This window comes from Candidatus Methylomirabilota bacterium (genome assembly GCA_036001065.1).
GTDB lineage: Bacteria > Methylomirabilota > Methylomirabilia > Rokubacteriales > CSP1-6 > MNEF01.
In genome coordinates this window covers 56,632-112,578 of sequence record DASYUQ010000116.1, presented here as the reverse complement: position 1 = coordinate 112,578, position 55,947 = coordinate 56,632, and the positions used below count along the sequence as shown (strand labels likewise).

Below are 55,947 nucleotides of genomic sequence, written 5' to 3'. Positions count from 1 at the left end.
TCCCGGCGGACCGCCGTCGCCGGGGTGGGGAACTCTTCAGGGTCGATCGGGATTTCGACGACCGCGGGCTTGCCGGAGGAGAGCGCCGCCTGAATCGCGTCGCCGACCTGATCGGGGTGGTCCACATAATACCCCTCGGCGCCGAAGAGCCTGGCGTACTGGTCGTAGCGCGGGTTCCCGATGTCACAGCCGATGTACCGCCCGCCGTAGAAGTGCTTCTGGTAGGCCTTCTCCGATCCCCAGCACCCGTTGTTCATCACCACGGTCACGACGTTGATGCCGTGCCGCACGGCCGTCTCCAGCTCCTGAGCGTTCATCAGGAAGCCTCCATCCTCGTGGATGGCGAGCACCGGCGCCTGGGGGCGGCCGAGCTTGGCGCCGAGGGCCTCGGGAAAGGCGAAGCCCAGCCCTCCGAGATCGAGCGGCGTGAGAAGCGTGCGGGGCCGCGCGAAGTGCAGGCGATCGTATCCGTAGGCGGGTGCCGCTCCGGCATCGAGGGTGACGATCGTCTCCGGCGGCAGGGCGCGACGCAGCTCCGCATAGACACGCTGAGGCTTCATGGGCTTCGCCTCGAGGCCGGCCTCGGCCGCGAGCCGAGCGCGGCGCTGGTCTCGAAGGGTTTCCGCTTCTTTCCGCCACGCCGGCCGGTCGTGGGAGACGCCGTCCCCAGCGAGCGCCTCGAGGAGGGCCAGGCAGGCTTCCCGGGCGTCGGCCTGGATGCCGACGGCGACCGGATAGTAGCGACCGATGTCGCGGCTGTCGACGTCGATCTGGATGATCGGCGTCCCCGGCCGGATGTAGCGATCGTCGAAGTGGGACGTGAAGTGCGCGAGCCGCGAGCCGACGACCAGGAGCAGGTCGGCCCGTCGGCAGGCGGCGGCCGCCTCCGGTGAGCCGGCGCGCCCGAGGGGGCCTACATATAAAGGATGCGCGTTGGGCACGGCGTCGTTCCGGCCGTAGGCGGTGATCATCGGCATCGAGCACTGCTCGCCCAGGCGAACGACCAGCGCGTTGGCATCGGCCCGGCTGACACCGCCGCCGACCAGCAGGAGGGGGCGCTCCGCCTGGCGCAGCCGACGCGCCGCCTCGCGAATGGCCTCCGGGTGGGGCGGCTGCGGCTGAGTGACCCGGTACCTTTCGGGGGCGAGGAGCTCGGCGCTCACCACCTGGTCGTTCAGGACGTCGCGAGGAATCTCGACGAAGACGGGGCCGCGACGGCCCGTCATGGCGGCGCGAAACGCCGAGCGCAGCAGCTCGGGGATGCGTTCGGGCCTGGTGATCTGGACGGCGAGCTTGGTCACGGGTCGGAACATGCTGATCAGGTCGAATTCCTGGAACGCGTCTTTCTGGGAATGCTCCAGGGAGATGCCCCCGACGAGGACGACGACGGGGGAATGGGCCACGTACGCCGCCGCCACCCCTGTCAGGAGGTTGGTGGCCCCCGGACCGCTGGTCACGAGGCAGACGCCCGGCAAATCGGTCACGCGAGCCAATCCGTCGGCCATGAAGGCGGCGGCCTGTTCGTGGCGCACGTTGATGTACGCCACGCTGCGCTCGTCGTAGAGCGCATCGAGGACGTCCAGGAACGTCGCGCCCACGATCCCGAAGATGTGCCGCACCTGCTCGGCCTTCAGCAACTCGACCACGGCCTGTCCGCCCGTCAGCTTGTCCATGCCGGCGCCTCCTCGTGCGGTCCGGAGAATATAACTCAGGCGCGGCAGCCCTGGCGGCGCGTCTCAGCGGAGGCGAAGGGTGGGCACGCAGCCAGGCCGAGGAGCGGGCAGCACCCCGCGCGTGGGTGCGCTACAATGCTCGTCGTCACGCGGGCCACGGCGACCGGGCCGTCGCCCCGTATCTGACCGGTCATGGAGGGCACCATGGCGAACGACGTTCCCGCACCGCCGGCCCACCCCCAGCCTCCCCGCGGCATCAACCACGCGGTCCTCAACGTACGCGACCTCGAGGTCTCACACCGGTTCTGGACCGACAACCCCGTCTTCGATGCGCCCACGGCCCGTCCGGTCGCCGGCCGGCCATAAGATCCCAGGAGACCGCTTGCCATGACCGAGACGCCGAAGCTGATGCTGGAGAAGGACGGGCCGATCGGCTGGATCGTCTTCAACCAGCCGGAGAAGCGCAACGCCGTGAGCCAGGAGATGTGGCAGCTCATGCCGGATTACGTCCACGACCTGGCCACCGACGACACCATCCGCGTGGTCATCCTGCGCGGTGCCGGCGACCGGGCCTTCGTGGCCGGCGCCGACATCTCGCAGTTCAAAGACCGCCGCCGCAACATGGCCGACGAGGAGGAGTACCGCCAGATCTCCGCCCGCGGGCAGGAGGCCCTGGCCACGCTGTCGAAGCCTCTGCTGGCCATGATTCACGGCTACTGCGTCGGCGGGGGCGTCGGCATCGCCCTCACCTGCGACATCCGCATCGCCGCAGACGATGCCCGCTTCGGCATCCCAGCGGCGCGCCTGGGCCTCGGCTACCACCACCGCGGCATGGAAAAGCTGATGGCGCTCGTCGGGCCCGCGTACACCAAGGAGATCTTCTTCACGGCCCGCACCGACTTCAGCGCCCCGGACGCGCTCCGCATGGGGCTGGTGAACCAGGTGGTGCCGAAGGCGGAACTGGAAGGCTTCACCCGCGACTACGCGCTGACGATCGCGCGGAACGCGCCCCTCACGCTGCGCTCGGCCAAGGCGACCGTCGAGCAGCTGCTGCGTCCCGCGGCCGAGCGCGATCTGGCCTTGCTGGACAAGCTGATCGCCGACTGCTTCAACAGCCAGGACTATCAGGAGGGCGTCAAGGCCTTCTCCGAGAAGCGCCGTCCCCAGTTCCACGGGCGCTGAGCGGGCCTCCGGCACGCCAGCCCGGCCCGCCTGGCCGGCGCTGTGCACGGGGGTGGCGTCCGCTGTGCAAGAGCCTTGTCAAACGGCGGCCGTCATCGCCTCCAACGTCGTGCCACGCCATCGGGTTCGTCGGCACGTGCTTTGCTCGTCTCCGGCATTGGAGAACAATTACAACCAATGCCCTCGTTCGTGATCGTCACGACGCGCGACCTGCCCGAGGCCTACGTGCTCGCCAGGTTTCTCCAGGACCGGAGGCAGCGCTTCGGCATCCTCAACATCACAGGGCGGCCGCTGCGCGACGCGGTGCGGGTCCTGCGCCGGCTGCGCAGGAATCGGGGGGCGCTCTATCTCACCGACCTCGCCCTGCGCAAGGTCCTGGGGGCCGTCCATCAGCCGTGGCCGTGCGCGTTCCCCGATGTCGATCGCGCTCTCGCCGCGCGGCTCAAGGCGTTTGCGCCTCATCTCGACTGCGTCGACCCGCACGGGGACGAAGCGCTCTCCTTCGTGCGACGATTCGATCCCGACTACATCCTGCTGGCGGGGGCGCCCGTCCTCCGGCCCGCCCTCTTCGGGCTCGCGCGCCATGGCGCCTATAACCGCCACCTCGGGCTGCTGCCGTTCTATCGCGGCTCCGACTGTCCGATCTGGGCCCTCGCCTGCAACGACGTCGAGCGTGTCGGCTTCACGATCCACGTCGTCGCCGAGAAGGTCGATGCCGGGGACGCCCTGGTGACTGCGCGGGTGCCGGTGACGCCCGGGTGGTCGTTCGAGGAGTACCTCGCCGAGATCCAGGTGCGCGCGTCCCACGCGTTCCTCGCCGTCGTGCAGGACCTCATCGGCGGCGAGGAGCCGACCCGCACACCGCCGGAGGCCGGCGGCCGCTACTACCCGCCCGCCGGTCTCTCTACCGTTCGCCGGGCCTACCTCAACTACGCCCGCCTGATCGGGGAGTTCGCAGGAGCGCCCGCGCAGCGGCCGGTCGCGCCCTTCTGAGCGCCCCGACGGGGTTCGTTCTCCTCGCCGTCATCGCGGCATCGCCTCCGCGATCATTTTGACGATCAGGCTGACGGCGTCGCTCATCGCCTCGCTCATGCTTTCCTCGTAGCCCCGGTGTGCTGTCGTATTGGGCGCCGTGATGACGAGCGGCCGCGTTGCGCAGCCGAGCGCGACGAGACAAAGGAGGGCGACCGCGGACAACCTAGGGCAGGTGTTTCAGCGCTGTCAAGGCAGCCGCCGCCCCGCCCCGTCACGGCGCCCGATTTCGCTGCTCCCGCGTGCGCCTGCTCGCATAACATCGCATATGGCCTCCGCGGCAAGCTTGAACGAAGAGGAGAAGGAGGTAACAGCATGGCGGCTGAAGCTCGCCGCAGGTATGTCAAGATCGGCATCCTTCTGGTGCTCCTCAGCCCTGTGATTGTCCTTGCGGTGAGTTTTGTCGTCATGTTCGTGAGAGCCAGCAACCAGGCCGAAGTCTTCTGTGCCCAGGTCGTGGTTGGTGGGCCCATCGAAGGACTCGAGGCGAAGGCCCAACAACTCGGGCTCGCCGTCCGGTCCCACCCGGCTGAGGGCGCACAACCCGCAGTCATCGTTGCCGTCGCACGTGGGCCGTATTGGCCTCGCTGCATCGTGGAGCATATCAACGGCAGGGTGGTCGGAAAGCGGACCTCCTCCAGCGCGTAACCGGCATGAACCGCGCCTCGGGCCTCACGGAGAGCTGGGAGAAGGGGTGACAGCCCCCAGAGAGGATTCAGTGGTTGGCTGCTTGCTCGGCACGGCGGTCGGGGACAGCGTGGGGCTGCGCTACGAGGGCCTGTCGAAGGGCCGGCAGCGGCGGATGTATTCGCAGATCTCCGGTCCCCGTCTCATCTTCGGGCGAGGGATGGTTTCCGACGACACCGAACAAACGTGCATGGTTGCCCAGGCCCTCATCGTCTCTGCCGGAAGCGTCGAAATGTTCGCTCAGAACCTGGCGGGGCAATTTCGTCGGTGGCTCCTGGGCTTCCCCGCGGCTGTTGGGTATGCGACTCTCCGCGCCATCACGCGACTATGGCTTGGATATCCAAGCCATCGGAGCGGCGTTTTTTCCGCCGGGAACGGCCCGGCGATGCGAAGCTCGATCCTCGGCTTGTGTTACGGCCACGACGTCCAACGCCTCCGCGCCCTGGTGAGCGCCTCCACCCGAATCACGCATACCGATCCGAAAGCCGAGTACGGCGCGCTGGCCGTGGCCCTGGCGGCACACCTGGCCGCTCGACAACCGGAGAAGGATGTCGCTCCTGAGGCATTCGCCCGCGCCCTGCGGGAGGTCTTGCCACGTGAGGCGCACGAATTCGTTCGGCTGATCGCGAGGGTCATCGAGAGCGCAGCGGCGCGGCGAACGACCGAGTCATTCGCCGAGGATCTCGGGTTAGGACGCGGCGTGAGCGGGTACGTGTACCATACGGTTCCCGTCGTGCTGCACGCCTGGCTCACTCATCAGGACGATTACGCTTCGGGGATCATCGACATCGTTCGGTGTGGCGGCGACACTGACACCACGGCGGCCATCTTAGGGGGCATCATAGGAGCCAGGGTGGGGAAGACCGGCATTCCGGCCGAGTGGCGCGGACGCCTGTGGGAATGGCCCAGGACGGTTCCGTGGATGGAAGACCTCGGGCGCAGATTGGCGCGCGTAGTCGCCCAGGGGGCCGGTCAGGAACCGTTGCGCCTGCCTCTCTATGGCGTGCTCCTGAGGAATCTCTTCTTTCTGCTCGTGGTCCTGGGATATGGGTTTCGTCGATTGTTGCCTCCCTACTAATATATAGGCCACCGCCCGCTCCAGCCCGGCCTTTCCCTTGGCCTCGTCCCTGCACGTCATCCTCCGCCGCCACCTCGACGGCGCTCACACCGTCTGGCGAGGCACGCAGTGCCTTGGCCACTACGCGCCGACGGGCGCTCCGCTGCCCGCCGTCCTCGAGCACGCCGTCAATGGCCGCTTCCGCGTGGCCGGCGCCCACGTCCCACCCGCCCGCGCCCGGGCCCTCCGCCGGGCCGTCCCGGCCCACCGCCGCCCCGGCAGCCCCCGTCTCCCCGTCGGCCCAGGACTCTGAAAGCGGACAGATCACGTGTCAAAACCAAGCGGACATTTCACTTGTCAACAACACGCCCGCACGATTCGCCCGTCATTGACACGCTTCCAAGCCCACCATAGTGTTCGCGTCGGGCGAGACCCCCAGGAGTCCTTCCATGCATAGCAGACAGCAGATCGCCAACGCCGGTGTCACTGCCCTCGGGTAGCGTTGGCGAAAGCGCAAGAAACAGGAGGCAGGACCATGCGACGATCCCTTCGATGTGGAGCAAGAGTGGCGCTGGCGCTCGCCGTGGCGGCCGGCCTGATGGCGCCGTCCCAGGCGGCGGAGATCCCGCTGCGCGTGATCGTGTTCCCCGGGCTTCAGAATCTGCCGATCTACGCCGCCCAGACCAAGGGGCTTTTCGCCAGACGCGGCCTGAAGGTCGATCTCCACTTCACCCCGAATTCCATGGTGTTGCGGGAGGGGCTCGCGAAGGGGAATTACGATCTCGCGCACGCGGCGGTGGACAACGCCATCGCGATGGTGGAGCTGGCCAAGGTCGACGTGGTGGTCGTGATGGGCGGCGACAACGGCTTGAATGGCCTCTACGTCCAACCGGACATCCGCTCGATCGCCGACCTTCGGGGAAGGACGGTGGCGGTGGATGCTCCCAACACCGCCTATGCGCTCCAGCTCTACAAAATGCTGGCGATGAACGGCGTGCAGCGGGGGGAGTACACGGTGAAGGCCGTAGGCGGGGCCTCGTCGCGGCTCGAGGCCCTGCTCAAGGACAAGAGCTATGCGGCCTCAATGCTGAACCTGCCCCACTCCGTGAGGGCGGAACGGGGAGGATTGCGGAGCCTGGGCATGGCGGTCCAGGCGATCGGCCCCTACCAGGGAAGCGGCGCCTTCGCCACGCGCAGCTGGGCACGGGCCAATGAGGACACGGTCGTTCGTTACATCCAGGCGTACCTCGAGGGCCTGCGCTGGGTGAAGACCCCGGCCAACAAGGCGGAGTCCGTGGCGCTCCTGGTCGAGCGCTTGAAGCTGGACCCCGAGGTCGCGGGGCAATGCTCCGACGTCGTGGCTGATCCCGCGGGCGGCTACGCGACGGACGCCCGCCTGGACGTGGAGGGGTTCAAGAACGTCCTGAAGCTTCGGGCCGAGATCGAAGGCCAGTGGGGTGGGACGCCGCCGTCTCCGGAGAAGTATCTCGATCTCTCGTACTACGAGCGCGCCCTGGCCGGCCTCCGCTGACCGGCCATCACGTCAGGAGGTCCCTCGTGGACAAGCATCTGGCAATCCTCGCCGCGGGGCTCATGATTTCGATCGCGCCCGGTCTCGCCACTTCTGCGGGCGCCGAGACCGGCGCCCCAGCGATCTACAAGTTCATCAGGCATCTCGGCCCCGCCGGGCAACCGGCGAGGCCGTACCTGCCGGCCGACAAAGAGCCTGACCGGCCTTACGAGCTGCGGCGCTTGGTGGAGTAACGCCGCCCCGCCGCTACTTCGAGAGCTCCCCGTAGATCAGCTCGGCGGCCGATCGGACCGCCTCCGCCGGCTCCAGGCGCCCGCCCTTGCCCCAGCTCGAAAACTCCGTGAACTCCGCCCCGATGCCCTTCTTGACATCCTCCAGCGACTTTCCGCTCTCCTTCATCGTGCGGACCTTCCCGCGCAGCGTCTCCCAGTAGCGGTCGAGCTCGAGGAGCGACTTCGGGCCGTTGCCGGCCGTGAAGCGCCCGTGGCCCGGCACCACGCTGGCGGGGTCCCAGCCCGCCAGCGTCTTCAAGATGCGCTGCCAGTTCGCGATGTCGGAGCGCTCGTCGGCCACCGGGTGAAGCTCGGCGAAGAGGAGGTCGTTGGTGAAGAGGACCTTTTCCCTGGGGAGCCAGGCGACCGTATTGTCCGGGGTGTGGGCCTTCCCCATGAAGATCAGCTCGACGACGTGGGTGCCGAGGTCGAGGGTCAGCTTCTGGTCAAAGAGCACCGACGGCAGGGCCATCTCGACCCGCTTGCCTTCGAGGTATTCCTTCTTCACACGCCCGCCTTTGAGGTCGCCCGCGACCCGACCGGCCCAGTACGGGCGGAGCAGCCTGGCGAACTCGGGGTTCCCGAGTATCACCGCGCCCTGCTCGGCCAGCATGTGGTTGCAGCCCACGTCGTCCCAGGCGTAGTGGCCGTTGGCGACGAAGCGAATCGGCTTGCCGCCGGCCACGCTCCGGATCGCGGCCAGCCGCTGATCGTACTCGGCGAGCTGACAGCTGTAGACGAAGACGCCGCGATCCCCCACCACGAAGCCCGTGTTGATGGCGCCGCGGGGGCCGGTGATCGCGTAGACGCCCTCGGCCAGCTTGATGGGTGTCAGCTCCTGTCCCCACGCGGGAAGAACGGCCATGATCGTCGCGACGAACCCCAGGACAACGGTGCGCATCCTCTTAGCCTCCCTCAACGGACCCCCGCCTCGTCCCTGAAGCGGCGGAGAGTCTCGACGTGATCGGCCGATGTCTTGAGCCCGAGCCCGACCGTGTGAACGCAGACGTGGGTCACGCCGCGCAGGGCGCGCCACGCCGCCAGCTCCTTCGCCCACTGGTCGCGCGGCACCTGGGCCAGCGTGAAGCGCCCCTCGATCCCGAACTTCCCAGGGTCGCGTCCCGCCTCCCGGACCCAGCCGTACAGGTGATCGATGAGGGCCTGGGCCTCGGGCCCGGGACGGAAGTGGGGCATCCAGCCGTCGGCCAGGCGCGCGGCCCGCCGCCGGACGCGCTCGCTCTCGCCACCCATCCAGATCGGAATCGGCCGCTGCACCGGCAGCGGGTTGATCCCCGCGTCGGACACGCGGTGCCAGCGCGCCTTCACGGTGACGAGCTCCCGCGTCCAGAGCGTGCGGAGCATCTCGATCTGCTCCTCGATCCGCTGGCCCCGGGTCTGGAAGTCTTCGCCGAGCGCTTCGTACTCCACGAAGTTCCAGCCGACGGCGACGCCCAGGCGGAGCCGGCCGCCCGAGAGCACGTCCACCGTGGCCGCCTGCTTGGCGACGAGCGCGGTCTGCCGCTGGGGCAGGATGATGATCCCGGTCACGAGCTCGACCCGCGCGGTGGCGGCGGCCAGGAAGCCGAAGAGGACGAAGGGCTCGTGGAACGGATGCCGGTACGTGTACGGGCCCTTCCAGCCCGGGTAGCTCGCGGGATTGGCGCCGAGCACGTGGTCGAAGGTGAGGATGTGGGTGTAGCCCATCGCCTCGACGGCCTGCGCATAGTCGCGGATGGCCGCGGGGTCGTTGCCGATCTCGACTTGCGGGAAGACGACGCCGATTTTCATAGAAACCTCACCAAAGGCGGAGCGAGTCGCGGAGGATCGCCTCGAGCTCCGGGGCTCCCACCGGCCGCGGCGCGCCGGCCAGGAGCCGCGGCTGCTTGAGCGTGCCCTCGATGAGCGCCGGGATGTCGTGCTCGCCGTAACCGATGGCCAGAAGCCCGTTGGGGATCCCGACGTCACGCATGAGCGCCATCAGCGCGCCGGGCAGGGCCTCGCGGCGCTCGCGCTCGGAGAGTTCCTGGGTCGGGACCCCCAGCAGCTCGGCGGCCCGCAGATGCCGTTCCGGCGACGTCGAATAGGTGAAGCGGAAGGCGGCCGGCGCCGTCAAGATGACCGACACGCCGTGGGGGACCAGCGCGTGCGTCGTCCGGTAGCCGTCCGGCACGTAGTCGCGCACGAGCCCCGCGATGGGGTAGGCGACGGCGTGGGGGACGTGGACGCCGGCGTTGCCGAAGCCGATGCCCGCATAGTTGGCCGCCAACGCCAGGTGCACCCGCGCCTCGAGGTCGAGCCCGTTCAGCACCGCGCGGCGCAGGTACTTGCCCACGTACTCGATGGCCTTCTCGCACCAGACGTCACTGGCGGGGTTGGCTCCGATGTAGGCGGGGCGGTCGGGCGGGTGGTGCTTCGGTCGCGCGTTGTACGGGCGCGTCGTGTAGGACTCGATGGCGTGGGTGAGGATATCGACGCCGGCGGCGGCGGTCACCGGGGGCGGGGCGGTCAACGTGTTGAGCGGGTCCACCAGCCCGAGGGCCGGCCGCAGCAGCCGGTGCGACACGCCCGCCTTGACGTTCTGGTCGACCACGTGGGTCACCGCCACCGCCGTCGTCTCGCTGCCGGTGCCGGCCGTCGTCGGCACCGCGATCATCGGCTTGAGCGGACCGGGGACGGCCACGCCGCGCCCGACGGGCTTGTTGATGTAGTCGAGCAGCGGCGCCGGATACGTCGTGACAAGATTCACGGCCTTGCACGTGTCGAGCGCGCTGCCGCCGCCGACGCCGATGAGCCCGTCGAACTCGCGCTGGCGCGCGTACTCGGCGGCCTCTTCCATCGACCGGTCGGTCGGCTCGATCTCGACGCCGTCGTAGACGTCGGCCTTGATCCCTTCCTCATCGAGGAGCGCGCGGATGCGGTCGGGCAGGCCGACCTCGACCAGATGCCGGTCGGTGACGATCAGCACCCGCTTGAGCCCGAGGCGGCGGGCATCGTACCCGATCTCGTCGCTGGCGCCGAGGCCGAACTTGATGGGCGACATTTCCAGGACGAACACCGTTTCGGTGGGGAGCGTGACGCCCTTCATCGAGACCTCCCTGGGGACGAGGACTGACCCAGGGGGACCAGGGTAGGCTATGCTGGGCCTCGCGGCAAGGCATCAGGCGACTCTCCGTACAGGGAGCGAGAATGGCCGGCCTCACGCGCCATATCAGGTGGTCTTCGTGGTCGATCGCGATCTTGATTCTGCTTGGGCTCGACGTCGTGCCCCATCAGGCGGGGGCGGCGGAGAGGCTGGTCGGCATCCATGGGGCGCGCACCCTGTCGCAATCGACGCCGTGGATCGCCCAGGAGGCCGGGCTCTTCTCGAAGTATGGTCGACCGCCGTTATCTGGATGAAATGGAGAGGAGCGGCTTCTTCGATAAGCTCTGGGCAAAGAAGTGACGCGGGATTGCTGTGATCGCGCGGGAGGGCTCAGATGGACGTGAAGGGCTTGAGCGGCGCGGAGGCGTTTGTGGGCCTGCTGGGCAAGATGGGGATCGAGTACATCTTCGCCTCCCCGGGCTCTGAATGGGCGCCCGTATGGGAGTATCTGGCCAAGCCGTGCTCACAGCGCGACGCCATTCCCCGATACCTCTCCTCGCGACACGAGGAGATCAGCCTCGGCATGGCGAGCGGTTACGCCAAGGCGACCGGCAAGTTGCCGGCGGTGATGCTCCACACGACGGTCGGGGCGCTCCACGCGACGATGGCGCTTCGTGGCGCGCTGCACGAGGGGGTTCCGATGGTGGTGTTCACCGGTGAATCGATCGGGTTCGGCGAGGAACAGGGGCCCGACCCCGGCGCGCAATGGCTTCGTCACCTCGCCGACGTGGGTGGCCCGGCCCGACTGGTCGAGCCGTGCGTGAAGTGGAGCGTCGGCGTCAATACGCCGGCGCTCATGCCCGCGACGATCCAGCGCGCCTGTCAACTCGCCATGTCGATTCCCCGAGGCCCGGTCTTCGTCTCCCTCCCCATGGAGTACCTCTTCGCGACGATGGCCACGAATGCCCCGGCGGCGGCGAGCCTCCCCCACTGTCCGACGGCCGATCCGCGAGGGATCGAAGAGCTGGCCCGCATGCTGGCCGAGGCGAAGCACCCGGTCATCATCCCCGAGGAGCTCGGGCGAACCGTCGGTGCTGTCGAGCGGCTCGTCGAGCTGGCTGAGCTGCTTGGCGCTCCGGTCGTGGAGACGCGCGACCCCGGATACGTCAACTTTCCGCGCACCCATCCCCTGCATGGTGGCAACGACCCGGGGCCCTACCTGAAGGACGCCGATCTGGTGCTTCTGCTGAACGCGCTCCGTCCCTGGCATCCTCTGTCGGCCGGTCCGAGGGGAGCCAGAGTGGCGGTGCTGGGCGAAAGCCCGCTGCGTCCCGAGCTTCCTTATTGGGGGCTGTCGGTCGACCTCTGCCTCGCGGGTGAGCCGGAAAGCTCGCTGGGCCAACTCGTCGAGCGATTGACCAAGCGGATCGCCGGTGACGCGACACGAGCCCGACGGGCCGCCGAGTGGGGCAAACGCCATCAACAGCGCAGGCAGGCGTGGGAAGAAGAAGCGCTGGCGCTCAAGAACCGAAGGCCGATCGACACCCGATGGATCGTGCATGAGCTGAACGAAGTCCTTCCGTCCGACGCGATCGTCGTGGATGAGACGATCACCCACCGCAGCCACATCGTGAGCCATCTCGATCGCCTGAAGCCCGGGGCATTCTTCTCGGGCTTCTGCGGTGGCCTGGGGACCGGCTTGGGGACAGCGCTCGGCGTCAAGGCGGCGGCCCCCGCCCGGCCGGTCATCGTGACCATCGGTGATGGTGCCTTCAGCTACAACCCGGTGCTGGCCGCGTTGGGACTCGCCCAGGAATACGGGATGCCGCTCCTGATCGTGATGTTCAACAACCATGGGTATCTTTCCCAGAAGTCCGGCGTTCCACGGTATTACCCCGAAGGGTGGGCGGTGAAGTCCAAGACCTTTGTGGGCACGTCGATCACACCGAGCCCGGACTATGCTGCCATTGCCCGCGCGTTCGATGGGTACGGGGAGAAGGTGGAGGAGCCGAGCGAGGTGCGGCCCGCCTTGGAGCGCGGGCTCAAGGCCGTCGCCTCCGGCCAACTCGCCCTGATCGACGTTTGGCTCGACGCCGTGAATTAGGGTTGCCGCAAGACCGTCGAGGCGTTCAAGGCGATCAGCCCCGACTATACTTATCCCCCGCCATCCCTGGGCATTTCCTGTCCAGATGGTCGATTTCTCGCCAGTCTCGCCCCGCCCAAACTCCATAGAAACAGGCCGTTATCGATCGGGGGGACCTGGTACCGGGGTTGCAATTTCGTTGGGCATGATGTTGAGACTCGCACTGAGCGCGCCAGCCCGCCTGATCCTCTGGGTGTCGGTCGCCGCGAGCATGGTCGCGGGCTGTGCCGCCTTCTCCGAGCCGTTCGGCCAGGCGGCCGCGCGCGGCCGGGCGGCGCGAGAACGGGCGACTGCCGATGACCTGTTGAGGCGGCAGACCACCGTGAATCAAGAACTCGAACTGAAGCTCAACCGAGCCTACCTGGTTCTGCTCGAGCGGGAGGCCCAGCTACGGGCGCTCCAGGAGAAGCTCGACCTGGCCACCCTGGAGGTGGTCCGGTCAATGGCCAGGCTGCGCGGGGTCGAAAGCAAGGCCGAAGCGGCCTCCAACTTCGCCGAGGCCGAGATCGCGCTCCAGCTACTCGAGAAGGCCGCCGGACGAGGACGAGATCAGGACGTGCAGCAGGCCAAGCAGTTGATGAGAATGGCGACCGAAGAATTCAAGAGGCAGAACTACGCCGGCACGATGTATCTCACCGGCCGGGTCAAGGCGCTCAGCGCGGGGGGCGAGTGGCGAGCGTCGAGGGACGCCCGCCTGGACGGAGAAGCCGGCTTTCCCTTGCCCCTACCGCTCAAGGCCCTGAGCAAGAGTAACGTGCGCGAAGGCCCCGGCCTCAATCACAAGGTTGCCTTCGTCGTCGAGGACGGAGCCCAGCTCACGGGACACTCGCACAAAGACGTCTGGGTGCGGGTCAGCCGGAACGACGGCCGCTCGGGCTGGATGTTCTACAACCTGGTCGGCCTGCGGTAGGTCCCGTCAGCGGGCGGCGCGCGACACCGGGCGCCCACTCGCCACTGCGATCCGGTTGCGGCCCCTCTCCTTGGCCTGGTAGAGCGCGGCGTCAGCGCTGGCGATCACCGCCTCCGGGTTGTCACCGTGCGTGGGGAACGAGGCCACGCCGACACTCACCGTAACCGGGTTGGGCCCGGCCGACTCCATGGCGTGCGCCACGTCGGCCTGAAGCCGCTCGGCGACGGGGACCGCCTCGTCCGGGCCCATCTCCCGCAGGAGCACCAGGAATTCGTCGCCGCCGTAGCGCGCGCCGTAATCGGCTTCGCGGATGCCGCCCTTGAGCAGTGAAGCCACCCGCACCAGGATGGCATCGCCGGCCAGGTGGCCGTCGCTGTCGTTGTACCGCTTGAAGTTGTCGACGTCGATCATCAGCACCGAGACTCGATGTTCGAGCTTCCGGGCGCGATCGAGCTCGGCCGCGAGGGTCTCCATCAAGTGTCTGCGGTTGTAGAGGCCGGTGAGTCCGTCGGTGATGGACAGCCTCTGCAGCTCCTCGCGCCCTTGCCGGAGGCGGCTCACCATGCGGTTGAACACCGCTGTCAGGTAGCCCACTTCTCCCTGGCTCACCACCGGGAGGGCAACCTCCAGGTCATCGCCCACCCTCGCCGCCGCCGCGGTCAAGCGGTTCAGCGGCCGTACGATGGTCAGCGCGAACAGGTAGGCCGTGAGCCCGATCCCCAGCAGCACGGCTGCGATGAGGGCCAGCGTCAGGTTCCGCATCCGCGTGATCGTCGCGTAGGCGGCATGACGCCCGACCTCGGCCACGACCCCCCATCGCATCTGGGAGACCGGCGTGAGCCGGCCCACCACCCCCTGGCCCTGGTAGTCGGCGTACTCTAGAGACACATCCGGCACCTCGAACAGGCGCGGCGTCGCCCTCACCCGGGTGCTCATCACGGCCGCCACCGCTGGGCGCGAACTGACGATGACCGCCCCGTCCCGCCGGACCACATAGACGTGGCCCTCCGGGCCGGGGTCGAGGCCCGCAAGCATTCGCTCCACCGTCCCGAAGTTCAGCGTGCCGGCCAGCACGCCGAGCAGGGTGCCGTTGGCGGCCATGATCGGCACCGCGACCGCCAGGACGCCCTTCCGCCGCTCCTCGTCCCAGTACGCCTCGCCGAGGATCGGCGTGTCGGCCTTGGCCAGCTTCAGCCAGTCCGGCGGCAGCCGCAGCGCGCCCGGCCGCTCGGAGCTGCTGACCAGGACCGAGCCAGAGGGGCCCGCCACCAGCAGTTCCTCATAGTCCACGAACTTCTCCCGTACCGAGCTGAGGAACTGGGCCAGGCGTCGCTGGGCCTCCGGCGGCCGGGTCGGACTCCGGCGCCCGCCCGCGAGCCTCTCAAGGTTCTCCGTCACTTCGTAGGAGGCCGAGAAGACGCGCATCTCGTACAACCGCTCCTTGAGCCAGAGATCGATCTCCCGGGCCGTCTGGCTCGTGATCGTCCTCAGATTCCCCGCAATCTTCTCGGTAACGTACTGGTGGTTAAGCACGTAGGAGCGCCAGCCCAGGGCCAGGGACGGCAAGAGTGTGGCCAGCACCGCGAAGACCAAGAGTCTGGTCTTGATGCTGGCCAGGCCGAAGCGGTAGGCCACCGTGTCAGCGGCCCTCGTCCAGGAGCGCACGCTTCTATTATGGACGGAGAGGTCTGCCCGAACGAAAGAACTGGCGGGTGCCGGGCAGGTGCGTCGAGTGCGCGGGATTCCGGACGTACTCGGTCCGGGCAGCCGCGCCGGCCCGACGCCGGCGGCCGTTAGACAGAGCGCGCGGCCAGCCGGCGTCGCCGGACGGCGACGTTGAGCACGCCCTCGGGCATCAGGAGCCCGATGGTGAGCAGGATGAGGCCGTAGATCGCCAGTGCGGGCACGGTGAGATGGAGATAATTTTTTAGAATCACGTCGATCCCGCGGACCACGAGCCCACCGACTACCGGGCCCGCCACCCGACCGCTTCCTCCCATCAGCGCCATGATCACCGGCAGCAGCGTTTTGTCCACGCCCAGCGCCGCGTCGACGTCGATGTAGCCGGCCTGCAGCCCGAAGACGGCGCCGGCCAGGGCCGAGGGGATCGCGCTGAGGACCAGCACGCGCCGCTTCACGCGGAAGAGGTCGAGACCGATCGTGGACGCCGCCAGCTCGCTCTCGCGGATGGCGGCGACGGCGAGGCCGAGGCGGCTCCCGGCGATGGCGTGGTTGAGCCCGGCCGAGGCGAGGAGGAGCCCGAGGCCCAGGTAATAGGCGACGGTCAGGCTCAGGTAGTGGCGCGGGTTGACGTAGACGCCGTAGGAGCCGCCCGTGAGATCCGGGAGGTTGAGGATGAAGTGCCGGATCAAGAGCACCATCGCGAAGGTGGCGATGGCGAAGTAGGCGCCGCTCAGGCGGAAGAGCGGATAGGCGAAGCCGAAGGCCATGAGCGCGGTGGCGGCCACCGCCACCAGGACGGCGACGAGCATGTCCGCGCGCCCGAGGGCGTCGAGCCGCGCGCTGTTGAGCAGAAGCACCGTGACGTAGGCCGCCACGCCGAAGAACGCGCCCTGGCCGAGGGTCATGTAGCCGAGGAAGCCCCCCAGGATGTCGTAGTTGAGGGCCAGAATGATGTAGAGGCCGGTGAAGAAGGTCGCCGTGACGAGGTCCCGCGTGCCGACGAGCGGGATCAGGAGGGACACCGCCACCGCCAGCCCCCCGGCCACGCGCATCACGCCGCGCGCCGGCCCCACAGGCCCTCCGGGCGCACGACCAGAACGGTGAAGAAGACGAGGAGCGAGACCACCGGCGACCAGACCGAGCCGAGGACGTAGGCCGTGAGCACCTCCGCCATCCCGAGCAGGCCGCCGCCGAGGAGGGCGCCGGGGAGACTTCCTACGCCGCCGATCACGACGATCGTCATGGCCACCAGCGTGAGGCGCAGCCCGGAATACGGCTCGAGGGGAATGGCCAGCGCCAGCAGCGCGCCGGCGGCGGCCGTGGCCGTGATCCCGGTGAGGTAGATCGTAAGGGACACCAGCCGCGGATTCACGCCGAGGATCACGGCGCCCGCGTAGTTCTGGGACAGCGCGCGCACCGCGCGGCCGAGGGGCGTCCGCCTCAAGAAGAGATGGAACGCGGCGATGGCTGCGGCCGCGACGACGAGGATAGTCACACGCGTACCTGAGAACACGACGCCGAGCAGGGTGACGCGAGCCCGGGGGAAGGTCAGCGAGAAGGACGGCTGGGGATCGACCAGGCGCGCCCAGTAGTACCCGAGTAGCGCCTCCACGGCGAGCGCGAAGCCGAAGGTCACCAAGATCGACCCGACCAGGATCTGGTCCGGGGACTTGGCGGCGAACGGCCGCACGAACGCCACTTCGAAGAAGAGGCCGAGCAACGCGAAGGCGGCCAGCAGGACCAGCACCGCCACCGGCCAGCCCACCGGCGTCATCCGGAAGAGGAGCGTGGCCAGCGCCGCCCCCAGGACCATGAAGGTGCCGTGGGCGACGTTCAGGACGTGCGTGGTGGCCAGCGAGAGCGAGAGCGTGAAGGCGACCAGGGCGTAGATGCCCCCCAGCGAGACCCCGCCGAGGACGAGATCGAGCAGCGTCTGGAGGGTCATTTGTAGCGACGGCGCCAGACCGGCTCGAGCCGTGAGTGGGCTGGCCGGGGCACGCGTGGCTTCATCCCGCCGGCGACGCCACGCCGAGATACGCCGCTTGCACGTGCGGATCGGCCAGCAGCGCGCGTCCGCTGCCCTCTTGCCGGATGCGGCCGGTCTCCATGACGTAGGCGCGGTCGGCGAGCTCGAGGGTCAGGAAGACTTGCTGCTCCACCAGGAGGATGGTCAACCCCTCTCGCCGGAGCCGCGCGATCGTCTCGTAGAGACGGTCCACCACGAGGGGGGCGAGGCCGAGCGAGGGCTCGTCCAGGACGAGGAGCCGCGGGCGGGAGACGAGCCCCATCCCGATGGCCAGCATCTGCTGCTCGCCCCCCGAGAGCGCGCCGGCGAGCTGACGCCGCCGTTCGGCGAGGATCGGGAAGAGGGCGTAGATCCGCTCGACCGCGCGCGCCAGCCCCTCCGGCGGCGGGACCGCGAAGCCCCCCAGCTCCAGATTTTCCTCGACGGTCATCGCCGGGAAGAGGCCGCGCCCTTCGGGCACGAGGCAGAGCCCCCGGCGGATCCGCCTGTAGGGCGGCTCGCCGAGGAGCGAGATCCCGTCCAGGGTGATCGTCCCCTCCTCGACGTCGATGAGCCCGGCGATCGCCTTGAGCGTGGTGCTCTTGCCGCTTCCGTTGGGACCGATGAGCGCGACCAGCTCGCCCTGGCGGACCGTGAAGCCGATGCCCCACAGCACCCTCAAATCGCCATAGGCCACCGAGAGATCGCGGACCTCGAGCATTGCGCGCCCTCGAACCTCCGGCTCTCTCGATCTCTCCCGCAACGCGCTGCCTCGACACACGCACCACCGGCTGGCTGTCCGCGATGAACTGTGCGGATGATGCGAGCTACCCGGTGATTCTCATCCGTCACCGGTTCGTGTCGGTTCGGGATGAACCCCGCCGTCGCGGCAGACCGTAGCATGGTCGCCAGCAGCGGCGCGACCAGCTTCTGCTTCGCCTCGATGAGCGCGAAGACTTCCCCCGAACGGTGCCCGGGTCCAGGCCAACCTGGAAGGGTTCGACCTCCACGCACGAGCCACCGGGCGCTTGAGCCCCGGGAGGCAGAGCGGCGGTGGTGCCCGGGCGCGCGGCTGGGGGCGCGTTGCTCATCGGCCGGGGCGGTCGCCGGGCGCGGTCTGGCCGGACGCGCGGCGGAAACAGGCGTAGAATGCCCGCGATGAGAGGGCCCTGGCTGGCGCTGATCGTCGTGGTCTACGTGTCGCTCGACGTCTCGAACCCGTTGATGCCGGGCGCGCTGACGTTCGGCGTCGACTCGGTCGAGGCGCGCCAGGCGGACCGCTTCCGCGGCCACGACGATGGGGCGCCGCTCCCGCTGGCGCCGGGGGCCGAGCGCCTCGCTCCGGTGGAGCGCTCCGTCACGCTGAGCCGCACGCCCGCGCCCGCGATGCCCTGCTGCCGGCAGGCTCACGTCACGCGCTCGCATCCGTCGCTCCGGGCTCCCGCCCCGTCCCCCGAAGACCACTGACCGTTCCCCTCCGTGCCGTCGCCTGAGCCGCCGGACGTTCCCGGCGGTGGGCTCGTGCTCGTCCCGCTGATGCGAACCCGTTGCCACGGCGGGGCGAGCGTGCTGAAAACTCCACCACACGCATCCGAGCACGAAAGGGAGGATCCGACATGAGCAGTTGGCCATCACGCGAAGGCATGCCTGACCTGAGCGAGCAGTTGGAGCCGTTGCGGCGCGCCCTGCAGCGCTGGGGTAAGCGACGGGTCGTCATGGCGGTCGTCGCCGGCGTCGCGCTGGTGTGGCTCGCCTCGGGCCTCTACGTCGTCGGACCCGGCGAGCGGGGCGTCGTGCTCCTGTTCGGCCGCGTCGTCGGCCAGACGGACTCGGGCCTGCGCTACCGCTTGCCGGCACCGATCCAGTCGCACCACATCGTCGACATCGCGACGGTCCGCCGGGCGGAGATCGGCTTCCGCGCCGAACGCGCCGGCACCCGGGCCTTGCCCGGCGAGTCACTGATGCTCACCGGCGACGAGAACATCGTCGACGTCCAGCTCTTCGTCCAGTACCTCGTCCGGGAGCCGGAGAAGTTCCTGTTCCGGGCGCGCCAGCCCGAGCTGGCGTTGCGCTCCTCCGCCGAGGTGGCGCTCCGGGCGGCGGTCGGCGAGAACACCATCGACTACACGATGACCGAGGGCCGGGTGGAGGTGCAGGACCGCGTCAAGAAGCAGCTCCAGGATCTGCTGGACCTGTACGGCACGGGTCTGCTGGTCACGGAGGCCCGCTTGCTCGTGGTCGACCCGCCGAGGGAGGTCAAAGAGGCCTTCCACGACGTCGTGCGGGCCTGGGAGGACCGCGAGCGGCTCATCAAGGAGGCCGAGGGCTACGCCGAGGGTGTCGTGCCCAAGGCCCGCGGCGAGGCCGTCCAGATGCTGCGGACCGCCGAGGCGTACCGCGAGCAGCGCCTGATCCGCGCCCGCGGCGACGCCGACCGGTTCGTGCGCATCCACGGCGAGTACCGCAAGGCCGAGGCCGTGACGCGCGACCGGCTCTTCCTCGAGATGGTCGATCGCGTGCTGCCGCGCACCAAGACGGTCGTGGTGGACTCGCGCGGCGACCGGAGCAGCGTGGTGCCGCTGCTGCCCCTGGGGAGCTTCCTCCCCGAGGCTCCGGCGGCGAAAACCAACAACAGCGGGCCGGCGCCGGCGCCGGCGGCGACCACGGGAGGGCGATGACCATGGCCTGGCGGATCGCTGTGATCGTGCTCGTCATCATCATGCTCGGCGGCGCGACGTACGTCGTCGCCGAGTGGCAGCAGGCGATCGTGACCCGGTTCGGCCAGCCCATCCGGACCGTTCGGGAGCCCGGGCTCTACTGGAAGGTGCCCTTCCTGCACACGGTCACCTTCTTCGACAAGCGCGTCCTGGCCGCCGACGCGGGGGGCGCGGAGTACCTCACGCTCGACAAGAAGCGGTTGCTGATTGACCACATCTCACGCTGGGAGATCGTCGACCCGCTGCAGTTCTACCGCACCGTGCGCGACGAGCGGGGCGCCATCGCGCGTCTGGACGACGTCATCACGGCCCGGCTGCGCCAGGAGGTGGCCAAGGAGATCTTCAAGGAGATCATCCGGGAGAAGCGCGAGGTCATCATGGAGACGGTGACCGCGGAGGCGCGGGCGCTGGCGGCGCCGTTCGGCTTGCGCGTGCTCGACGTGCGCGTGAAGCGGGCCGACCTGCCGGCCGAGGTCCAGGCCAGCGTGTTCGCCCGCATGCAGGCGGAGCGCCAGCGGATCGCGCTGCGCTACCGCGCCGAGGGCGAGGAGAAGGGCCGGGAGATCCGCGCCGAGGCCGACAAGCAGCGCGAGATCATCCTCGCCAAGGCCTACCAGGAGAGCCAGGGGCTGCGGGGCGCCGGCGACGCCCAGGCCATCACCGTCACTGGTCAGGCCTTCGGGCGCGATCCGGCCTTCTATGGTTTCATCCGGCGGCTGGAGACGTACGAGCGGGTCTTCTCGCCGGAGACGACGATCGTGCTGCGGCCCGACTCCGACCTGCTGCGCTATCTCGATTCCCCGCGGGAGCGACGGTAGCCCGGCGGCCCCGGGCCGCGCACCTACGAACGTCATATCGCGACCGAAAGCACGCAGGAGGGGGGTCAGCCGCCTTACCGGGCTGGCCCCCCCAACACCAGATTTTCCTCGACGGTCATCGCCGGGAAGAGGCCGCGCACTTCGGGCAGGAGGGAGAGCCCACGGGCGACCGAGAGATCGCGCACATCGAGCATCGGGCGGCCGACCATCAGCGGATGGTTTTGAAGAAGCCGGATCGTTCCAGCTCGCGGAGGATGCGCAGGTCCATGAAGTCTTCGGGCTTCGCCGTCTTCGCGCTGGGAAGGGTCAGGAAGTCCAGGACGGCCTGAATCCCACGCGGGTCGAGGTGTAAGGGAGGGTCTTCCAGCACCGCGCTCGTCAGGGCGTGCGTCTGTTCCAGCAGCTCCGGGTCAGCGACCTTGGTGTATTTCTTCAGAACTTCGATGGCGAGAGCCTTGTCCGTCTTGTAGCGGTGGACGCCCTCGGCGTAGCCCTTGATGAAGGCCCGGACCGTCTCCTCGTTGTTCCGGAGGAAGGCGCGGGTGGTGACGATCGCGTCGTGTGGGAAGTATCCCAGGTCGGCGGTATTGACCAGTTCGCGATAGCCTTCGCGACGGGCCCGGACATTCGTGGGCGGCGACAGCGCGCCGCCTTTCACTCCGCCGGCCTTCATCGCCGCCAGGATCTCGGGGATCCCGCCCAGCTGGAGGATGGCCACGTCTTTGATCGGCTCCAGGCCCCAGTGGCGGAGGGCCAGGCGCGTGGCGAAGTCGCTGCTCGCCCCGTAGCGGCTCACCCCGAGCGTCTTACCCTTGAGGTCCGAGGGGCGCTGGATGTCCGGGGTGACGACCATGAAGAAGAGCGGGCGGTTGATCGCGCCGGCCACGAACACTAGATCCGCCCCGCCCAGCGCGGCGTTCACCACGGCCTCACCGCCCATCAGGGCGATGGGCACCTCGCCAGACAGCATCGATTGCGCGATCTTGGTGGAGCTGGAGATGTAGACGAGCGACGACTCCAGCCCCTGGCGCGCAAAGGCACCGGCCTCCTGGGCCATCCACTGACCGCCGAAGACGCCGGAGATGGCCGCGTAGGCCGAGACCAGCTTGGTGGCTGCCTCGGCGCGCGGACCGACCGCCGCCGCCACCGCCAGCGCCACTATCAGAATGAGCGCCCGGGTTCGCTCCCTCCTCATCGCAAGCCTCCCTTCACCGGTCCGGCGTCTGCTCAGGCCTGCGTGATATAGGGCGGAGGATGGCCTGTCAAGCGCCTTCATGGGCCGCCGGCCCGGTCGAGGGCTCTTGATATGATCCCGGCCGACGCTCCCCTGGCAGCCCGGGCAAGCGAGGTGACTCCGCGTGTTCTTCGGGTGGAAGATCGTCTTTCTCGCGTTCGTGATCGCGTTCTTCGCCTTCGGCACCGGCTTCTACAGCCTGGGCATCTACCTGGTGGCCCTGAACGCGCGCCATGGCTGGCCGATCGCGTTCATCTCCGTCGCCATCACCGTGTACTACGTCCTGGGCGCGAGCCTCACCGCCTTCGTGGGAGACGCCTTCGAGCGCTTCGGCCCGCGCCGGGTCGTGAGCGTGGCGGTGGGCGCGCTGGGGCTGGGGGTGCTGGCCCTTCCCCAGCTCGAGCGTCCCTGGCAGCTGTTCGTGGCCTTCGGTGTGATGGCGGTCGGATGGGCCGCCACCAGCGGGGCCGCCATCAACGCCCTGCTCGCCCCCTGGTTCGACAGGAAACGGGGCCTGGCGGTGAGCATCGCGATGAACGGAGCCGCGGCCGGCGGCATGGTGATCGTTCCGTTGTGGGCCGCCCTCATCGCCGCCCATGGCTTCGCCTGGGCCGCCCTCGTCCTGGTGAGCGGCATGCTCGTGATCCTGCTGCCGCTGATCGCGCGCTACCTGCACCGGGGGCCGGAGGTCATGGGTCTCCGACCGGACGGAGCGGTGGCCGGGCCGGCCGACCAGGCCCGCCGACCCGGGACGATCCCGGTGCTGCCGCGCCGCGAGCTCTTGACGTCGGGGCGTTTCTGGACCATCTCGGCGCCGTTCGCGCTGGGTCTGCTGGCCCAGGTCGGCTTCATCACCCACCAGGTGGCCTATCTGACGCCGCGGCTCGGAGCCGAGCAAGCGGCCCTCGCCCTGAGCCTGACGACCCTGGCCGCGATCATCGGCCGGCTGGTGACCGGTGTGTTCATCGACCGGGTCGACCGGCGGCTGGCGACCGCCGCCAACCTCGCCGTTCAGGCGGTGGCCGTCGTCGCCATGATCCGATGGCCCTCGCCGTCCCTCCTCTACGTCGCCTGCGCGCTCTTCGGTCTCGGCGTCGGTAACATGACCACGTTTCCCGGCCTCGTCGTGCAGGTGGAGTACCCCAAGGAGCACTTCGGCCGCGTGGTGAGCCTCGTGGTGGCGATCAATCAGTTCACCTTCGCGTTCGGGCCGGGCCTGCTGGGGGTGATCCGAGACTGGTCGGGCTCGTACACCGCCGCCCTGGCCGTCTGCGTCGGGTGCGAGGTCGTCGCCGCCCTCGTCATCGTGATGGGAAGGCGACGCTAGCCCGGCCCGCTCGAGCTGGCGGGGGAGGGGCGCGCACCCGGCGGGAGCTGATAACGGCGTTTATGGTCAGGGGACGCCGCAACGTGGCGAACTTCATCGGTCGGGCGTTAGCTCCTCGTCATAGCCTCCCGTGAAGCCCGCCGGCTGATAGGGTCGTACAGATGTGAGAGCGAACAGGCCTGACCGCGTGGCCGGGCAGCGCGAATCCTAGGCCGACGGCCACCGGCGTCTCGGCATCGGTCAGGATGCTTCGGTTCGACGTTTTGCTATCGGACGTTCGTGACGGAGCGAGGACCGGGCCTCTGTTTCCCATACCGGGCATGGCTGGGCGAGCCACGCCGCCATCGTGTCGACGGCCTGACCGCACTCGACGCAGCGGATGGGAGCCTGCCGGAACGAAATCCGGTGGCGGCGTGTCGCCGGTAGGGGCCGCAGCGGCATCGTCGAGCCTCCCTCGTGAGAAGGCGGGAATCCTACCGCGCGAAGGACCTCGGATCAAGGCGTCACAAGGGACTTTGTTTGTGACGAGCCGCTCTCCCGTTTCTGCCGCTTTTGATACTTCTGTCGTTGCGTCGCGATGTCGTCGTTTCTCCTGTTGACATCGTGCGGACCACACCCTAAAGTCCGCGGGCTTCCCGTTCTGGGACATCCTGCGCAGGAGGGGCGTATGCTGCTGCGACGCATCTTGGTTATCGGCGTCCTCGTCCTCATCGCTCTTTTGTTCTTCGATGGCGGAGCTTTTATCTTCGCCGAAGCCGAGCAGCCCCACGTGCGGTTGGCCCCGGATAGGAACCCCAGCATGATTCCCTACACCGGCCCGTTCGCGCTGATAGGAATTGGGAGTCGATTCACCCTGTGCATCAGCGCCGAGTCACCCTCGGTGCTGATGGTGTCTCCCTACGGCCACCGGCCTCGCCCGTCCTCTCAGCGGGTCAATGTGAGCCCGGGGCGCCTTGACGCCGCCCAGGCCGGGCGCTATAGGGAGTGCGTCCTTCCTCTACTACCTTTCGGTGGTGGCGCCGGCACGGCGCGGGTATGACCAGCCGAGCAGGGGCGCTCCGATGAAACTCCTGGGAATCCTCCTTGTCCTGAGTCGGCCCCTCGGGGTGGGGTGGCCGGGCGCGCGGTTGGGTCGCACCCGGCTGGAGCTCATAGCGGCAGGCTAGTGCCGTTCCAACTTGTTGATACTAAATCTGTCCACGAACGACGTACACGGTGCCTTCCTAGGCGCGAATAGTTGGAACGGCACTAGCAGGCGCCGTGCTGGCGTTCTAATGTTCAGGAGCCAGCGATCCAGCGCTTGAGCGTCTCCAGGAACCCCGGATGGTCGAGGTAGTACCGGAAGCGCCGGAAACGATCTTCGGCTTTCAATTTGCGGAGGGCGCTCGCCTTCGTCTTCCGCATCAGTTCGAGAATCTGCCGCTCCTCACCCTTGTCGAGCCAGTAGCCGTGCGCCTGCTCGCAGAAGTCCAGTTCGAGATTGAAGTACCGGTAGCGGAACCGCTTCATCTGCGTTCCGCACCGGGGACAGGGCAGAGACGTCGCCACCCGCTCGAAGACAAGCGTGCCCTTCCACTCGTCAACGTCGAACGCCCTGTCTTCCAGCTCGTCGAGCTCGTGATGGTCGAGCCACATTCCGGCACAACGGGGACACCGCTCGACCTCGGTCCCCGCCAGGCGCGCGTCGACGAGGGGGACCCGGCAACGTGGGCACGACAGGGGTGGCCGGGATGTTCGCGCAGCGACAGTCACGTCGAGAATGAACCTAGCGCCGTTCCAACTTGTTGGTACTAAATCTGGCCAGGAACGACGCGAGGCGGTTGCGCAAGAAGCGTTTACCCTTCCCCGTCTTCAAGGACCGTTCCCGGCGAAACGCATCATCGCTACTCAGGCCGACCTCGTAGTACACGAGTACCAGTGGCCGTCGGTAAGCGGTCGCGCGCACCTTTCCGTCAGCGTGCAGCTTGATTCGGGTGCGGAGGTCGTGCGTCGTTCCGGTGTAGGGCCGTTGATCTCGATCACTCCGCAACACGTACGTGTAGTACACGGCGCCTCCCTTGGCGCGAATAGTTGGAACGGCACTAGTGCCGTTCCAACTTGTTGATACTAAATCTGTCCACGAACGACGTACACGGTGCCTTCCTAGGCGCGAATAGTTGGAACGGCACTAGGTGGCGATGGGGTGATGCATCCAGACGTTGGGATCCTCGTAGCGCCCCTCGTCCCGCTCGCGATCGACCACCACCGGCTGGAGCGCCCCGGGGACGATGTAGGGGCCGCTGTCGGGAAAGACCATCTCGGTCCACTCCTCCCACTGGGCGACCGTCCCCACGATGACCAGGGTGCGGGGCGCGACGCGCACGATCTCCCCGCCCAGTCGCCAGTGAGCGCGGATCCAGGGATCGAGCGGCGCGCCGTCCCCCCGCGTCCAGCGCACGTAGCGCTCCATCGGCGTCAACGCGTAGCGCGCCTTCAGCGTCGGTCGCACGGGCGCGACCAGCGCGCCCAGCCCGTGCTGCCGGGCCACGGCGCTCATCGACTTCACGATTTCGCCGCCGAGCCCCCGCCCCTGGTCCTCCCCGCTGATCGCGGCCAGGGCGGAGAGCGCGGTAGGGCTGCGCCCGCCCTCGCGCGCGCTCACGGCGTTCTCGAGGACCCCGGCGATCGATTCCGGCAGGTCCTGGGGCCGGCCGTCCCAGACGAAGGGGACCGCGTGGCCGACGGCGAGGACGCGCTGGCCCTCGCACAGCAGGAGCTGGAAGTCGGCGAAGGTGGTGAAGAGCGACGGCCAGAAGCGGCCGCAGCCCAGCTCGTCGCGCTGGCGGAGGAAACGCGGCCACCCGGCGGCGGCGAAGCGCTCGAACTCGTCCTCCAGCTCGGGCCGCTCGCGGAGCGTGTAGGTCTTCAGCGGCATGCCGCCCTCGTCGCGCGAACGGCTCAGTACGGCAGGCTCTCGCGCCCCATCAGCTCGCGGGCGACGATGAGCTTCATGACCTCTGCGGTGCCGTCGCCGATCTCGAGCCCGATCACGTCGCGCAGCCGCTGCTCGAAGGGTAGCTCGTCGGTGTAGCCGTAGTGGCCGTGCAGCAGCAGGCACTGGTGGATGGTCTCCACGGAGAGCCGGGGCGCCCACCACTTCACCATCGCCGACTCCTTCGTGTGGGGCCGCCCATGATCGGCCAGCCAGAGCGCGCGGTAACAGAGCCAGCGGGCCGCGTCGATGTAGGTCGCCGCCTCGGCGATGGGGAAGGACACGCCCTCGAACTGCACGATCGGCTTGCCGAAGGCCTTGCGCTCCTTCACGTACGCCATCGTCTCCTCCAGCGAGGCCTGCGCCGCGCCCAGGCACGCCAGAGCGATCAGCACGCGGTTGAAGTCGAAGCCGCGCATGACCTGGTAGAAGCCGCTGCCCTCCTCGCCCAGACGATGGGAGGCGGGGATCCGCACGTGATCGAACGAGAGCACGGCGCGCCCGACCGCGCGGGCGCCGAGGTCGCGCAGCGGGCTCCGCGACACGCCGGGGAGGTCGAGCGGCACCAGGAAGGCCGTCACCCCGCGGGCCTTGGCCGCCGGGTCGGTGGTGGCGAAGAGCATGATGGCGTGAGCCACCATTCCCAGGCTGATGCCCGACTTCTCGCCGGTGATCACGTACTCCTCGCGTTCGCGCACGGCGCGGCAGACCAGGTTGGCGGCGTCGGAGCCCACGCTCGGCTCGGTGAGGCCGATGGCCATCACCGCCTCGCCGCCGATCGTCGGCGGCAGCCAGCGCTTCTTCACCTCCTCGGTCCCGTTGCGCCCGATGATCTCGCCGGCCAGGCCGGCCAGTTGCAGCCCGTAGGTGCAGCTGACGTCGCCGCGCGCGATCTCCTCGGTCACGATGCCCATCGTGACGAGGTCCGCCTCCTGGCCGCCGTACTCGACCGGAGCGCGGAGACCGAAGAGCCCGAGCTCCCCCATCCGCCGCCAGGCCTCCCACGGGAACTCGGCGGTCTTGTCCCAGTGCCGGGACCGCGGCGCCAGCTCCTTGCGCGCGAACGCGCGCAGCGTCCGGACCAGCTCCTCCTGCTCCAGGGTGAAGGCAAAGTCCATCGAGCGCCTCCCCAGCGCCCCGGCTACGCGCGGCAGAGCCGCATGAGGACGCCCACGTCCTCGAGCGCGTCGAGGTTCAGCGCCGCGCGCTCGATCTCGTCGACCCGCGTGGGCGGCAGGACGCGGGCGGCGTTGTCGCGGAACTTCTCGACGATCGCCTCCCGGCCGAGCGGCCGGTCGGGGCTGCCGCGGCCGTCCGGCTCGCGCGCTTCGAGGACCCGGCCGTCGCGCAGGCGCAGGCGCACCCAGCCCGGGAAGCCTCGCGGAAAGGGGGAGGCCGGATCGACCGCGTACGCGACTCTGCCGGCGAGGCTCAGGAGCCGCGCGTCGCTCAAGCGCTCCGGCGCGAAGGTGTCGAGCCCGACCCGGCCATCGAGCAGCGCCGCGGCCACGGCAAAGGGCAGGCTGAACTGGGAATCGTAGGCGGTGCGGGGCCGGAGCTTCGCCGCCCGCGGCTCGCACACGATGGGCACCTCGCCGGCGGCCACCAGGCATTCCACGGCGTCGATCGACTCGGGTGAGATGCCGTGGGCTCGCCGGAGGGCCAGTGCGCAGTCGAGGAACGCGTGCAGGTAGTGGCAGCACGGATAAGGCTTGAAGCTCACCCGCAGCGTCTCCCACTCGCGGCCCAGCGTCTCGAAGGGGCGCCGATCCGGCTCGACGCCGACGAACGTCCGGTAGAGCCCGAAGCGCCCCTCGAGGATGGTCGCCGGCCCGGAGAATCCGCCGCGGGCCAGCGCGCAGGCGACGAGGCCCGCGTGGGCGGCCCATCCCGCGTGCGCCCGCTTGCTCCAGGAGCCGTCCTCGTGGAACTCGAGCACGCCCGACGCGAAGCTTCCGGCCAGCCCCACCGCCGCCGTGAGGCGGGCCGCATCCAGCCCCGCGCACCGGCCCACCGCCAGCGCGGCGGCGAACGGGCCGCACACGGCCGTCGCGTGCCAGCCGCGCGCGTGGAACGCGCCGGGCGCGGCCATGCCCAGACGCGCGATCGCCTCGTAACCGGCGACGGCGGCGGTCACGAGCCTCCGCCCGTCGGCGCCCTCGCTCTCGCCCACGGCGAGCACGGAGGGCACCACCACGGCCGAGGCATGAGTGATCGAGGCGGCATGGGTGTCGTCGAAGTCCAGCCCATGAGCCAGCGTGCCGTTGGCCAGCGCGGCCAGGGGCGGCGCCGCCGTGACCTTGGCGCCCACGACCGTGCAGTCCCCCCGCCCTCCCCAGGCCTCGAGCGCGCCCCGCACCGCCGGCGCGAACTCGTGCGCCGAGGCGGCCAGGGCGATCCCCAGGATGTCGAGCGTCCGGAGCTTCACGCTCTCGACGACGGCGGGCGGCAGATCGTCCCAGGCCAGCCCGGCCGCGAAGGCAGCCAGGCGCTCCGCGAGGGTCATGCGGGCAATGATACCCTGACGCCATGCCAGCGTGGGCGTTGGCCGCGGTCCTGCTGCTCACTGCGGCATGCGCCTCGCCGCCGCGCGAATCTGGATCGGCGGAATCGGCACCGGCGCGCGCCCGCGACTTTCGATCCACCGATCTCCGCCAGCCCGCGCTGTTCGTGCGCGTGGTCCTGGCCACGCCGGGCGCCTTCAGCGATCGCGATCGCTCGACGCTGCCGGCCGCGTACCAGGGCGCGCTGCTGGAGGGTCTGAACGCGCGGGCCGTGCTGCCGCGCGACGCTCAGCTCGTGACGGAGGGAAAGCTGGACGCGCGCGTCGCCCTCGCCCGCGCCCGCGAGGTCGGCGCCGACCACGCGGTCCTGGTCGACGTGCAGGTCGAGCGCGGGGAGCCGATCTTCTGCCGCGAGGGCCGCCGGCCCTTCCGGACCGCCGCCGAGACGTGGGCGCCGGCGCTCCAGGTGCTCCGCGTGAGCGACGGCAGCACGCAGCTCGCGCTCTCGGGAGGGGCGCTGGCCATGACGGATCTGGAGCCCGACTGCGACGACCCTCGCGCGTCGCAGCGCCGCTCCCGGGAGGAGACGCTCACCGAGAGCGTCAACCGGTTGCTGAGACGCCTTCTGGGCTCGTAGCCGCCCGGCTCCGGATGGCCCGCACCGAGCGTCCCTCGGCGTCGGTGGCCTCGAACTCCTCGACGAGGCCGGCGTCGATCATCTGCTGCACCAGCGCCTCGCGCTCGGGCCCCGCCGGCGGCAGCAGGTGGGACCGCCAGCGCATGACAAAGTAGCCCCGGCCCACGTGCGGCAGCCGCGACTCCGCGCGCTGCAGCTCGGCCAGCATCCGCTCGGTCGCCTGGCCCGCCGACGGCCGCAGGGCGCGGGAAGGCTGAACGCGGGCGCGCTCCACGCGGAACGCGCCCAAGCCCTCGCTCAGGTGGATGTGGCCGAAGCAGCGCACGCGCAGATCCTTCGAGAGCTCCTCGGCCGACCAGGTGGCGACCCACACCTGCTTGCCCAGCGCGTTGACTGCCTCCACGGCGGGGACGAAATCGTCGTCGCCCGAGACCAGCACGGCGGTGTCGTAGGCGCCGTGGGCCGCGAAGTGGATGAGGTCGGCGACCAGCCGCGTGTCCACCCGCTTCTCCGTCGTGTACTCGTAGTCGGCGCCGCAGGCGAAGCAGCGCCCCGAGCGCCGGACGCGCGGCTCGCGCTTGACGAAGTACCCGGGCCGCAGCTCCAGCCCCTTGAGGAACGCCTCTACGAGCGGCGGCGCGTCCGGCGTGACGCCGACGTAGTAATAAGCGCCGCCGAAGGTGGCGGTGGATCCGCCGACGGCGTGGGTGATCCAGAGCGCGAGACGATCGTAGTCGACCCGGATAGACTCGTCGAAGCGGAGCAGCGAGCGGTAAAAATTCCCGCCGTCAAAGAAAATCGAGACCTTCATCCGGCGCTCCCGATGCAATCCCAGCGAGGGAGGTAATGGTGGACGATACTGGACTCGAACCAGTGACCTCTCTGGCATGTGAGGCCGCTGGCGTCCCTACACGGCTGCGGAGCGTAACAGACAAACCCCGAAGATTTCAAGGCGTCGTATCGCGCCAAGTACGCCCTGCGCCTCCTCAACGGGCCGGCACCCGGCGGGGCCCGTCCTCGGCGTCGGCGGCGCCCGGTCACGTATAACCCGGCCGTGATCCAAGCGCTGACCACCATCTGGGAAGCGGCCGGCTACCCGTGGTCGGTGCGGCTCAAGGCGTTGCTGCCGGCCTGGCTGCCGTGGGCCCGGCGCCGGCTCACCCTGTCCCCGGTCGTGTGCCGGCAGCTCCAAGCGATCAGCGCCCGGCAGATCGATCGCCGGCTCGCGCCGGCCAAGCGGCAGCGGCGCCCGCGCCGGTAGCAGAAGAACTGGACGCACGTCCGCAAGCTCGGGGGCTATCTCCGCTAGACACGCCGGCCGCCGTCGTGGCCCTCAACGACCTCTACCGCCACGAGCTGCGGCTGTTCCAGAACCTGTTCCTGCCGTCGGTGACGCTCCGCCAGAAAGGGCGCGTCGGGGCGCGCCAGGCAGTCCAGGCCGCGGGTCGGAGGTGGAGCTGACGCCGGCCGGCGTCGAGGGGGAGGCGGTAATGGGCGAGGAAGGAGTTGCCGAGGATGCCGTCGATCCCGGGGCCGGGATCGTGGACGACGATCGGGACGTCGCGCAGCTCGGCGCTGCCGACGCGGAGGGACGACAGCGTCGGGGCGGCGCCCGCCGTCTGGCCGGCCGGCGTCTGCAGCTCGATCACCCCCAGCGCTCCGAGCGCCGGCAGCCCGAGCGCGGTGGCGAGCCCCGGCGCCACGATGGTGAAGCTGGAGCCGGTGTCCACGATGAAGCGCGCGCCGCCCGCTGGCCGTCGAGGACCACCGACGCCACCCAGACGCCGCGCGACGGCTCGACGGGCACTGGGGTCTCGGTACCGGTGACCTGCGCGGGGCCCCGTCGAGGCGCGACAGCCCCTCCCGGGCCAGACGGGCGATCTCGACGGGCGGGCTGAGCAGGAGGACGAGACGGTAGGCGTCCGCGGCGGCCTGGGGCTGGCCGCGGCGGGCCAGCGCGGTGGCCCGCCGGTAGTGCAGGAGCGGGTTATCCGGCTGGAGCGTGACGCCGTGGCTCCACTGGCGCAGGGCCTCGGCGTAGTCGCGCCGCTCCCAGGCGGCCAGGCCGAGCCCGTGGTGGTTCGCCGGGGACGGGGTGGCGGCGAAAGCCAGCCACTGGCCGATGAACACGCCCAGCGCGAGCGCGAGCGAGCGCCGCATGCCAGGCGCTCACGCAAATGCCACACCGGGGCCGACCGGGCCCTCCACCCCTCCGCCCTGCATCGCACGCGTCAGAGATGGGTACGTCGTCGCGGGCCGCGGGTGGCAAGAGATTGCGACGCTGTGCGCCGGCGTAGTACGCTCAGGCCGCGACTCAGCCGTTTCCCAGGAGGTCCCATGATCGACGTCAAGACCGCCGACCGGGAGCTGCAGACCTACATCCGGCCCCAGACATTCCCCGTGGCGATCCGGATGCTGCGGCCCGGCGAAGAGATTCCCGAAAAGGCCAAGCGACCGGCGCGCGACTTCAAGAAGCTCAGCATGAATTGCCAGGTCATCGACATGGCCCGGCGGTACGGCTGGATGATCGCGCTCACCCGGGAGGACCACATCTGCTCGCTGGGCATCGCCGCGCTCGGCTTCGAGAAGCCCACCCACCTGCACAACTCCGGCACGCTCTGCGAGGGCATGTACACGGAGACCAAGGAGGCCGGGCAGCGCTCGGAGGCGGCGGTCGACAAGTTCGCGCCCGGGGAGTACCACACGCTGCTGGTGGCCCCGCTGGACCGGGCCCCGTTCGAGCCCGACCTCGTCTGCGTCTACGGCAATCCCGCCCAGATCATGCGGCTGACCCAGGCCGCCCTCTGGAAGGGCGGGGGCAAGCTCGCCTCGGGGTTCTCGGGACGCGTCGTCTGCTCGGACATCATCGTGACGACCATGCAGACCGGGCGCCCGCAGGTGATCCTGCCCTGCTCCGGCGACCGCATCTTCGGCCAGACGCAGGACCACGAGATGGCCTTCACCATCCCCTGGCGCCAGATGGAGGAGGTCATCGAAGGCCTCCGGGGCACCCACGCCGGCGGCATCCGCTATCCGATCACGCAGTTCATGGAGTACGAGGCCAAGCTGCCGCCCCGGTACATGGAGGCCAACCGCGTCTGGGACGCCCAACGCGGCCGGTCCCAGTACACGGGGCGCGAGCGGGTCGTCGCCGCCTACAAGCGCTCGTTCGCCGACTGCGTGCCCACCTATCCGATCGTCGCCTCCTTCGCCGGCACGCTCGACGGGCTCTCGATCGAGGAGTACTGCACCAGTGTGCCCAAGGCCATCAAGGCGATGCTGAACTACCACGAGCGCTACCAGCCCGACGTGGTGCTGGCCTACAACGACCTGGCCAAGGAGGCCGAGGCCTTCGGCTGTCGCGTGAAGTACTCGGATTACGTCGTCCCCTCGATCGATGCCCACGTGCTCGCCGAGGACAAGGCCAAGCTCGCCAAGCTCCCGATGCCCGATCCGTACCGGAGCTGCCGCCTGCCCGGGTTCCTCGAGCAGTGCGAGGCGCTCGTCAAGGCCAAGCCGCCGACGGCCATCGGGGCCGTCGCGGTCGGCCCCTGGACGATCGCGATGCTCATGCGAAATCCCGAGTTCATGCTGCTCGACACCTTCGAGGACCCGCAGTTCATCCACGACCTGATGCGGGTCACCACCGACTTCTGCAAGCTCTGGGGGGACGCGATCGTCAAGACCGGGATCGGCCTCAGCTTCTCCGAGCCCACCGCGTCCATCAGCCTGATCTCGCCGGACAATTACAAAGACTTCATCGCGCCCTACCACAAAGAGCTCGTGGAGTATTTCAAAGCGAAGAAGGTCGGCGTGACGACTCACATTTGTGGAACGACGTATCCCATTTACGAGGACTTGATCCAGTGCGGCTTCACCACCGTCTCGTTCGATCTGGACCAGCAGTCCGACCCGAAGCTCCACGTGGACCAGCTCGAGCGGTTCATACAGGTCGCCCGGGGCCGGGCGGTGGGCATCGGCAACGTGGACGCCACCCGATTCGAGAAGACGACGAAGGAGGCGATGTACGCCGACGTGAAGCGGTGCATCGAGACCGCGGCCCGGCGCTCGGCGTTCATCCTGTCGACCTCGTGTGAGATTCCGCCGCGCTCCGACCCCGAGGCCGTCAAGTGGTTCATGGAGGGGGCGCGCGAGTACGGGCGGTACGACCGGCTGTTCGACACCGCCGGCCCGGTCCCGCCCGCGGCCGGGGCGCCGGCTTAGAGCCCCAGAAGCACGAGGGGGCCAGCCGGTCCTTCCGGCTGGCCCCGCGGCTGTTTGACGAAACCGTCTTACGAAACCGCCTACCGTCCGATCACTTCACCTGTTCGTTCCCGCGCGTCTCGGACTCTCTAGATCCGCTCGCCTCGGACCCCGGGGCCCCAGCCCCCCTGGCCGCCCTGCGGCTCGCACTACCACCGCACCGGCTTGGAGGGCCGGTGCGCGTAGCCGCTGTCGCGGCCGCCGCCGCCTCCGCCCGGACGGCGGCCGCCGCCGCCGCCCGGCCGACCTCCGCCGCCGGTGCGCGGCGCCTGCGGATTAGAGATCTCGACGATGATGCGCCGACCGTCCAGCTCACGGCTGTTCAACTGCGAGATCGCGTTCTGAGCCTCTTCGGCGGATCCCATCTCGACGAACCCGAAGCCCCGCGACTGGCCGGAAAAGCGGTCGGTGATGACCGTCGCGGACAGCACATTCCCGCACTGAGCAAAGAACTCCCGGAGCCCTTCGCTGGTCGTGGAGTACGAGAGACCACCGATGTAGAGCTTGGCTGCCATGTGACTCCTCCTCGAACTCTCTTCCCTACCTGACGACACGCCCCGCGGACGGAAGAGAGCAGCCTCGGAGGCGAGGTCCGACCCTGACGGCAGACGGCTCAAGTGTACACGGGCCGGTCACGGGCGCAAGAGCCCGCCGCCGTCGACGCGTCGCCCAGGGTCGCACGCGGTGTCGTCAGCCCAAAGACCGCGACGACGGCGGCGCCAGCTCGTATCTCCTTTTCGACTGACGTACAACGGCAGCCGCGATGTCGAAATGGCAGGAGACGGCTCCGCTAACCTCTTAATTCTATGCGCAATCCACTCGGCACACCTCTTGCGCTCCAACCGGTGCGGTGCGTTGAGAAGCGCGTGGGGCGGCAGAGAAGGATGCCGAACCGACGGCGATTCTCAGACAAGGAGGCATCGGCCATGTTCATGCGGCGGATCTCGACAGCGATGATCGGATGTGCCTTTCTCGCTGTTGCTCTCGCCAGCCCGGCTCTCGCCCAGGGACCCGGGGGGCGCGGCACTTCCGGAATGCCAGCGGCACGGGGCAACCCCTTCGTCGCGTTGCAGGCCCAGATGGCGACATGGCAGATCCAGCTTACGGCGTTGCAGACCCAGCTGGCGGCGTTGCAGGGCCAGCTCGCGGCGCAGACCACCTTGCAGAGCCAGATCGATGCGTTGAAGACACGCATGGCCGAGATGGGAACCACCGCGACGGTCTACGAGGTATACGATGGCCAGGGACGAAGGGTCGGCCAGATCGTCGGCGTCGACCAGTTGTCGTTGACGCCCGCGGTCGGGCTGACGATGAAGGACGACACCACGCTGAAGAACTACACGTTCGCCCTCAAGGTATTCCCCGAGCGTCTGGAGGGGAGCCCGTTGCTGTTCTCGGCCGGGGGATGCGCGGGGACGCCGCTCATCATGCCCACGTCCATCGACTCCAGTCACCCGTCCTATGCGATGTCGGTCGCCGCGCTCGTGGATGTCGTGGTGGATGTGAAGACGGGCGCAGTCGATCCCGTCAAGAAGGTTCTCTACGTGTCGGAGCCCGGAACGAAGGGGCAGACGATGCCGGTCCTATCTCGGCTGTTCCCCGACGGCACCACGTGCCAGACGCTGAACACCAGTCGATTCGTCGTGCCGGCCGCCGCGCGGCTGATCGACATGCCGTACACGACGCCGTTCAGCGTGCGGTAGGACAGATTCCGCCAGGACGACGCCACGGGCGCCGAGCAGACCTCGGCCCCCGTGGCGCGCTCCTTTCGCCGCTCACGGACCAAACAGTTTATACTTCGACAAGCGGGCTGTTCAATTTGACCGGGATGAGGAGGTACTCATTATGCGGTCGTATCGGGCATTGATCCTCGCCCTCTTTGCTGTTGGCGCTCTGCTGTCCGCCCGCACCGCCGGAGCGGAGGAGAAGGCTCCCCAGCACATTCGGGCGGCCCACACGTTCCTCATGGCCTGGGGCAATCAGCGGTGGGACGAGCTGCGGACCGTGGCGGCCGACCAGGTGACCGTGAGAGTGGGTGACAAGGCCTTCACCCTCGAACCGGCCAAGCAGAAGTCGGAGGTCAGCCTGGTGTTCCCCTTCAAGGGGCTGTCGACCGTTCGCGTGGATGAGAAGGTGAAAGGCATCACGGTCGACGAGATGGGTTTGAAGCTGGGCGACAACGAGATGCGGGGACCGGGAACGATCACGTTGAAGGAAGAGGGTGGGGAGTTCCGGGTCATCGGAGTGTCCGCCGGCGCGCCCCAGCCCGGAGAGAAATCACCCCGCTGACGTCCTCACCCGGCGCCGCCGGTCAGGGGGTTGCAGATCGCGGCGGCGCACCGCCCGATCTGCAACCCGGCCGCCGTGTTCCCTTACCGCCACTCCTCCGGCGTGATCAGGTAGTCCAGGATCTTCCGGTAGAGCGTCTTGGGGTCGATCTCGAGGAGGGCGGCGGCCTTACCCCGATGCCCGCCCACCTGCCGGAGCGTGGTGACGATATGCTGGCGTTCTATCGCCTCGAGACTTCCGACCAGGGGCGCCGCGGGCGGCCCGCCCCCGCCCCGGGCCTCCGGCGGCAGATCTTCGGGCTGGATCTCGTCCTCCTTGGCCAGGATCACGGCGCGCTCGATCGCATGCTGCAGCTCTCGGACGTTGCCCGGCCACGAGTAGGCTTCCAGGCACGCCAGCGCGGCGGCGCTGAGCTGTTTGGCGCCGTAGGCGGCGTTCGCCTCCAGGAAGTGTCGGGCGAGCAGCGGCACGTCCTCGCGCCGCTCGCGCAGCGGCGGCAGTTGCACGGTGATGGTGTTGATCCGGTAGTAGAGATCCTGCCGGAACTGGCCGGCCCGCATCGCCTCGGCGAGGTCGCGATTGGTCGCGGCGACGATCCGCACGTCGACCCGGCGCGCCCGGGTTCCGCCGACGCGAAAGAAGGTGCCCGTCTCCAGCGCGCGCAGCAGCTTCACCTGGCTGTCCGGCTCGATCTCCCCGATCTCGTCCAGCAGGAGCGTGCCACCGTCGGCCAGCTCGATCAGGCCGGGCTTGGCGGTGACGGCGCCCGTGAACGCGCCCTTCTCGTGGCCAAACAGCTCCGACTCCAGCACCTCGCGGGGCAGGGCGCCGCAGTGGATGGGCACGAAGGGGCGGTCGGTCCGCGGGGAGCGCTCGTGGATGGCGCGCGCGACCAGCTCCTTGCCGGTCCCGCTCTCGCCCAGTACCAGGACCGACGAGTCGGTGGGCGCCACCCGCTCGACGATCCGGAGCACCTCCTGCATGCGCGCGTTCCCGGTGAGGATGCCGCTGAAGGGCTGGGCACCGGGCGCGTGAGCGCGCAGCGCAACGTTGTCGCGCAGGAGCTGACCCTTCTCGGCCGCCTTGCGGATGAGGACGTCCAGCTCCTCGATCCGCGTGGGCTTCGTCAGGTAGTCGTAGGCTCCGAGCTTCATCGCCTCGACGGCGGTAGCCACCTCCTGGAACCCCGTCATGACGATGACCTGGGGTGACTCCGCCAGCCCGGCCAGGTCGCGCAGGACCTCGATCCCGGCCTTGCGCGGCATCTTCATGTCGAGGACGACGACGTCGTAGGCGCTCTCGCCCAGACGCGCCAGCGCCGCCTCGCCGTCGGCCACGCCCTCCACCTCGTGGCCCTTGCGGGCGAGCTCGCGCACGACCAGCTCGCGCAGATTCTTCTCGTCGTCGGCGACCAGCACGCGGATGGCGCGCTTCACGCCGGCAGCACCACGCGGAAGATCGACCCCTTGCCCACGCGCGAGGTCACCTCGAGGCGCCCGCCGTGATCGGTCACGATGCCCTGGGCGATCGCCAGCCCGAGCCCGGTCCCCTGCCCCGGGGGCTTCGTCGTGAAGAACGGGTCGAAGATCCGCCCCAGGATCTCGTCGGGGATGCCCGGCCCCTCGTCCTCGAGCTCCACCTCGATCTCCCCCCGCCGCCGGCGCGAGCGGATCCGCAGCGTTCCATCGCTGTCCATCGCCTCCAGGGCGTTGGCGGCGATGCCCAGGAACACCTGCCGGAGCTGGCCCTCGTTGGCGGTGACCGCCGGCAGCTCGGGATCGAGCTCGGTGGCGAACCGGCGCCCCCCGAACCGCGACTGGTGCGACAGCAGCTCGATCGTCTTCAGCACCAGCGCGTTGAGGTCGGTGGGCCCCCGCCGGCTCCCGGGCTCCCGCACGAACTGCAACAGGCTCCCGGTGATCTCCTTGCAGCGGTAGGTCTCCTCCTCGATGAGACCGAGGTAGTGGCGGAAGTCGTCGATCTCCGGCGTCCGCGCCAGCACCCCCTCGCGCGTCCGGGCCAGCAGCGACTCGGCGCAGCCGGCGATCGTGGCCAGCGGGTTGTTCAGCTCGTGAGCGACGCCCGCCGCCAGCCGGCCGGCCGTGGTCAGGCGCTCGGTGAGGAGCATCTGCCGCTCCAGGCGCTTGGCCAGCGTCACCTCCTCGACGAGGAGCACCAGGTGCTCGACGGCCGGCTCGATGGGAGCCGCCGTCAGCCGGAGGATCTTCGTCTCGCCCCCGATCACCATTTCATCCTCGAGCGACTCGACCCGCCGCGCCGTCAGGGCACCCTCCAGGAAGGCGCGGAGGCTTTCGCCGCGCGCGGCCGGCACCAGCTCGCCGAGGGAGCGGCCGCCCGGCTCGCCGCAGGCCAGCACGCGTCCCCCTTCGCGGTTGCCGCGCACGACGCGCAGGCCGGCGTCCAGGACGAACACGCCGAGGGGCAGGGTCTCCAGGACCACCTCGACGAAGCGCTTCTGGGCGTCGAGCTCGCGCGTGCGGGCGGCCACCATGCCTTCCAGCTGCTGGTAGAGGCGCGCATGCTCGAGGGCGATCGCCGCCTGATCGGCGAAGGCCAGCAGCAGCTCCTCCTCGTCGGCCGAGAACCGGTGGACGTCGCGGCGTAACACGGTGATCGCCCCGATCGCACGCTGGCCGACCCGGAGCGGCGCCGCCAGCATCGAGCGGAACCCGCTGGTCCGGGCCAGGTCCGGGTAGCGCACGCGAGCATCGCTGTAGAGATCAGTGCTCTGGACGGGCCGGCGCTCGCTGACGGCGCGCCCGGCGATTCCTTCGCCCTCCCGGAGGCGGATCTTGGTGACCATCTCCTGGGGGAGATCCAGGGAGGCGACCGCCATCAGCTCCTCCGTCGCGGGATCGAAGGTCATGAGGCTGCACGACTCGACGCCCAGCACGCTGCGCGCCTCGGTCATGATCACGCGGATCGTCTCCTGGACGTCGAGGCTCGCCGTCACCGCGCGGCCGGCCTCGAGCAGCGCCCGGGTCTCTCGGGCCCCCCGATGCAGGCGCCAGACCCGCGCGAGGGCGCCGCCTAGCTCACCCTGGAGCGCCGCGGGTAGCGACGCGCGGCGCAGGCGCCCGACCAGGAGCAGGTGGCCGCCAGGGTTGCGGCGTGAGGCTAGCGGCGCCCGGAGCTCGACGAGGGTGCGTCCGACATCCGGGGGAACGACGCGCGCGAGGCGGAGACCGCGCGCCGGACGCATGGCCAGGCGCTGCCGGAGCCAGTCGTCGAGCGCGTCGGGCATCGCGGCCCGTTTGGCGGTGACGACGATCGCCCCGGCTCCGCCCGAAGGAAAGGCGAGCAAGCCAGCAACGGCGCCGCTGATCCCGAGCAGCCGCTGGAGGGTTTGCCGCAGCTCGTCCTCCATCGAGGCGGCGGTGCCGAGCTGGGCGAGCAGATCCCGGACGGCGCGTCCGATCTTCACGGCAGGCGCAGCACCTTACCCGGTAGGCTGCCCGTGTGCTCGCCGTCCCTGATGACGAGGCGGCCGTTGACCAGCACGTGCTCGATGCCCACCGGGTAGCGATGGGGGGCCTCGTACGTGGCCCGATCGGCGACCTTCTTGGGGTCGAAGACCACGAGATCCGCCCGGGCGCCGACCCTGATCGCGCCGCGATCCTTGAGCCCGAGCCGGCGGGCCGGCAGCCCCGTCATCTTGTGAACGGCCTGCGGCAGCGTGAGGACGCGCTGCTCGCGCACGTATTCGCCGAGCACGCGGGGAAACGTTCCGTAGCTTCGCGGATGCGGCTTGCCCTCTCCCAGCTCGCCGTACGGCGCCAGGGACGAGCCGTCGGAGCCGATCATCACCCGCGGGTGGGCCAGGGCGCGCCGGAGGTCGCCCTCGTGGAGCTGGAAGAGGATCATGGAGGCCTTGCCCGCCTCCTCCACGATGAGATCGATCGCCGCCTCGAGGGGCTCCACGCCACGCGCGGCGGCGATTTCCGAGAGCCGTCGGCCCTCGGCGTCCTTCCGCCGGGGGCAGTAGGCGATCATGATGTTCTCCCAGCCGATCCGATCCAGCAGGCTCTGCCCGGTCACCGGCAGCTCCAGCTCGCGCCGGATTCGCGCGCGGACCTCGGCGTCGGCGAGGCGCTTGAGCATGGCGTCGATGCCGCCCTCGAGCGCCCAGTCGGGTAGGAGCGCCCGCAGCGTCGTGCTGGAGGCCGTGTAGGGATAGACGTCGGCCGTGACGTCGAGGCCGTCGGCGCAGGCGGCGTCGATCAGCTCGAGCGCCCGCTCCACCTTGCCCCAGTTCGGGCGGCCCGCCGCCTTGACGTGGCTGATCTGGACCGGCAGGTCGCTCTGGCGGCCGATCCGGATGGCCTCGGCGACGGCATCGAGCAGGGTCGCGCCCTCGCCGCGGATGTGGCTGGCGTAGATGCCGCGGCCCCGGGCGGCGCGGGCGAGCGCGACGATCTCGTCCGTCGTCGCGTAGGAGCCGGGCGCGTAAATCAGGCCGGTCGAGAGCCCCCAGGCGCCGTCCTCGGCGGCCGCGCCCAGCAGGCGCTGCATGTAGGCCAGCTCGGTGGCGGCCGGCGGTCGCCGGGCGAACCCCATGGCGGCGACGCGCAGGGTGCCGTGGCCGACGAGCTGGATGACATTGACCGCGGTGCCGTCGACATCGAAGGCGTCCAGATACTCGCGGACCGAGCGCCACCGGAAATCCATGTTCCGTGGCAGGTAGAGGGCGAATCCCTTCAGGTCGTCGAGGTGCTCGGTGGCGACGGGCGCCGGGGAGAAGCCGCAGTTGCCGACGACCTCCGTCGTCACGCCCTGGCGGATCTTCGACTCGGCGCGGCGATTGGCCCAGAGGCGCCAGTCCGAATGCGAGTGCATGTCGATGAAGCCGGGCGTCAGCACCCTTCCCGCGACGTTGACGGTGCGCCCGGCCGACTCGCGCGAGAGGTCGCCGACGGCGGCGATCGTCTCGTCGCGAATGCCGACGTCGGCGCGGCTTCCTGCCGCCCCGGTGCCATCGATGACCGTCGCGCCTTCGAGCTTCAGGTCGAACATCATCCTCGGAGGGGGGCGCTCGAACACGCCAGCATCAGAGCGCGGGAGCGCCCGTGAAGCGCAATGCGTCTTCGCTCCACTGGGCGACGGCCAGCAGGCCCGCCTCCCCGTCGGCGGCGGTCACGAGCTGAAGGGCGTGGGGCAGCCCCGAGGGCGCCAGCCCGCTGGGCAGGCTCACCGCCGGCACGCCGGCGTAGCTCCAGGGGGCGCAGAGCGAGCCGTCGCCGGTGGAGCCCAGACCCGCCGGAGCGGGCGCCGGCGCGGTCGGGACCAGCAGCGCGTCGTGGGCGGCGAGCAGGGGCATGACCTCGTCGCGGAATTTCAGGCGCGCACGATTGGCGCGCACGTAGGCCGTCGCGGTCCGGCGCAGCCCGGCCTCCACCAGCGCGCGCATCTCCTTGCCGTACTCGCCAGCGTGCGCCCGAAACGCTTCCTCGTGGTAGGCGGCGGCCTCGGCCTCCAGCACGGCCAGCCCGGCGGCATGAACGTCGGCGAAGGAGGCAGGCAGCTTCGCCTCCACCACCGCCGCGCCGGCGCGCGCGAACCGATCGGCGGCCGCCTGGATCTGCGCGGCCACCGCCGGCTCGCAGCGCGCGAGCAGCTCCGGCACCAGCGCCAGCCGGGGCGAGCGCGGGGGCGCGGCGGCGAGCTCCCGACCCACGAGGACGCCGAACGCCAGCGCGACGTCCGCGACCGAGCGGGCGAAGACGCCCACGTGATCGAGCGACCAGGCCAGCGGGATCACGCCGTCCACAGCCACGAGCCCGTGCGTGCCCTTGAGGCCGACCACGCCGCAGTAAGCCGCGGGGCGGAGGACCGAGCCGACGGTCTGGGAGCCGAGGGCCAGCGGCAGCATGCGCGCGCCCACGGCGGCGCCCGAGCCCGCCGACGAGCCGCCGGGCGTGTGGTCGCGGTTCCACGGGTTCCGCGTGGGCGCCGGGTCCCGGTAGGCGAACTCGGTCGTCGCCGTCTTGCCGAGGATGATGGCGCCGGCTGCGCGGAGACGCGCTACCGCGGTGCCATCGCGCGGCGGTCGCGTGTGAGCCCACGACCGGGCGCCTCCGGTCGTCGGCATGCCGGCGACGTCGAAGATGTCCTTGATCCCGACGGGCACGCCGTGCAGCGGCCCCAGGACCCGGTTCGTCTGCGCCTCCGCCTCCCGCTGGCGGGCCAGGGCCAGGGCGTCGGCCTCGTCCACGTAGACCCAGGCCTTGAGCTCCGCGTCGAGCGCCCTGATCCGGCCCAGGCACGCCTCGACCAGATCCACCGGCGAGAGCTTTCCTTCGCGGATCCGGCGCGCCGCCTCCCGCGCGCCGAGGCGCGTCAGGTCTGTGTTCATAGGCTCGCCTCGGACGCGGGGGGCCCAGCCCCCGGCCGTCCTGCGGCGCGCACCTCACCTGCGGCTCGCGCTTCAACGGAGGGCATCGAGCACCTCGGCGACCACCTCGAACCGTCCGAACGACGGCATCAGGTATACGCCGTCGTACCGTCGGCGGATCTGCTGGACCAGCCGCTGCGCCATCTCGACGCCGACCCGCAGGGCGCTCTCCCCTGCCTCTCTGAGCCGCGCCCGCACGTGGTCGGGGATGGTGATGCCGGGCACCTCGTTGTGCAGGAACTCGGCGTGGCGGGAGCTGTGCAGCGGCAGCACACCGACCAGCAGGGGGACGGGGGAGCCGCCCGCACGCTCGAGGAAGCGGTCCAGCGACTCTAGCTCATAGACGGGCTGGGTTTGCACCCAGCGCGCGCCCGCCTCTACCTTGCGCTGAAAGCGCTCGATCTCGCGCGCGGGGTCCTGGGCGGAGGGATCGAGCGCGGCGCCGACACAGAAGGCGGTGGGCTCGCCGATGCTGTTGCCGGTCGCGTCCTGTCCCTCGTTCATCCGTCTCAGGATCTCCAGGAGGCCGATGGCGTCGACATCGAAAACCGCCGTGGCGTTGACGTAGTCTCCCGTGCGCGGTGGGTCGCCGGTCATGGCCAGGATGTTGCGGATCCCCAGCGCGTGGGCGCCGAGCAGGTCGGCCTGGATGCCCATGAGGTTCCGGTCGCGACAGGTGAAGTGCATGTTGATGTCGAGCCCGGCCGCCTCGCGCACGAGAATCGCCGTAGGCAGGACCGCCATGCGAACGCGTCCGAGCGAGCCGTCGTTGATGTCGGCGATCTCGACGCCGCGCTCCTTGAGGAGCTTGGCGCCCTGGATCAGCTTCTCGACCGTGTGGCCACGGGGAGGATCCAGCTCGACGGTGACGATGAATTCGCGGCTCTCGAGCTTGCGCCCCAGCAGCGTGGGCGCGGCGGTCGTCCGCAGGCCGGGCGTCTCGACCGCCTCGCGCAGCCGCACGCTCACCGCCGGGCGGTCCTGGTACCGCCTCACCGTCGTCTTGCGGTCCAGCACCGTCCGCATCGCCGCGATGTGCCCCGGCGTGGTGCCACAGCAGCCGCCCACGATGCGGGCGCCCACCTCGAGCATCCGCCCGGCGTAGTCGGCCATGTAGGCGGGCGACGAGAGGTACATGAGCCGCTCGCCGATCCGGCTCGGCAGGCCGGCGTTGGGCTGGATGGAGAGCGGCACCCTCCCGGCCTCGGGCAGCATGTGCTCGAGAACCTCGAAGAGGACGCTCGGGCCTACCGAGCAGTTGGCCCCCAGCGCCTGCACGCCCAGCGCGCGCAGCGTGCGCGCCGCCTCGGCCGGCGAGCGCCCCGTGAAGGTGACGCCCTCGTCGGTGAACGCCATCTGGGCCACGATGGGCAGATCCGTGACCGAGCGGATGGCCTCGATGGCCAGCGTGATCTCGGTGAGGTCGGAGAAGGTCTCGACGATCAAGGCGTCGACGCCGCCCTCCAGCAGCGCCTCGGCCTGCTCGCGGAACGCGGCGCGCGCCTCCTCGGGCGTCAGCGAGCCCAGCGGCGTCAGGTACTTGCCCAGCGGCCCCATCGAGCCGAGCACGAGCACGTCGCGGCCCATGCTCTCGCGGACGTCGCGGGCGAGCTTGACCCCGCGCAGGTTGATCGTGCGCACGTCGCCGGACTGGCCGTGCACGGCCAGCTTGAAGCGGTTGGCGCCGAACGTGTTGGTCTCGATGCAATCGGCCCCGGCGGCGACGTACTCCGCGTGCACCGATTGCACGAGCCGGGGATTGTTGAGGTTGAGCAGGTCGAAGCAGGCGTCCATCGGGACGCCCCGCGCGTAGAGCAGCGTGCCCATGGCGCCGTCGCACAGGAGCGGCCCCTCGGCCAGCCGGTGGCTAAACGCGTGCGGCATGACCCTGACGCAGGGCGGAGAGCAGGCGCGCGACGACCTCGTCGGGGCCGAGGCCGGTGGTGTCCAGGGCGAGGTGCGCCCGGCGGTAGTAGGGCTCGCGCGCCCGGTAAAGGGTCTCGATCTCGTCGAACGAGCGCGCCGCCAGCATGGGCCGTTCGCCGTCGCGGCGCGCGCGCTCGTAGAGCTCGCGGAGATCGCCCCCCAGCCACACGACGGTGCCCCGCTCGGCGAGCGCCTCCATCCGCCCGTCCCGGCACGGGAAGCCCCCACCGGTGGCGATGACGTCGCCCGACTTCAGCGCCAGGAGCTCGAGGGCCTCGGCCTCCAGCTGGCGGAACCGTTCTTCGCCGGCCTGGCGGAAGATCTCGGCGATCGACCGGCCCTCGCGCGCGACGATCATGTCGTCGGTCTCCACGAAGCAGCGGCCGAGCCGGCGCGCCAGCAGCCGGCCACACACGGACTTGCCCGCGCCCATGAAGCCGACCAGGATGATGTTGTCCCGGCGCATCGTCCCCGCATCGTATCAAATTACCGGGCCGGCGGAGAGGTGGCGGCCGGCGCTCACCACTGTCGCGAGGTGGGTCGTGCGAGTCGCGCTCCCGCCCGGCCGTGATGGTCAGGTCAGCGAAGCAACCCTTGCTTCCCCAGCTTCTTGGCCAGTTCGTAGATATCGGCCTTTTCCCCCGCCTTTCGTATCCCTACCGCCGCGATAAGGACGATCACCTCCCTGCGATCAACGCGATAGAGGATTCGGTAGCGCTGGCCGATCACACGGAGGCTGCGAAACCCGGCCAACTCGCCCACCAGTGGCTTCCCACATCGAGTCAAGCCCGCGTGCGAGGCTGCCGATCTCGCCACGGAAGTCACGACCTCCTGGTCTACGCCGCTACTCGGCGCGGGCCCGCTGAGTGGGTCTCAGGTAAAGGGCACGGACGAGCTCCCATCCGGCGGCCAGGAACGGGACCGCCACCAGAGCCCCGATGAGGCCGGCCAGGTGAACCCCGGCGAAGAGCGCCAGCAGCACGGCCAGCGGGTGCAACCCGGTGGCGCGCCCGACGAAGTGGGGCGCCAGGAGCTTGCCCTCCAGGAGGTTGGTCCCCCAGAAGAGCGCCGCCGTCACCACGGCGAGAGTCAGTGATTCGTTCAGGGCCGAGATGATGCCCAGCACGGCGGCCACCAGCGAGCCCACGAACGGCACGATGTTGAGCACGGCCGCCAGCGCGCCGATCAGCAGGGCATAGCGTACGCCGAGCAGCCCGAGACCGACGGCGAGCACGGCGCCCACGCAGAGGCTGGAGGCGATCTGGCCGCGCACGTAGCCCCCGATGCGGTCGAGGACGGGCCTGGCCAGCGCCGCCCCGTGGGCGCGGTACGTGGGGGGCAGGAGCTGCAGCAGGCTGGCGCCGATGTGGCCGGCGTCGATGACCAGGTACGCCGCGATCACGATGATCGCCAGCACGCCCACCACGAAGCCCACGACCCCGGCGGTCACCGCGAACGTGTTCGCCACCAGCGTACCCGCCAGACCCTGGAGGTCCTCGGGCTTGGGGGTGGGCAGCGAGGCACCCCAGCGGAGGAGAAAAACGTCCACGCTGCCGAGCCAGCGATTGACGTTGTCGAGGAGGCGCGGGAGCTGCTCCAGGAACTGAGTCCACTGCTCGGTCAGCGCCGGCCAGAGCAGGCGGCCCATCAGGGCCAGGACGGCGGCCACCCCCAGGTAGACCGCGAGGACCGTCACGCCCCTCGGCACCCGGTACCGCTCCCCGAAGCGAGCGGCCGGCAGGATGGCCGCAGCGACGATCAGCGCGGTGAAGGCCAGGAGCCAGATCTGCCAGGTATGGAGGACGAACCAGACGACGCCGACGACGCCGACCACCTGAAAGACCAGCGGCCACGGCAGCCGGGTCATGGGCCCAATGCGACGATCCCCGCCGCGGCCAGCCGCTCGATCTCGACGCGCGGCGTCCCCAGCTCGGCCAGGATCTCCGCCGTGTGCTCGCCCAGGCGCGGCGCCGGCCGCCGCACCGCGAAGGCGTGCGCCGACGAGCGGAAGGGAAAGCCGAGCATCCTGACCCGGCCGCACTCCGGCTGGTCCACCTCGGTGACGAGCCCCAGGTGGCGTACCTGTGGATCTTCGAAGACCTCGTCGAGCTCGTAGATGGGCCCGCAAGCGATGGACGCCTTCTCGAACCGCGCCAGCCATTCGGCGGTGGGGGCGCCGGCCAGCGCGCGCTCCACCCGCGCCCGGAACTCCTCACGGTTGGCCAGGCGCGCGTCGTTGGTGGCGAATCGCGGATCGCGCGCGAGCGCCTCGTCGCCCAGGGTCGCGCAGAAGCGCTCCCACTGGTCGGGGTTCATCAGCACGATGTTGATGAGCCCATCCTTGGTCGCGAAGGCTTCGGCGGGCGCCAGGTTCGGGTTGCGATTGCCCTCGCGCCGGGGGCGGCGACCGCCCTCGGCGAAGAAGTGCGCGATCGGGTCGGGCAGCAGCGCCAGCGAGGAGGCGAGCAGGTTGACGTCGAGGTGCTGGCCCTGCCCCGTGCGCAGCCGGTGAACGAGCGCCGCGTTGATGCCCCCGAAGGCCAGAAACGCCGCCGCCAGGTCCGCCACCGAGCCGCCGACCTTGGTGGGCGGATCCCCGGGCATCCCGGTCAGGGCCATCAGGCCGCTCATGCCCTGGGCGATCGAGTTGTAGCCCGGGCGGCGCGCGTAGGGGCCGGTCTGACCGAAACCAGTCACGGAGGCGTAGACGATGGCGGGGTGGGCGGCGCTCACCGCCGCGTAGCCGATGCCCAGCCGGTCCGCCACCCCGGGCAGGAAGTTCTCGATCACGACGTCGGCGCGTCGGGCGAGCTCGAGCACGACGCGCGCGCCCTCGGGCTGCTGAAGGTCGGCGGCCAGCGACCGCTTGTTCCGGTTGATGGAGGCGAAGACGGCGCTCATGCCGGCGCCGCCGTGCCAGTGGCGCAGATCGTCGCCGCGCCCCGGCCGCTCGACCTTGATGACGTCGGCGCCGAGGTCGCCCAGGAGCATGGCGCAGTAGGGCCCGGCCACCACGCGGGAGAGGTCGAGGATGCGGAGGCCGGCGAGGATCACTCGCGCTCGAGAAACCCTTCGGTCATCGCGTTGGCCTCGGGGATCCCGGTGCGCGCGATCGCGTTGATACGCGCCTTCACCTCGGCCAGCGCCCGGAAGGGCTTGGCGGCCAGGCGCTCGGCGAAGGCGCGCACCTCCTTCTCCAGCCTCTCGCCGGGGACGACGCGGTGGACGAGCCCGAGCTGACGCGCCTCCTCGGCGCTGTAGCGCCGGCCCTCCATGATGATCTCCTTGGCCCGGGCCGGACCGACGAGACGGACGAAGCGCGTGGTGGAGGCCACGCCGAGGGGCACGCCCAGATCCACCTCGGGGATCCACAGCTCCGCCTCGGCGGCGGCGACGCGGAAGTCGCAGGCCAGCGTCAGCCCCCAGCCGCCGCCCACCGCATGGCCATTGATCATCGCGATCGTCGCCTGCTCGAGATTCTCCAGCAGCGTCGTCGCGCGCTCGAAGAGCCGCCGGAACTGGCTCCGCGTGCGAAGGAAGACCTGGCGCCGCTCCTCCTCCGACATCGCGCTCTTGAGCCGGGCATCGGCCCCGGCCGAGAAGACGGGCGGCGCTCCGGTGAGAACGACGACGCGCGCGCTGGCGTCGTCGCGCAGCTCGGTGAAGGCCGTCACCAGCTCACCCAGCATCGCGTCGCTCAGCGAGTTGCGGCGCTCGGGACGATGCAGGGTGACCGTCGTGATGCGACCGTCGCGGACGACCGTGACGTTGTCCGCCATGACGGGCCGGACCGTAGCACACGCCTGCTGGTCGTCGCAACCGCGCCGGACGCGAGGGGGAGGCCCCCGCCGGCGCCGCCTCAGTGGGCTCGCCGGAGCAGCACCAGCGAGCGGGCCTGCATCAGCGGTGCACGGTGCGACGGGCGGGAGCGCGTCGGTAGGCGCAGTCCGCCATCCAGCAGCGGGCGCACTGGCTGAAGTAGTGATCGACCCGCGCCTGGCGCCCGGCGCCCACCAGCAGCGAAATCGACTTCTCCGGCGTCATGAAGCAGGCCTCGTTCAGCGTGACGCCGACGGCCTCGCCCGGACACAAGCGGAACAGGGCCCGCTGGTCGCTCACGTCCCAGGCCCCGTACCCGGGGCTGATGCGGTTGGTGACCTGGAGCCCCTGGAGGATCCCCTCCTGGCAGAGCAGGTCGTTGACGTACTCGGCGAGGCTCTCCACCGCCCCGGAGCCGACGCTGTCGAGCATGACCGCCAGCGGGAGCTCCCGCGCCTCCCACAGCTCGCCGACGCGTCGCTCCAGCGCGTCGCCGATCGTGCAGATGGCGGCGGCGATGTGCTCGACGCGACCCCAGTGGCGCTCGACGCCGGGGACCGTCAGTACCAGGTCGGGGGTCTCCAGGGCATCGCCGACCTGGCGCGTAACCGGTGTCCAGCGCACGACGGCGCGGGGGTCGATCAGACGGCGGCCCAGGACCAGCGCCTCGTCGAAGAGCGCCATCACCTCGGGACCGGCTACGGCGGTGCCGCGCTTGTACCCCTGGAAGCGCAGCACCTCGTCGGGATCGATCTCGAGCGGCAGGTCTCTGAGGACTCTGACTATAGACGCGCCTCGGGCGGGCGGCACTCTCCGGCTTCGCTCGCCTCGGGCGGGCGGCACTCTCCGGCTTCGCTCGCCTCGGGCGGGCGGCACTCTCCGGCTTCGCTCGCCTCGGGCGGGCGGCACTCTCCGGCTTCGCTCGCCTCGGGCGGGCGGGGCCCAGCCCGCCGGCGCCCTGCGGCTCGCACCACCGTGGCAATCCGGCGGATGTGCTCGGGATTGGAGCCGCAGCAGGCGCCCACGATGTTGCAGCCGGCCTCCAGCAGCGCGGGGTAGTGGCGCGCCATCTCCTCCGGCCCCAGCTCGTAGGTCACGGTGTCGCCCGTGGTGATGGGCAGGCCCGCGTTGGGATAAGCCGCCAGGGGCGCGTCCGTCACCGCGCGCATCTGCCCGATGATCACCACGGCGCGGTCGGGGCCCCGGCCGCAGTTCATTCCGACGACGTCGGCGCCGGCGGCCAGGAGATTCTTGGCCACCTCGGCCGGGCTCTCGCCCCACATGGTACGGTCGCGGTCGTGGAGCTCCTCGAACTGGAAGAACATGGTGGCCATGACCGGCAGGTCGGCCACCGCCTTGCAGGCGCGGATGGCCGCCGCCGCCTCCTGGGGGAACATCATGGTTTCGACGGCGAACAGATCGACGCCGCCCTCGGCCAGGGCCGCCGCCTGCTCGCGGAACGTCTGGAAGTACTCCTCGTCGGTGGTGTCTCCCAGGGGCTCGTACTCGGCGGGCAGCCGGCTGGTGGGCCCGATCGACCCGGCGACGTAGCCGTGGGGGGGCCTCCCCGAGCGCGCCAGGCGCGCGCCCTCGATGTTCAGCTCGCGCGTGCGGTCGCCGAGCTGGTACTCGTTGAGCTTGAGCCGGGAGCCGCCGAACGTGTTGGTCTCGACGATGTCGCTGCCGGCGTCGAAGTACCCCTGGTGGATCGAGCGGACGACGTCGGCGTGGGTGTCGTTCCACAGCTCTGGACAGGCGCCGTTGGCGAGACCGGCCGCGAAGAGCATGGTGCCGTAGCCGCCGTCGAAGACCAGCGTCTCGCCCTGGCGGATGCGCTGGAGGACCTCCCAGCCCCGAGCCTTCACCGCGCGACCTCCACGCCCAGCAACTCCTTGGCCCGCATCACCGCCAGCGTGGAGTCCTTGGCGTAGCCGTCGGCGCCGATCTCGTCGGCGAATGCCTGGCTCACCGGCGCCCCGCCGACCATCACCTTCACGCGATCGCGCAGGCCCGCCTTGATCAGGGCGTCGATCGTGCGCTTCATGGCCGGCATGGTGGTCGTCATGAGCGCGGAGATTCCCACGATGTTGGCGTGGTGCTCCTCCACCGCCGCCACGAACTTCTCCGGCGCCACGTCACGACCGAGGTTCACCACCTTGAACCCCGCGCCCTCCAGCATCATCGCCACCAGGTTCTTTCCGATATCGTGCAGATCGCCCTGCGCGGTGCCGATGACCACGACGCCGAGGTGGTCGTCGGGACGGGCCGCCTTGGTGATGAGCGGCTTGAGCAGATCGAGGCCGGCGTACATCGCGCGCGCCGACAGCAGCACCTGGGGTACGTAGTACTCGTTGCGGCGGAACTTCTCGCCGACCACGTCCATTCCCGGAATCAGCCCCTTGAAGATGAGCGTCTTGGGATCGATGGCGCGGTCGAGCCCCTCCTGCGTCTTGCGGGCGACGGTGTCCTTGTCCCCGAGGATCAGCGCGCGCGCCATCGTCGGGTAGTCGAAGTTATCGCTCATGGCGTTTTTCTAACACACCCGACGCATCGCGGCAACGCTCATGCGTCTTTGTGGACCGAAATGTGGTCGACGAGGGCCGTGGCCACGTCGGGCCCCACGGCCGTGAACGCGATCCCGGCCTGGTCGCCGCGCCGCCAGACGATCGTCCCCTCGGCGGTGATCGGCTTGGGCAGCGCCCCGCCCTCGCACCGGATCTGGACCGTGGCCCCCCGCTCGAGCTCCGAGGGCAGGCCGACCACCGAGAGCCCGCCTTCGCTGATGTCGAGCGTACGCACCACGCACGTCCGGCCCCCGACGGCGGCCACCACCGTCGCCGCCGCGTCGAGCGCCGCCCGCGGATACTTGCGGATGCTGCCCGGCATGACGCCGTAGATCTTCACCGGCTGGGTCTTGCCCTTGACCGTCACCGCGCCCAGCTCCCGGGTGAGGAACTGGCCCTTCACGCTTTCGTGGGTGGACTCGCTGACGATGATGCCGGTGCCGTACTCCTTGGTGAGGCTCTCCAGGCGCGAGGCGAGGTTGACGGTGTCGCCGATGGCCGTGTACTCGAGGCGCTGGCGCGAGCCCAGGGCGCCGACGACGGCCTCCCCCGTGTTGATCCCGACGCCGTTGCGGATCTGGCCCCCCAGCCTCTGCTCCCACCGCGCCGAGACCACCAGCGTGCGCTCCTGCAGCTCGAGCCCGGTGCGGATGGCGTTGGCGGCGTGGTCGGGATCGTCGAAGGGCGCGTTGTACAGCGCCATGATGCAGTCGCCGATGTACTTGTCCACGGTGCCGCCATGGCGGAAGACCACCTCGGTCATCTCGGTGAGGTACTCCCGCAACATCTCGGCCACCTGCTCCGGCTCGACCTTCTCCGACATCGAGGTGAAGCCGCGGATGTCCGAGAAGAGGACGGTGATGCGCCGCCGGCTCGAACCGAGCACCTGTTCGCCCTGTCCCCGGACGATCTCGCGGAGCACGTCGGGCGAGAAGAACTGGGACAGGCGCCGTCTCTCCCGCTGCTCCCGGACATAGTTGTCGATGACGGTCGCCCCGTAGCCGAGCACCAGCGCCAGCGTGACGCCGATCGCGCGGAACCAGAGCTCCCCCAGCGCGAAGGCGACGAACGCCGCCACGGCCAGCGCCACCCACAGCAGGGCGACGGCCAGGAAGGCCCGCAGCGCGCGCAGGCGGGCGGCCAGCCAGGCGGCGGCGAACCCGGCCGCGGCGGCGGCGCCCAGGCTCGCCCAGCCGGGGAGAGGCCGCACGCGATCGCCGCGCAGGAGAGTGTCGACGACGTGGGCGTGGATCTCGACACCCGGCATCGAGCGCGCGCGGGCGAAGGGTGTCGAGAAGATGTCCTGGAGCACCGGCGTGGTGGCGCCGATCAGCACGATGGCCCCGCGGAACGTCTCGGGCGGCACCTCACCATGGACGACGCGGTGGTACGGCACCCAGGGAAAGGTCCGAGGGCCGCCCCGGAAGTTGATGAGGATCTCGGTCCCCTCCGGCAGCGGCGCCGCCGGGACGCCTTTGGCCCGGGCCATGCGGTACAGCTGCAGGTCCCAGCCATCGAGGAGCTCGTCACCCAGCCGATGGCGCACCGCGGCCCGGCGCAGGTGGCCGTCCGGATCCAGCAGCTCGTTCACCGGCGCGACCCCGGCCGCGCCGCGGCGGATCACCGGAATCGGGACATTGAGATCGACCTTGTCCACGTTGAGGATGATATCCCCGCTCAACTGCTCCCTCACCGTGGTGATCGCCGCCGCGAGCACGACGTTGCCCGCGCGGGCGATGGCCGCCCCCAGCGCCTCGTCGTCCGCCGGGCCGCGAGGGGAGGGCTCGGGGAACACCACGTCGAAGGCGATGATGAGCGGGTGCGCGGCGCGGAGCACGTCCACCAGCTTGGCGTGCAGCGCGCGGGGAAAGGGCCATGACACGTTCAGCTCGTCGAAGGAGTCTTCGTCGATGGTGACGACGACGATCGGCGCCGACGGCGGGCGCGGTCCCCGCAGCTCGAACAGCCGGTCGAGCGCCCCCAGCTCGACGGTGTCGAGGGCGCCGAGCAGCACCAGGGCCAGCGTCACCACGCCGGCGCCGACGCCGGCCAGGAGCGTCCGCAGGGTCACCATGCGCGAGAGGCCACGGAAACCTATGCTACCCTAGACACAGTGAAAATACGCGTGCTCGGCGCCTACGGCGCCGAAGGGCTGGGGCAGCGGCCGTCGGCGTTTCTCGTGAACGAGCGGACGCTCGTCGACGCCGGCACCGTCACCGGGGCCCTCACCCCGAGCGAGCAGCTCGAGATCGAGCACGTCCTCATCTCCCACTCCCATCTCGACCACATGGCCGGCCTCACCTACCTCACCGAGACCCTGGCCTGCTTCAGCGCCCAGCGTCCCCTGATCGTCACCAGCATCGCGCCCGTCGCCGAGGCGCTCCGCACGGCCGTCTTCAACAACGTGGTCTGGCCCGACTTCGCGCAGATCCCGTCGGCGAGCGCCCCGATCCTCAAGTACCGCTCGCTGGCCGAGGACGCCGAACAGCGGGTGGGTGACCTATGGGTGACCGCGGTGAGCGTCAGCCACAGCGTGCCGGCGGCCGGGTTCATCGTGCACGACGGCTCGCGGGGATTCGTCTACTCCGGCGACACCGGGCCCACCCAGGCCCTGTGGAAGGCGCTGCGCGGCCTCACCGGCGTGCGCGCGATCATTCTCGAATGCGCCTTCCCCAACCGGATGCGCCCCCTGGCCGATGCCGCGCGGCACCTGACGCCCGACCTGGTCCGGCGCGAGCTGGACAAGCTGCCGCCCGACATCCCCGTGTGGATCTTCCACATCAAGCCGCAGTTCTACCAGGAGACGGCCGACGAGCTGTTGCGGATCGACGCCGGTCGCATCGTCCTGCTCGAGCAAGACAAGACCTACTCGCTGTAGCAGCATCACCGCGGGGGCGGGACGGGATCCGCCGGCCCGTTCGCGCCGACGGAAGCGCACGCAGCGCGACGTATGAGAAGGCAGCCACCGCGGCGATGGGCCAAACCGCGTGGTCGCCGGACCCCCGCGCGCGGGGCGATATCGCTACGGCCGACGCTCAGCCGTCGGCGGAGAGCAGCACCACCGTGTCGCTGCTGACCTCCACGCGCACGCGATCGCCGACCCGGAAGAGCGCGATCTCCGTCGCCGGCAGCTCGACCCGGACCGGCGCGCTGGCCCGGATGTCGATCTCGTAGAGATAGCGCGCGCCCTCGAAGACGCGCAGGGTCACCCGCCCGGGGAGGCTGGGCCCGCGGGCCATGGCGGCGTCGGTGATCGAGAGGGTTTCTGGCCGGAGCACCAGCAGCCCGCGGCTGCCCTGGCGGAAGGCGCCGATGCCGGCGACGGGGACGCGGTCGCCGCCCTCGGTCTCCACGACCACACCGAGCTCGCGGACCTCGATCACCCGCACGGGCAGGAAATTGGCGGGCCCCAGCGCCTGGGCCACCGCACGGCTGGCCGGGCGGCGGTAGAGCTGCTCGGGGTCGCCCACCTGCAGGACCCGCCCTCGCTCCACCACCGCGATGCGGTCGGACAGGGCCAGCGCGTCGGCGCTGTCGCGGGTGGCACAGATGGTGGTGACGGCAAGGTCGCGATGCAGCCGGGCCAGCTCCAGCCGGAGCGTCTTGCGCGGCAGGGGATCGAGGTGCGCCAGGGGCTCGTCGAGCAGCAGCACGCGGGGCTCGACCGCGAGCGCGCGGGCCAGGGCCAGACGCCGGCGCTGGTGGAGGACGAGGGCGCCCGGGGTGCGGTCGGCGGCGTCGGCCAGGCCCAGACGCCCGAGCACCGTCTCCACGCGCCGGTCCAGCTCCGCCGCCGTGAGCCCCGTCTGGCGCAGGCCGAACTCGACGTGCTCCCGGACGGTGATGTGCGGCCAGAGGGCGCCCTCGTGGAAGACGTATCCGATGCCGCGCCGGCCCGGCGTCAGGCGGCCGATGTCTTCGGCGTCCACGAGCACGCGCCCCGCCGCCAGCGGCAGGAAGCCGGCGATCGCGCGCAGCACCGCGCTCTTGCCCGAGTGCGGAGGGCCGAGGAACGTGAAGAACTCGCCGTACCGCACGTGGACCGCGACGTCCTCGAGATAGGGTTCCTGCCCGCTGCGCGTGCACAGGGCCTCCAGCCGGACGTCGACCAGCGGTCGGCTCATATCAATCGGAGGGGGCCTCGACGGCCCCCTCCGAGGCCTCCCCCATGAAAGGTTGCGCGGGCAAAGCCCGCGCTCGAACGCGGCGCATCACAACGCCCTCGGCCCTGAGACGGCGCCGCGCACCGCGGTGGCCGGCAGGCAGGCGAGGCCGATGGCGGCCAGCAGCAGGTAGAGCGCCGCCGGCGAATCCCACGTCAGCGCCGTGGTCGCGACGACCGGCCCGACGAAGGCGGCTCCGATGCGCGCGGAATTGATGAAGCCGATCGCCTGTCCCCCCGCCCGCTGCGCGATGCGGGCCACGACGATGGGAAAGACCGGCGCCACGCACAGCACCTGGAGGAACCGCAGCACGCCGTAGAGCCAGACAGAGGCGACGGACGCCAGCGCAGCCACCAGCACCGACGAGGCCACCAGGAGGGTCACGATCAGCATGCGCTCGCTCATCCATTCACCGAGCCGCGGGGCGGCCAGGGCCCCGAGGGCCGCCGCCACGCCCGAGGCGAAGATCAGCATGCCGCCGATCTCGAGCGTGCGGGCCGGCGCCACCCCCAGGTCGGGCAGGACCACCGGCAGGATCGCGGTGAGGAAGAAGACCTGCACGTTGCCCCCCAGCACGATCAGCGCGACGGCGGCGACGTCCCGCGGCCGCGCCGCGCCCTCGCGATCGCGCTGCCGGGGCGTGGCCGGCACCGTCGGCACGCCCCAGCGGACCAGGCCGGAGCAGCCGAGCAGGATGAGCCCGCCCAGCATGAAGGAGGTGCGGAACCCGAGTTGCGCGGCCGCGATGGCCCCCGCCAGGGGCCCGATCACCTGCCCCACCGTCATCGCCGACTGCACCGCCGCCACCCGGCGGCGCACCGCGGTCGTCTCCGTCTCGCGTCCGGCCATGATGAAGGCGAAGGTCGAGGCGGCGCCCATGATGCCGAGCACCATGCGCGAGAGGAGCAGCTCGGGCAACGTCCGCGCCAGCGCCATGCCGAAGAAGGTGAGCCCTTGCAGCATCTCGACCGCGACGTACATCGCCTTGGGGTTGCCGCGCTCGGCATAGTAGCCCCAGATGGGCGCCGTCACGACCGTGACCAGGG

General features: G+C 70.1%; 55 protein-coding genes (2 of these 55 cut by a window edge). 21 read left to right on the top strand and 34 right to left on the bottom strand.

The genetic code is table 11. From position 1 onward, the window contains the following. Positions 1–1,673, bottom strand: partial view of a thiamine pyrophosphate-binding protein gene (locus VGV13_11315; GenBank protein HEV8641676.1) — the 5' portion only. It extends 22 nt beyond the left edge of the window; the window shows 1,673 of its 1,695 coding nt (coding positions 1–1,673); its start codon is at positions 1,671–1,673; the stop codon falls past the left edge of the window. A gap of 204 nt (positions 1,674–1,877) precedes the next feature. Between VGV13_11315 and VGV13_11310 the strand changes: the two genes are divergently transcribed. The 7 genes from VGV13_11310 (at position 1,878) to VGV13_11280 (ending at position 7,395) form a co-directional block, all read left to right on the top strand. After that, entirely contained in the window at positions 1,878–2,039 is a 162-nt protein-coding gene (locus VGV13_11310; GenBank protein HEV8641675.1) for a hypothetical protein, read from the top strand. A gap of 21 nt (positions 2,040–2,060) precedes the next feature. Beyond that, a complete protein-coding gene (locus VGV13_11305; protein ID HEV8641674.1) occupies positions 2,061–2,855 on the top strand; it encodes an enoyl-CoA hydratase in 795 nt (264 codons plus the stop codon). Positions 2,856–3,032: 177 nt separating this feature from the next. Beyond that, the gene (locus VGV13_11300) at positions 3,033–3,848 is read left to right on the top strand and encodes a formyltransferase family protein (GenBank protein ID HEV8641673.1); all 816 of its coding nucleotides are present in this window, start codon (positions 3,033–3,035) and stop codon (positions 3,846–3,848) included. Between the two features lie 354 nt (positions 3,849–4,202). Further along, on the top strand, positions 4,203–4,535 hold the full coding sequence (locus tag VGV13_11295) for a hypothetical protein (GenBank protein ID HEV8641672.1): 333 nt from the start codon (positions 4,203–4,205) through the stop codon (positions 4,533–4,535). 46 nt (positions 4,536–4,581) lie between these two features. Next, positions 4,582–5,652 carry an ADP-ribosylglycohydrolase family protein gene (locus VGV13_11290; protein HEV8641671.1) on the top strand — a complete coding sequence of 357 codons (1,071 nt, stop codon included), beginning with the start codon at positions 4,582–4,584 and terminating at the stop codon, positions 5,650–5,652. A gap of 544 nt (positions 5,653–6,196) precedes the next feature. Continuing rightward, positions 6,197–7,162, top strand: a complete 966-nt coding sequence (locus tag VGV13_11285; GenBank protein HEV8641670.1) for an ABC transporter substrate-binding protein — start codon at positions 6,197–6,199, stop codon at positions 7,160–7,162. A 26-nt stretch (positions 7,163–7,188) separates the two neighbouring features. After that, positions 7,189–7,395, top strand: a complete 207-nt coding sequence (locus VGV13_11280; protein ID HEV8641669.1) for a hypothetical protein — start codon at positions 7,189–7,191, stop codon at positions 7,393–7,395. Positions 7,396–7,408: 13 nt separating this feature from the next. Here the strand turns inward: VGV13_11280 and VGV13_11275 are convergent, their stop codons facing one another. The 3 genes from VGV13_11275 to VGV13_11265 are packed head-to-tail and all read right to left on the bottom strand — an operon-like array spanning position 7,409 to position 10,519. Then, complete coding sequence (locus VGV13_11275; protein ID HEV8641668.1) at positions 7,409–8,335, bottom strand: MBL fold metallo-hydrolase; 927 nt, start codon at positions 8,333–8,335, stop codon at positions 7,409–7,411. Positions 8,336–8,349: 14 nt separating this feature from the next. Further along, positions 8,350–9,222, bottom strand: coding sequence for an LLM class F420-dependent oxidoreductase (locus VGV13_11270; GenBank protein HEV8641667.1), 873 nt, complete (start codon positions 9,220–9,222; stop codon positions 8,350–8,352). Between the two features lie 7 nt (positions 9,223–9,229). Then, complete coding sequence (locus tag VGV13_11265; GenBank protein HEV8641666.1) at positions 9,230–10,519, bottom strand: hydroxyacid-oxoacid transhydrogenase; 1,290 nt, start codon at positions 10,517–10,519, stop codon at positions 9,230–9,232. 101 nt (positions 10,520–10,620) lie between these two features. Here VGV13_11265 and VGV13_11260 point away from each other — a divergent pair, with 101 nt between their 5' ends. The 3 genes from VGV13_11260 to VGV13_11250 all read left to right on the top strand — a co-directional run bounded on the left by VGV13_11260 (position 10,621) and on the right by VGV13_11250 (position 13,569). Beyond that, complete coding sequence (locus VGV13_11260; protein ID HEV8641665.1) at positions 10,621–10,830, top strand: hypothetical protein; 210 nt, start codon at positions 10,621–10,623, stop codon at positions 10,828–10,830. An 80-nt stretch (positions 10,831–10,910) separates the two neighbouring features. Beyond that, on the top strand, positions 10,911–12,620 hold the full coding sequence (locus tag VGV13_11255) for a thiamine pyrophosphate-dependent enzyme (GenBank protein HEV8641664.1): 1,710 nt from the start codon (positions 10,911–10,913) through the stop codon (positions 12,618–12,620). 232 nt (positions 12,621–12,852) lie between these two features. Next, positions 12,853–13,569 carry an SH3 domain-containing protein gene (locus tag VGV13_11250; GenBank protein ID HEV8641663.1) on the top strand — a complete coding sequence of 239 codons (717 nt, stop codon included), beginning with the start codon at positions 12,853–12,855 and terminating at the stop codon, positions 13,567–13,569. A gap of 6 nt (positions 13,570–13,575) precedes the next feature. On the opposite strand, the gene VGV13_11245 is transcribed toward VGV13_11250, so the two are convergent. The 4 genes from VGV13_11245 to VGV13_11230 all read right to left on the bottom strand — a co-directional run bounded on the left by VGV13_11245 (position 13,576) and on the right by VGV13_11230 (position 17,978). Beyond that, on the bottom strand, positions 13,576–15,234 hold the full coding sequence (locus tag VGV13_11245) for a diguanylate cyclase (protein ID HEV8641662.1): 1,659 nt from the start codon (positions 15,232–15,234) through the stop codon (positions 13,576–13,578). Between the two features lie 128 nt (positions 15,235–15,362). Then, positions 15,363–16,325, bottom strand: a complete 963-nt coding sequence (locus VGV13_11240) for a branched-chain amino acid ABC transporter permease (GenBank protein HEV8641661.1) — start codon at positions 16,323–16,325, stop codon at positions 15,363–15,365. Further along, positions 16,304–17,197 carry a branched-chain amino acid ABC transporter permease gene (locus VGV13_11235; GenBank protein ID HEV8641660.1) on the bottom strand — a complete coding sequence of 298 codons (894 nt, stop codon included), beginning with the start codon at positions 17,195–17,197 and terminating at the stop codon, positions 16,304–16,306. The genes VGV13_11240 and VGV13_11235 overlap by 22 nt, the downstream gene beginning before the upstream one ends. A gap of 61 nt (positions 17,198–17,258) precedes the next feature. After that, a complete protein-coding gene (locus VGV13_11230) occupies positions 17,259–17,978 on the bottom strand; it encodes an ABC transporter ATP-binding protein (protein ID HEV8641659.1) in 720 nt (239 codons plus the stop codon). Between the two features lie 437 nt (positions 17,979–18,415). On the opposite strand from VGV13_11230, the gene VGV13_11225 reads away from it, so the two are divergent. The 3 genes from VGV13_11225 to VGV13_11215 all read left to right on the top strand — a co-directional run bounded on the left by VGV13_11225 (position 18,416) and on the right by VGV13_11215 (position 20,792). Beyond that, complete coding sequence (locus tag VGV13_11225; protein HEV8641658.1) at positions 18,416–18,724, top strand: hypothetical protein; 309 nt, start codon at positions 18,416–18,418, stop codon at positions 18,722–18,724. Positions 18,725–18,900: 176 nt separating this feature from the next. Then, entirely contained in the window at positions 18,901–19,935 is a 1,035-nt protein-coding gene (hflK, locus tag VGV13_11220; protein ID HEV8641657.1) for an FtsH protease activity modulator HflK, read from the top strand. After that, the gene (locus VGV13_11215) at positions 19,932–20,792 is read left to right on the top strand and encodes a protease modulator HflC (GenBank protein ID HEV8641656.1); all 861 of its coding nucleotides are present in this window, start codon (positions 19,932–19,934) and stop codon (positions 20,790–20,792) included. The genes hflK and VGV13_11215 overlap by 4 nt, the downstream gene beginning before the upstream one ends. A 74-nt stretch (positions 20,793–20,866) precedes the next feature. On the opposite strand, the gene VGV13_11210 is transcribed toward VGV13_11215, so the two are convergent. Together VGV13_11210 and VGV13_11205 are read right to left on the bottom strand one after the other, a co-directional pair. Further along, positions 20,867–21,001: a hypothetical protein gene (locus VGV13_11210; protein ID HEV8641655.1), complete on the bottom strand. Its 135-nt coding sequence runs from the start codon at positions 20,999–21,001 to the stop codon at positions 20,867–20,869. After that, positions 21,001–21,987 carry an ABC transporter substrate-binding protein gene (locus tag VGV13_11205; protein ID HEV8641654.1) on the bottom strand — a complete coding sequence of 329 codons (987 nt, stop codon included), beginning with the start codon at positions 21,985–21,987 and terminating at the stop codon, positions 21,001–21,003. The genes VGV13_11210 and VGV13_11205 overlap by 1 nt, the downstream gene beginning before the upstream one ends. 163 nt (positions 21,988–22,150) lie before the next feature. On the opposite strand from VGV13_11205, the gene VGV13_11200 reads away from it, so the two are divergent. Both VGV13_11200 and VGV13_11195 read left to right on the top strand, forming a co-directional pair. Continuing rightward, positions 22,151–23,353: an MFS transporter gene (locus VGV13_11200; GenBank protein ID HEV8641653.1), complete on the top strand. Its 1,203-nt coding sequence runs from the start codon at positions 22,151–22,153 to the stop codon at positions 23,351–23,353. A 667-nt stretch (positions 23,354–24,020) separates the two neighbouring features. Next, entirely contained in the window at positions 24,021–24,392 is a 372-nt protein-coding gene (locus VGV13_11195) for a hypothetical protein (protein HEV8641652.1), read from the top strand. Positions 24,393–24,631: 239 nt separating this feature from the next. Here the strand turns inward: VGV13_11195 and VGV13_11190 are convergent, their stop codons facing one another. From VGV13_11190 to VGV13_11170, 5 genes are all read right to left on the bottom strand, one after another. Beyond that, entirely contained in the window at positions 24,632–25,105 is a 474-nt protein-coding gene (locus tag VGV13_11190) for a zf-TFIIB domain-containing protein (GenBank protein HEV8641651.1), read from the bottom strand. A gap of 13 nt (positions 25,106–25,118) precedes the next feature. Next, positions 25,119–25,385 (bottom strand): GIY-YIG nuclease family protein, encoded by a 267-nt coding sequence (locus VGV13_11185; protein HEV8641650.1) that lies wholly within the window; start codon positions 25,383–25,385, stop codon positions 25,119–25,121. Positions 25,386–25,520: 135 nt separating this feature from the next. After that, positions 25,521–26,267: a GNAT family N-acetyltransferase gene (locus VGV13_11180; GenBank protein HEV8641649.1), complete on the bottom strand. Its 747-nt coding sequence runs from the start codon at positions 26,265–26,267 to the stop codon at positions 25,521–25,523. Positions 26,268–26,290: 23 nt separating this feature from the next. Next, the gene (locus tag VGV13_11175; protein ID HEV8641648.1) at positions 26,291–27,442 is read right to left on the bottom strand and encodes an acyl-CoA dehydrogenase family protein; all 1,152 of its coding nucleotides are present in this window, start codon (positions 27,440–27,442) and stop codon (positions 26,291–26,293) included. 23 nt (positions 27,443–27,465) lie between these two features. Beyond that, positions 27,466–28,830, bottom strand: a complete 1,365-nt coding sequence (locus tag VGV13_11170; protein ID HEV8641647.1) for an MmgE/PrpD family protein — start codon at positions 28,828–28,830, stop codon at positions 27,466–27,468. A 23-nt stretch (positions 28,831–28,853) separates the two neighbouring features. On the opposite strand from VGV13_11170, the gene VGV13_11165 reads away from it, so the two are divergent. Beyond that, positions 28,854–29,465 (top strand): hypothetical protein, encoded by a 612-nt coding sequence (locus VGV13_11165; protein HEV8641646.1) that lies wholly within the window; start codon positions 28,854–28,856, stop codon positions 29,463–29,465. On the opposite strand, the gene VGV13_11160 is transcribed toward VGV13_11165, so the two are convergent. Continuing rightward, complete coding sequence (locus VGV13_11160; protein ID HEV8641645.1) at positions 29,431–30,276, bottom strand: NYN domain-containing protein; 846 nt, start codon at positions 30,274–30,276, stop codon at positions 29,431–29,433. The two genes, VGV13_11165 and VGV13_11160, sit on opposite strands and share 35 nt — an antisense overlap. Positions 30,277–30,519: 243 nt before the next feature. Between VGV13_11160 and VGV13_11155 the strand changes: the two genes are divergently transcribed. Further along, positions 30,520–30,726, top strand: coding sequence for a hypothetical protein (locus VGV13_11155; protein ID HEV8641644.1), 207 nt, complete (start codon positions 30,520–30,522; stop codon positions 30,724–30,726). A gap of 82 nt (positions 30,727–30,808) precedes the next feature. On the opposite strand, the gene VGV13_11150 is transcribed toward VGV13_11155, so the two are convergent. Next, positions 30,809–31,195: a retropepsin-like aspartic protease gene (locus VGV13_11150; protein ID HEV8641643.1), complete on the bottom strand. Its 387-nt coding sequence runs from the start codon at positions 31,193–31,195 to the stop codon at positions 30,809–30,811. Between the two features lie 607 nt (positions 31,196–31,802). Here VGV13_11150 and VGV13_11145 point away from each other — a divergent pair. After that, positions 31,803–33,689, top strand: a complete 1,887-nt coding sequence (locus VGV13_11145; GenBank protein HEV8641642.1) for a DUF169 domain-containing protein — start codon at positions 31,803–31,805, stop codon at positions 33,687–33,689. 188 nt (positions 33,690–33,877) lie between these two features. Here VGV13_11145 and VGV13_11140 read toward each other — a convergent pair whose 3' ends face one another. Continuing rightward, positions 33,878–34,243 carry an RNA-binding protein gene (locus VGV13_11140; protein HEV8641641.1) on the bottom strand — a complete coding sequence of 122 codons (366 nt, stop codon included), beginning with the start codon at positions 34,241–34,243 and terminating at the stop codon, positions 33,878–33,880. Positions 34,244–34,654: 411 nt separating this feature from the next. On the opposite strand from VGV13_11140, the gene VGV13_11135 reads away from it, so the two are divergent. Both VGV13_11135 and VGV13_11130 read left to right on the top strand, forming a co-directional pair. Then, on the top strand, positions 34,655–35,431 hold the full coding sequence (locus VGV13_11135; GenBank protein HEV8641640.1) for a hypothetical protein: 777 nt from the start codon (positions 34,655–34,657) through the stop codon (positions 35,429–35,431). A 142-nt stretch (positions 35,432–35,573) separates the two neighbouring features. Beyond that, positions 35,574–36,017 (top strand): hypothetical protein, encoded by a 444-nt coding sequence (locus VGV13_11130; GenBank protein ID HEV8641639.1) that lies wholly within the window; start codon positions 35,574–35,576, stop codon positions 36,015–36,017. 83 nt (positions 36,018–36,100) lie between these two features. Here VGV13_11130 and VGV13_11125 read toward each other — a convergent pair whose 3' ends face one another. The 14 genes from VGV13_11125 to VGV13_11060 all read right to left on the bottom strand — a co-directional run bounded on the left by VGV13_11125 (position 36,101) and on the right by VGV13_11060 (position 52,812). Beyond that, a complete protein-coding gene (locus VGV13_11125; GenBank protein HEV8641638.1) occupies positions 36,101–37,453 on the bottom strand; it encodes a sigma-54 dependent transcriptional regulator in 1,353 nt (450 codons plus the stop codon). After that, positions 37,450–39,462, bottom strand: a complete 2,013-nt coding sequence (locus VGV13_11120; protein ID HEV8641637.1) for an ATP-binding protein — start codon at positions 39,460–39,462, stop codon at positions 37,450–37,452. Before VGV13_11120 ends, VGV13_11125 begins: the two co-directional genes overlap by 4 nt. After that, positions 39,459–41,078: a D-aminoacylase gene (locus VGV13_11115; GenBank protein HEV8641636.1), complete on the bottom strand. Its 1,620-nt coding sequence runs from the start codon at positions 41,076–41,078 to the stop codon at positions 39,459–39,461. Before VGV13_11115 ends, VGV13_11120 begins: the two co-directional genes overlap by 4 nt. Positions 41,079–41,085: 7 nt before the next feature. Next, complete coding sequence (locus VGV13_11110) at positions 41,086–42,390, bottom strand: amidase (protein HEV8641635.1); 1,305 nt, start codon at positions 42,388–42,390, stop codon at positions 41,086–41,088. Between the two features lie 72 nt (positions 42,391–42,462). Beyond that, a complete protein-coding gene (locus VGV13_11105) occupies positions 42,463–44,313 on the bottom strand; it encodes a bifunctional homocysteine S-methyltransferase/methylenetetrahydrofolate reductase (GenBank protein HEV8641634.1) in 1,851 nt (616 codons plus the stop codon). After that, a complete protein-coding gene (locus VGV13_11100; GenBank protein HEV8641633.1) occupies positions 44,297–44,821 on the bottom strand; it encodes a shikimate kinase in 525 nt (174 codons plus the stop codon). Before VGV13_11100 ends, VGV13_11105 begins: the two co-directional genes overlap by 17 nt. A gap of 113 nt (positions 44,822–44,934) precedes the next feature. Then, the gene (locus VGV13_11095) at positions 44,935–45,117 is read right to left on the bottom strand and encodes a hypothetical protein (GenBank protein ID HEV8641632.1); all 183 of its coding nucleotides are present in this window, start codon (positions 45,115–45,117) and stop codon (positions 44,935–44,937) included. Between the two features lie 82 nt (positions 45,118–45,199). Further along, positions 45,200–46,222, bottom strand: a complete 1,023-nt coding sequence (locus VGV13_11090; protein ID HEV8641631.1) for an AI-2E family transporter — start codon at positions 46,220–46,222, stop codon at positions 45,200–45,202. Continuing rightward, entirely contained in the window at positions 46,219–47,409 is a 1,191-nt protein-coding gene (locus VGV13_11085; protein ID HEV8641630.1) for a CoA transferase, read from the bottom strand. Before VGV13_11085 ends, VGV13_11090 begins: the two co-directional genes overlap by 4 nt. Then, positions 47,406–48,134, bottom strand: a complete 729-nt coding sequence (locus VGV13_11080; protein HEV8641629.1) for an enoyl-CoA hydratase/isomerase family protein — start codon at positions 48,132–48,134, stop codon at positions 47,406–47,408. The genes VGV13_11085 and VGV13_11080 overlap by 4 nt, the downstream gene beginning before the upstream one ends. 121 nt (positions 48,135–48,255) lie before the next feature. Continuing rightward, the gene (locus VGV13_11075; protein ID HEV8641628.1) at positions 48,256–48,984 is read right to left on the bottom strand and encodes a vitamin B12 dependent-methionine synthase activation domain-containing protein; all 729 of its coding nucleotides are present in this window, start codon (positions 48,982–48,984) and stop codon (positions 48,256–48,258) included. Further along, positions 48,957–50,039, bottom strand: a complete 1,083-nt coding sequence (locus VGV13_11070; protein HEV8641627.1) for a homocysteine S-methyltransferase family protein — start codon at positions 50,037–50,039, stop codon at positions 48,957–48,959. The genes VGV13_11075 and VGV13_11070 overlap by 28 nt, the downstream gene beginning before the upstream one ends. Further along, a complete protein-coding gene (locus VGV13_11065; GenBank protein ID HEV8641626.1) occupies positions 50,036–50,698 on the bottom strand; it encodes a corrinoid protein in 663 nt (220 codons plus the stop codon). The genes VGV13_11070 and VGV13_11065 overlap by 4 nt, the downstream gene beginning before the upstream one ends. A gap of 38 nt (positions 50,699–50,736) precedes the next feature. Continuing rightward, the gene (locus tag VGV13_11060) at positions 50,737–52,812 is read right to left on the bottom strand and encodes a CHASE2 domain-containing protein (GenBank protein ID HEV8641625.1); all 2,076 of its coding nucleotides are present in this window, start codon (positions 52,810–52,812) and stop codon (positions 50,737–50,739) included. A 51-nt stretch (positions 52,813–52,863) separates the two neighbouring features. On the opposite strand from VGV13_11060, the gene VGV13_11055 reads away from it, so the two are divergent. Next, positions 52,864–53,616, top strand: a complete 753-nt coding sequence (locus tag VGV13_11055; protein ID HEV8641624.1) for a 3',5'-cyclic-nucleotide phosphodiesterase — start codon at positions 52,864–52,866, stop codon at positions 53,614–53,616. Positions 53,617–53,773: 157 nt separating this feature from the next. Here VGV13_11055 and VGV13_11050 read toward each other — a convergent pair whose 3' ends face one another. Together VGV13_11050 and VGV13_11045 are read right to left on the bottom strand one after the other, a co-directional pair. After that, entirely contained in the window at positions 53,774–54,862 is a 1,089-nt protein-coding gene (locus VGV13_11050; GenBank protein ID HEV8641623.1) for an ABC transporter ATP-binding protein, read from the bottom strand. A gap of 87 nt (positions 54,863–54,949) precedes the next feature. Next, positions 54,950–55,947, bottom strand: partial view of an MFS transporter gene (locus tag VGV13_11045; GenBank protein HEV8641622.1) — the 3' portion only. It continues 160 nt past the right edge of the window; only the last 998 of its 1,158 coding nucleotides appear in the window; its start codon lies off the right edge, out of view; the stop codon is at positions 54,950–54,952.

Bases quoted from the DNA above. Each gene is read 5' to 3' on its own strand.
- VGV13_11275 (HEV8641668.1), bottom strand. From the start codon at position 8,335: ATGCGCACCGTTGTCCTGGGGTTCGTCGCGACGATCATGGCCGTTCTT.
- hflK (HEV8641657.1), top strand. From the start codon at position 18,901: ATGCCTGACCTGAGCGAGCAGTTGGAGCCGTTGCGGCGCGCCCTGCAG.
- VGV13_11255 (HEV8641664.1), top strand. From the start codon at position 10,911: ATGGACGTGAAGGGCTTGAGCGGCGCGGAGGCGTTTGTGGGCCTGCTG.
- VGV13_11260 (HEV8641665.1), top strand. From the start codon at position 10,621: ATGGCCGGCCTCACGCGCCATATCAGGTGGTCTTCGTGGTCGATCGCG.
- VGV13_11310 (HEV8641675.1), top strand. From the start codon at position 1,878: ATGGCGAACGACGTTCCCGCACCGCCGGCCCACCCCCAGCCTCCCCGC.
- VGV13_11165 (HEV8641646.1), top strand. From the start codon at position 28,854: ATGCCAGCGTGGGCGTTGGCCGCGGTCCTGCTGCTCACTGCGGCATGC.
- VGV13_11215 (HEV8641656.1), top strand. From the start codon at position 19,932: ATGACCATGGCCTGGCGGATCGCTGTGATCGTGCTCGTCATCATCATG.
- VGV13_11235 (HEV8641660.1), bottom strand. From the start codon at position 17,197: ATGACCCTCCAGACGCTGCTCGATCTCGTCCTCGGCGGGGTCTCGCTG.
- VGV13_11135 (HEV8641640.1), top strand. From the start codon at position 34,655: ATGTTCATGCGGCGGATCTCGACAGCGATGATCGGATGTGCCTTTCTC.
- VGV13_11265 (HEV8641666.1), bottom strand. From the start codon at position 10,519: ATGAAGGGCGTCACGCTCCCCACCGAAACGGTGTTCGTCCTGGAAATG.
- VGV13_11195 (HEV8641652.1), top strand. From the start codon at position 24,021: ATGCTGCTGCGACGCATCTTGGTTATCGGCGTCCTCGTCCTCATCGCT.
- VGV13_11160 (HEV8641645.1), bottom strand. From the start codon at position 30,276: ATGAAGGTCTCGATTTTCTTTGACGGCGGGAATTTTTACCGCTCGCTG.
- VGV13_11050 (HEV8641623.1), bottom strand. From the start codon at position 54,862: ATGAGCCGACCGCTGGTCGACGTCCGGCTGGAGGCCCTGTGCACGCGC.
- VGV13_11065 (HEV8641626.1), bottom strand. From the start codon at position 50,698: ATGAGCGATAACTTCGACTACCCGACGATGGCGCGCGCGCTGATCCTC.
- VGV13_11140 (HEV8641641.1), bottom strand. From the start codon at position 34,243: ATGGCAGCCAAGCTCTACATCGGTGGTCTCTCGTACTCCACGACCAGC.
- VGV13_11130 (HEV8641639.1), top strand. From the start codon at position 35,574: ATGCGGTCGTATCGGGCATTGATCCTCGCCCTCTTTGCTGTTGGCGCT.
- VGV13_11145 (HEV8641642.1), top strand. From the start codon at position 31,803: ATGATCGACGTCAAGACCGCCGACCGGGAGCTGCAGACCTACATCCGG.
- VGV13_11230 (HEV8641659.1), bottom strand. From the start codon at position 17,978: ATGCTCGAGGTCCGCGATCTCTCGGTGGCCTATGGCGATTTGAGGGTG.
- VGV13_11175 (HEV8641648.1), bottom strand. From the start codon at position 27,442: ATGGACTTTGCCTTCACCCTGGAGCAGGAGGAGCTGGTCCGGACGCTG.
- VGV13_11270 (HEV8641667.1), bottom strand. From the start codon at position 9,222: ATGAAAATCGGCGTCGTCTTCCCGCAAGTCGAGATCGGCAACGACCCC.
- VGV13_11090 (HEV8641631.1), bottom strand. From the start codon at position 46,222: ATGACCCGGCTGCCGTGGCCGCTGGTCTTTCAGGTGGTCGGCGTCGTC.
- VGV13_11205 (HEV8641654.1), bottom strand. From the start codon at position 21,987: ATGAGGAGGGAGCGAACCCGGGCGCTCATTCTGATAGTGGCGCTGGCG.
- VGV13_11105 (HEV8641634.1), bottom strand. From the start codon at position 44,313: ATGCCGCACGCGTTTAGCCACCGGCTGGCCGAGGGGCCGCTCCTGTGC.
- VGV13_11305 (HEV8641674.1), top strand. From the start codon at position 2,061: ATGACCGAGACGCCGAAGCTGATGCTGGAGAAGGACGGGCCGATCGGC.
- VGV13_11170 (HEV8641647.1), bottom strand. From the start codon at position 28,830: ATGACCCTCGCGGAGCGCCTGGCTGCCTTCGCGGCCGGGCTGGCCTGG.
- VGV13_11080 (HEV8641629.1), bottom strand. From the start codon at position 48,134: ATGGCGGACAACGTCACGGTCGTCCGCGACGGTCGCATCACGACGGTC.
- VGV13_11225 (HEV8641658.1), top strand. From the start codon at position 18,416: ATGAGAGGGCCCTGGCTGGCGCTGATCGTCGTGGTCTACGTGTCGCTC.
- VGV13_11295 (HEV8641672.1), top strand. From the start codon at position 4,203: ATGGCGGCTGAAGCTCGCCGCAGGTATGTCAAGATCGGCATCCTTCTG.
- VGV13_11100 (HEV8641633.1), bottom strand. From the start codon at position 44,821: ATGCGCCGGGACAACATCATCCTGGTCGGCTTCATGGGCGCGGGCAAG.
- VGV13_11210 (HEV8641655.1), bottom strand. From the start codon at position 21,001: ATGGTCGGCCGCCCGATGCTCGATGTGCGCGATCTCTCGGTCGCCCGT.
- VGV13_11180 (HEV8641649.1), bottom strand. From the start codon at position 26,267: ATGCCGCTGAAGACCTACACGCTCCGCGAGCGGCCCGAGCTGGAGGAC.
- VGV13_11300 (HEV8641673.1), top strand. From the start codon at position 3,033: ATGCCCTCGTTCGTGATCGTCACGACGCGCGACCTGCCCGAGGCCTAC.
- VGV13_11110 (HEV8641635.1), bottom strand. From the start codon at position 42,390: ATGAACACAGACCTGACGCGCCTCGGCGCGCGGGAGGCGGCGCGCCGG.
- VGV13_11060 (HEV8641625.1), bottom strand. From the start codon at position 52,812: ATGGTGACCCTGCGGACGCTCCTGGCCGGCGTCGGCGCCGGCGTGGTG.